This window comes from Flavobacterium qiangtangense, assembly GCF_042658345.1.
GTDB classification, from domain to species: Bacteria; Bacteroidota; Bacteroidia; order Flavobacteriales; family Flavobacteriaceae; genus Flavobacterium; species Flavobacterium qiangtangense.
In genome coordinates this window covers 1-57,671 of the sequence record NZ_JBHSQB010000019.1, presented here as the reverse complement: position 1 = coordinate 57,671, position 57,671 = coordinate 1, and the positions used below count along the sequence as shown (strand labels likewise).

General features: G+C 35.9%; 51 protein-coding genes and 1 tRNA gene. 34 read left to right on the top strand and 18 right to left on the bottom strand.

Annotated elements, in window-relative coordinates:
- The first annotated feature begins 291 nt into the window (after positions 1–291).
- Genes ACFPVY_RS16130 through ACFPVY_RS16120 form a run of 3 tightly spaced genes read left to right on the top strand, consistent with a single transcriptional unit; the run spans position 292 to position 2,826 of the window.
- Complete coding sequence (locus tag ACFPVY_RS16130) at positions 292–1,017, top strand: polyprenol monophosphomannose synthase (protein ID WP_379793176.1); 726 nt, start codon at positions 292–294, stop codon at positions 1,015–1,017.
- Positions 1,018–1,074: 57 nt separating this feature from the next.
- Positions 1,075–2,415: a dihydroorotase gene (locus ACFPVY_RS16125; protein WP_379793175.1), complete on the top strand. Its 1,341-nt coding sequence runs from the start codon at positions 1,075–1,077 to the stop codon at positions 2,413–2,415.
- A 9-nt stretch (positions 2,416–2,424) separates the two neighbouring features.
- Positions 2,425–2,826, top strand: coding sequence for a DUF4296 domain-containing protein (locus tag ACFPVY_RS16120; RefSeq protein ID WP_379793174.1), 402 nt, complete (start codon positions 2,425–2,427; stop codon positions 2,824–2,826).
- Here ACFPVY_RS16120 and ACFPVY_RS16115 read toward each other — a convergent pair.
- Complete coding sequence (locus ACFPVY_RS16115) at positions 2,820–3,812, bottom strand: NAD-dependent epimerase/dehydratase family protein (protein ID WP_379793172.1); 993 nt, start codon at positions 3,810–3,812, stop codon at positions 2,820–2,822. The genes ACFPVY_RS16120 and ACFPVY_RS16115 overlap by 7 nt on opposite strands.
- Positions 3,813–3,933: 121 nt before the next feature.
- Here ACFPVY_RS16115 and ACFPVY_RS16110 point away from each other — a divergent pair, with 121 nt between their 5' ends.
- Both ACFPVY_RS16110 and tyrS read left to right on the top strand, forming a co-directional pair.
- The gene (locus tag ACFPVY_RS16110) at positions 3,934–4,056 is read left to right on the top strand and encodes a hypothetical protein (RefSeq protein WP_379793170.1); all 123 of its coding nucleotides are present in this window, start codon (positions 3,934–3,936) and stop codon (positions 4,054–4,056) included.
- Positions 4,057–4,239: 183 nt separating this feature from the next.
- Positions 4,240–5,535, top strand: coding sequence for a tyrosine--tRNA ligase (gene tyrS / locus ACFPVY_RS16105; protein WP_379793169.1), 1,296 nt, complete (start codon positions 4,240–4,242; stop codon positions 5,533–5,535).
- A gap of 67 nt (positions 5,536–5,602) precedes the next feature.
- On the opposite strand, the gene ACFPVY_RS16100 is transcribed toward tyrS, so the two are convergent.
- The 5 genes from ACFPVY_RS16100 to ACFPVY_RS16080 all read right to left on the bottom strand — a co-directional run bounded on the left by ACFPVY_RS16100 (position 5,603) and on the right by ACFPVY_RS16080 (position 12,134).
- Positions 5,603–6,583, bottom strand: a complete 981-nt coding sequence (locus tag ACFPVY_RS16100) for a LuxE/PaaK family acyltransferase (RefSeq protein ID WP_379793168.1) — start codon at positions 6,581–6,583, stop codon at positions 5,603–5,605.
- Between the two features lie 128 nt (positions 6,584–6,711).
- A complete protein-coding gene (locus tag ACFPVY_RS16095; RefSeq protein WP_379793167.1) occupies positions 6,712–7,482 on the bottom strand; it encodes a T9SS type A sorting domain-containing protein in 771 nt (256 codons plus the stop codon).
- A 114-nt stretch (positions 7,483–7,596) separates the two neighbouring features.
- On the bottom strand, positions 7,597–7,938 hold the full coding sequence (locus tag ACFPVY_RS16090) for a T9SS type A sorting domain-containing protein (RefSeq protein WP_379793166.1): 342 nt from the start codon (positions 7,936–7,938) through the stop codon (positions 7,597–7,599).
- 105 nt (positions 7,939–8,043) lie between these two features.
- Positions 8,044–9,183 (bottom strand): hypothetical protein, encoded by a 1,140-nt coding sequence (locus ACFPVY_RS16085; protein ID WP_379793165.1) that lies wholly within the window; start codon positions 9,181–9,183, stop codon positions 8,044–8,046.
- Positions 9,184–9,392: 209 nt separating this feature from the next.
- Positions 9,393–12,134 (bottom strand): TonB-dependent receptor domain-containing protein, encoded by a 2,742-nt coding sequence (locus ACFPVY_RS16080; protein WP_379793164.1) that lies wholly within the window; start codon positions 12,132–12,134, stop codon positions 9,393–9,395.
- A gap of 186 nt (positions 12,135–12,320) precedes the next feature.
- On the opposite strand from ACFPVY_RS16080, the gene ACFPVY_RS16075 reads away from it, so the two are divergent.
- Positions 12,321–13,004 (top strand): response regulator transcription factor, encoded by a 684-nt coding sequence (locus tag ACFPVY_RS16075; protein ID WP_379793163.1) that lies wholly within the window; start codon positions 12,321–12,323, stop codon positions 13,002–13,004.
- The gene (locus tag ACFPVY_RS16070; protein ID WP_379793162.1) at positions 13,004–14,047 is read left to right on the top strand and encodes a sensor histidine kinase; all 1,044 of its coding nucleotides are present in this window, start codon (positions 13,004–13,006) and stop codon (positions 14,045–14,047) included. The genes ACFPVY_RS16075 and ACFPVY_RS16070 overlap by 1 nt, the downstream gene beginning before the upstream one ends.
- Here the strand turns inward: ACFPVY_RS16070 and ACFPVY_RS16065 are convergent.
- Positions 14,021–15,085 (bottom strand): glycosyltransferase, encoded by a 1,065-nt coding sequence (locus tag ACFPVY_RS16065; RefSeq protein ID WP_379793161.1) that lies wholly within the window; start codon positions 15,083–15,085, stop codon positions 14,021–14,023. The genes ACFPVY_RS16070 and ACFPVY_RS16065 overlap by 27 nt on opposite strands.
- A 366-nt stretch (positions 15,086–15,451) precedes the next feature.
- Between ACFPVY_RS16065 and trmB the strand changes: the two genes are divergently transcribed.
- The 4 genes from trmB (at position 15,452) to ACFPVY_RS16045 (ending at position 18,042) form a co-directional block, all read left to right on the top strand.
- Positions 15,452–16,126 (top strand): tRNA (guanosine(46)-N7)-methyltransferase TrmB, encoded by a 675-nt coding sequence (trmB, locus tag ACFPVY_RS16060; protein ID WP_379793185.1) that lies wholly within the window; start codon positions 15,452–15,454, stop codon positions 16,124–16,126.
- Between the two features lies 1 nt (position 16,127).
- Complete coding sequence (locus ACFPVY_RS16055) at positions 16,128–16,754, top strand: LysE family transporter (protein ID WP_379793160.1); 627 nt, start codon at positions 16,128–16,130, stop codon at positions 16,752–16,754.
- A gap of 91 nt (positions 16,755–16,845) precedes the next feature.
- A complete protein-coding gene (locus ACFPVY_RS16050; RefSeq protein ID WP_379793159.1) occupies positions 16,846–17,175 on the top strand; it encodes an MGMT family protein in 330 nt (109 codons plus the stop codon).
- A gap of 12 nt (positions 17,176–17,187) precedes the next feature.
- Entirely contained in the window at positions 17,188–18,042 is an 855-nt protein-coding gene (locus tag ACFPVY_RS16045; RefSeq protein ID WP_379793158.1) for a hypothetical protein, read from the top strand.
- Positions 18,043–18,062: 20 nt separating this feature from the next.
- Here ACFPVY_RS16045 and ACFPVY_RS16040 read toward each other — a convergent pair whose 3' ends face one another.
- Complete coding sequence (locus tag ACFPVY_RS16040) at positions 18,063–19,385, bottom strand: sensor histidine kinase (RefSeq protein WP_379793157.1); 1,323 nt, start codon at positions 19,383–19,385, stop codon at positions 18,063–18,065.
- A gap of 60 nt (positions 19,386–19,445) precedes the next feature.
- The gene (locus ACFPVY_RS16035) at positions 19,446–20,786 is read right to left on the bottom strand and encodes a sigma-54-dependent transcriptional regulator (protein WP_379793156.1); all 1,341 of its coding nucleotides are present in this window, start codon (positions 20,784–20,786) and stop codon (positions 19,446–19,448) included.
- A 262-nt stretch (positions 20,787–21,048) separates the two neighbouring features.
- Here ACFPVY_RS16035 and ACFPVY_RS16030 point away from each other — a divergent pair, with 262 nt between their 5' ends.
- The 10 genes from ACFPVY_RS16030 (at position 21,049) to ACFPVY_RS15985 (ending at position 31,082) form a co-directional block, all read left to right on the top strand.
- Positions 21,049–22,167, top strand: a complete 1,119-nt coding sequence (locus ACFPVY_RS16030; protein WP_379793155.1) for an efflux RND transporter periplasmic adaptor subunit — start codon at positions 21,049–21,051, stop codon at positions 22,165–22,167.
- Position 22,168: 1 nt separating this feature from the next.
- Complete coding sequence (locus tag ACFPVY_RS16025) at positions 22,169–22,579, top strand: hypothetical protein (RefSeq protein WP_379793154.1); 411 nt, start codon at positions 22,169–22,171, stop codon at positions 22,577–22,579.
- A 16-nt stretch (positions 22,580–22,595) separates the two neighbouring features.
- Positions 22,596–23,300: an ABC transporter ATP-binding protein gene (locus ACFPVY_RS16020; RefSeq protein ID WP_379793153.1), complete on the top strand. Its 705-nt coding sequence runs from the start codon at positions 22,596–22,598 to the stop codon at positions 23,298–23,300.
- Between the two features lie 10 nt (positions 23,301–23,310).
- Positions 23,311–24,066 (top strand): head GIN domain-containing protein, encoded by a 756-nt coding sequence (locus tag ACFPVY_RS16015; protein ID WP_379793152.1) that lies wholly within the window; start codon positions 23,311–23,313, stop codon positions 24,064–24,066.
- A 51-nt stretch (positions 24,067–24,117) separates the two neighbouring features.
- Positions 24,118–26,556: an ABC transporter permease gene (locus ACFPVY_RS16010; RefSeq protein ID WP_379793151.1), complete on the top strand. Its 2,439-nt coding sequence runs from the start codon at positions 24,118–24,120 to the stop codon at positions 26,554–26,556.
- Entirely contained in the window at positions 26,549–27,850 is a 1,302-nt protein-coding gene (locus tag ACFPVY_RS16005) for a TolC family protein (protein ID WP_379793150.1), read from the top strand. Before ACFPVY_RS16010 ends, ACFPVY_RS16005 begins: the two co-directional genes overlap by 8 nt.
- Positions 27,851–27,994: 144 nt before the next feature.
- Positions 27,995–29,122 (top strand): Mrp/NBP35 family ATP-binding protein, encoded by a 1,128-nt coding sequence (locus tag ACFPVY_RS16000; protein WP_379793149.1) that lies wholly within the window; start codon positions 27,995–27,997, stop codon positions 29,120–29,122.
- 76 nt (positions 29,123–29,198) lie between these two features.
- A complete protein-coding gene (locus tag ACFPVY_RS15995; RefSeq protein ID WP_379793147.1) occupies positions 29,199–29,438 on the top strand; it encodes a NifU family protein in 240 nt (79 codons plus the stop codon).
- Between the two features lie 255 nt (positions 29,439–29,693).
- Entirely contained in the window at positions 29,694–30,746 is a 1,053-nt protein-coding gene (locus ACFPVY_RS15990) for an NAD(P)/FAD-dependent oxidoreductase (RefSeq protein WP_379793146.1), read from the top strand.
- Positions 30,747–30,749: 3 nt separating this feature from the next.
- Positions 30,750–31,082 (top strand): 2Fe-2S iron-sulfur cluster-binding family protein, encoded by a 333-nt coding sequence (locus ACFPVY_RS15985; protein ID WP_379793145.1) that lies wholly within the window; start codon positions 30,750–30,752, stop codon positions 31,080–31,082.
- A 69-nt stretch (positions 31,083–31,151) separates the two neighbouring features.
- On the opposite strand, the gene ACFPVY_RS15980 is transcribed toward ACFPVY_RS15985, so the two are convergent.
- The 6 genes from ACFPVY_RS15980 to ACFPVY_RS15955 all read right to left on the bottom strand — a co-directional run bounded on the left by ACFPVY_RS15980 (position 31,152) and on the right by ACFPVY_RS15955 (position 38,459).
- Complete coding sequence (locus tag ACFPVY_RS15980; RefSeq protein ID WP_379793143.1) at positions 31,152–33,869, bottom strand: zinc-dependent metalloprotease; 2,718 nt, start codon at positions 33,867–33,869, stop codon at positions 31,152–31,154.
- Positions 33,870–34,252: 383 nt separating this feature from the next.
- Positions 34,253–35,035, bottom strand: coding sequence for a DUF3050 domain-containing protein (locus ACFPVY_RS15975; protein ID WP_379793142.1), 783 nt, complete (start codon positions 35,033–35,035; stop codon positions 34,253–34,255).
- A gap of 74 nt (positions 35,036–35,109) precedes the next feature.
- The gene (locus ACFPVY_RS15970; RefSeq protein ID WP_379793141.1) at positions 35,110–36,288 is read right to left on the bottom strand and encodes an acyl-CoA dehydrogenase family protein; all 1,179 of its coding nucleotides are present in this window, start codon (positions 36,286–36,288) and stop codon (positions 35,110–35,112) included.
- 228 nt (positions 36,289–36,516) lie between these two features.
- Entirely contained in the window at positions 36,517–37,224 is a 708-nt protein-coding gene (locus tag ACFPVY_RS15965) for a tRNA1(Val) (adenine(37)-N6)-methyltransferase (RefSeq protein ID WP_379793140.1), read from the bottom strand.
- 136 nt (positions 37,225–37,360) lie between these two features.
- Positions 37,361–37,885 carry a ribosome maturation factor RimM gene (gene rimM, locus ACFPVY_RS15960; RefSeq protein ID WP_379793139.1) on the bottom strand — a complete coding sequence of 175 codons (525 nt, stop codon included), beginning with the start codon at positions 37,883–37,885 and terminating at the stop codon, positions 37,361–37,363.
- A gap of 13 nt (positions 37,886–37,898) precedes the next feature.
- Complete coding sequence (locus ACFPVY_RS15955) at positions 37,899–38,459, bottom strand: 30S ribosomal protein S16 (RefSeq protein WP_379793138.1); 561 nt, start codon at positions 38,457–38,459, stop codon at positions 37,899–37,901.
- Positions 38,460–38,688: 229 nt separating this feature from the next.
- Here ACFPVY_RS15955 and ACFPVY_RS15950 point away from each other — a divergent pair, with 229 nt between their 5' ends.
- The 7 genes from ACFPVY_RS15950 to ACFPVY_RS15920 all read left to right on the top strand — a co-directional run bounded on the left by ACFPVY_RS15950 (position 38,689) and on the right by ACFPVY_RS15920 (position 49,675).
- A complete protein-coding gene (locus ACFPVY_RS15950) occupies positions 38,689–39,141 on the top strand; it encodes a DUF6252 domain-containing protein (protein WP_379793137.1) in 453 nt (150 codons plus the stop codon).
- 328 nt (positions 39,142–39,469) lie between these two features.
- Entirely contained in the window at positions 39,470–39,877 is a 408-nt protein-coding gene (locus ACFPVY_RS15945) for an RNA recognition motif domain-containing protein (RefSeq protein WP_379793136.1), read from the top strand.
- Positions 39,878–40,272: 395 nt separating this feature from the next.
- Positions 40,273–44,787, top strand: a complete 4,515-nt coding sequence (gene dnaE, locus ACFPVY_RS15940) for a DNA polymerase III subunit alpha (RefSeq protein ID WP_379793135.1) — start codon at positions 40,273–40,275, stop codon at positions 44,785–44,787.
- A 117-nt stretch (positions 44,788–44,904) separates the two neighbouring features.
- On the top strand, positions 44,905–45,225 hold the full coding sequence (gene trxA / locus ACFPVY_RS15935; protein ID WP_379793134.1) for a thioredoxin: 321 nt from the start codon (positions 44,905–44,907) through the stop codon (positions 45,223–45,225).
- A 281-nt stretch (positions 45,226–45,506) separates the two neighbouring features.
- Entirely contained in the window at positions 45,507–46,433 is a 927-nt protein-coding gene (locus tag ACFPVY_RS15930; protein ID WP_379793133.1) for a DUF58 domain-containing protein, read from the top strand.
- 86 nt (positions 46,434–46,519) lie between these two features.
- Positions 46,520–46,593 (top strand) — tRNA-Asp (locus ACFPVY_RS15925).
- Positions 46,594–46,987: 394 nt separating this feature from the next.
- Positions 46,988–49,675 carry a T9SS-dependent M36 family metallopeptidase gene (locus ACFPVY_RS15920; RefSeq protein ID WP_379793132.1) on the top strand — a complete coding sequence of 896 codons (2,688 nt, stop codon included), beginning with the start codon at positions 46,988–46,990 and terminating at the stop codon, positions 49,673–49,675.
- Between the two features lie 60 nt (positions 49,676–49,735).
- Here ACFPVY_RS15920 and ACFPVY_RS15915 read toward each other — a convergent pair whose 3' ends face one another.
- Positions 49,736–50,236: a DUF456 domain-containing protein gene (locus tag ACFPVY_RS15915; RefSeq protein ID WP_379793131.1), complete on the bottom strand. Its 501-nt coding sequence runs from the start codon at positions 50,234–50,236 to the stop codon at positions 49,736–49,738.
- A 58-nt stretch (positions 50,237–50,294) separates the two neighbouring features.
- Between ACFPVY_RS15915 and ACFPVY_RS15910 the strand changes: the two genes are divergently transcribed.
- Positions 50,295–50,774 carry a hypothetical protein gene (locus ACFPVY_RS15910; protein WP_379793129.1) on the top strand — a complete coding sequence of 160 codons (480 nt, stop codon included), beginning with the start codon at positions 50,295–50,297 and terminating at the stop codon, positions 50,772–50,774.
- 139 nt (positions 50,775–50,913) lie between these two features.
- On the opposite strand, the gene ACFPVY_RS15905 is transcribed toward ACFPVY_RS15910, so the two are convergent.
- Together ACFPVY_RS15905 and ACFPVY_RS15900 are read right to left on the bottom strand one after the other, a co-directional pair.
- Positions 50,914–52,035 carry a glycosyltransferase family 2 protein gene (locus ACFPVY_RS15905; RefSeq protein WP_379793128.1) on the bottom strand — a complete coding sequence of 374 codons (1,122 nt, stop codon included), beginning with the start codon at positions 52,033–52,035 and terminating at the stop codon, positions 50,914–50,916.
- Entirely contained in the window at positions 52,023–52,949 is a 927-nt protein-coding gene (locus ACFPVY_RS15900) for a hypothetical protein (protein ID WP_379793127.1), read from the bottom strand. The genes ACFPVY_RS15905 and ACFPVY_RS15900 overlap by 13 nt, the downstream gene beginning before the upstream one ends.
- A gap of 53 nt (positions 52,950–53,002) precedes the next feature.
- On the opposite strand from ACFPVY_RS15900, the gene ruvC reads away from it, so the two are divergent.
- The 5 genes from ruvC to ACFPVY_RS15875 all read left to right on the top strand — a co-directional run bounded on the left by ruvC (position 53,003) and on the right by ACFPVY_RS15875 (position 56,887).
- Positions 53,003–53,557, top strand: a complete 555-nt coding sequence (gene ruvC, locus ACFPVY_RS15895; RefSeq protein ID WP_379793126.1) for a crossover junction endodeoxyribonuclease RuvC — start codon at positions 53,003–53,005, stop codon at positions 53,555–53,557.
- A gap of 48 nt (positions 53,558–53,605) precedes the next feature.
- Entirely contained in the window at positions 53,606–54,736 is a 1,131-nt protein-coding gene (gene hemW, locus ACFPVY_RS15890; RefSeq protein WP_379793125.1) for a radical SAM family heme chaperone HemW, read from the top strand.
- A 138-nt stretch (positions 54,737–54,874) separates the two neighbouring features.
- A complete protein-coding gene (locus ACFPVY_RS15885) occupies positions 54,875–55,642 on the top strand; it encodes a cyclase family protein (RefSeq protein WP_379793184.1) in 768 nt (255 codons plus the stop codon).
- 53 nt (positions 55,643–55,695) lie between these two features.
- Complete coding sequence (locus ACFPVY_RS15880) at positions 55,696–56,061, top strand: MmcQ/YjbR family DNA-binding protein (RefSeq protein ID WP_379793124.1); 366 nt, start codon at positions 55,696–55,698, stop codon at positions 56,059–56,061.
- A gap of 67 nt (positions 56,062–56,128) precedes the next feature.
- The gene (locus tag ACFPVY_RS15875) at positions 56,129–56,887 is read left to right on the top strand and encodes a PH domain-containing protein (RefSeq protein ID WP_379793123.1); all 759 of its coding nucleotides are present in this window, start codon (positions 56,129–56,131) and stop codon (positions 56,885–56,887) included.
- The last annotated feature ends 784 nt before the right edge of the window (positions 56,888–57,671 follow it).

Below are 57,671 nucleotides of genomic sequence, written 5' to 3'. Positions count from 1 at the left end.
TATTGCTTTCATTTTCTTTTTTTTAAGAAGCTAATCCAGCCATTCGCTACAAGCTTTCTTTCAAAAATCTTTTTTTCATCGCCACAAAAGGAGCTTCTAAAGTCGCTCTTTTGCGCCGTGAAAAAATAAATTTTTGAAAAGAAAGGCTTTTCACGATGTCTGGGCTAGGGCCATAAAAATTTATAAGGCGTTTTTCTGACTCCATTTTTTTTAACAACCTTCTTATTATTATAATTTTATTAGGAAACAACAACGGTAAAAAGTTTACTTTTGTCTTGAAATTATGCAAATATGAACGACGGCGTTGTTATAATTCCTACTTATAACGAAATTGAAAATATCGAAAGTATCATCAGAACAGTCTTTTCTTTACAAAAGCCGTTTCACATCTTGATTGTTGACGATAATTCCCCAGATCACACCGCAGCAAAAGTAAAAGCGCTTCAGGAAGAATTTCCTGACCGACTTTTTATGGAAAATCGCGAAAAAAAATCCGGACTTGGCACCGCTTACGTACATGGATTTAAGTGGGCTTTGGAAAGAAATTATGAATACATTTTTGAAATGGATGCTGATTTTTCGCATAACCCAAATGATCTTGAAAAATTGTATGACGCCTGCCGTTTTGGGATTTATGATATGTCAATCGGGTCAAGATATGTGACCGGAGTAAACGTGGTAAACTGGCCGTTAAGCCGAGTTTTGCTTTCTTATTTTGCATCCGTTTATGTGAGAATGATTACCGGAATGGAAATTCAAGACACCACAGCAGGGTTTGTTTGTTATAAAAGAAAAGTTTTGCAAGAAATAAACTTGGATAAAATCAAATTTATAGGTTATGCCTTTCAGATTGAGATGAAATACAGAACTTATGCCAAAAAGTTCAAAATAGTGGAAGTGCCAATCATATTTACCGATAGAACAAAAGGACAATCAAAGATGAGTAATTCTATTATTAAGGAAGCAATTTTTGGTGTAATTGTTTTAAGAATTAAAAAAATGTTTGGCAGTTTGTAATTACCTTTGTCGAATAATACCCATATAAATTTCCCATACAAAATAATTAAGAAGAAAATGAAAAGTGTTTTAATTAAGAATGCCAAAATAGTCAATGAAGGAACTATTTTTGAAGGAGACGTTTTAATTGAAAACGAGTTTATTGTAGAAATTGCTGAAACAATCAGCGCAAAATCATCAGCAACAAAAATCATAAATGCCGAAGGAAATTACTTAATTCCAGGAATGATTGATGATCAAGTGCATTTTCGTGAACCCGGGTTGACGCACAAAGGCGATATTGCATCTGAATCAAGAGCTGCGGTTGCCGGTGGCATTACGTCGTTTATCGAAATGCCAAACACAAATCCGCAGACTGTTACCGTTGAATTATTGGAAGAAAAATTTGCAATTGCAGCCGAAAACTCAATGGCAAATTACTCTTTTATGTTCGGCGGAACCAATGATAATTTAGAAGAAATTTTAAAGGTTGATCCAAAAACTGTTGCCGGACTAAAGTTGTTTTTAGGTTCATCAACCGGAAATATGCTTGTTGATAATGAACAAGTTTTAGAGAAAATTTTCTCAAGCACTCCGTTATTGATTTCGGTTCATTGCGAAGATGAGGAAACGATCAAAAATAATCTGGCCAAATATAAAGAAGAATACGGCGACGATATTCCGATGAAGTTTCACCATTTGATCAGAAGCGAAGAAGCTTGTTATATATCTTCTTCAAAAGCAATTGAATTGGCAAAGAAAACCGGAGCGAGATTGCACGTTTTTCACCTTTCAACGGCAAAGGAAATGAGCTTGTTTACGAACAAAATTCCGTTAGAAGAAAAGAAAATTACGGCAGAAGTTTGCATTCATCACCTTTGGTTTACAAACGAAGATTATGACAAAAAAGGAACGCTGATCAAATGGAATCCGGCGGTAAAAACTCAAGCAGATAAAGATGCGCTTTGGGAAGCCTTAAATGACGGAAGAATTGACGTAATTGCAACTGATCACGCGCCTCACACTTTAGAAGAAAAGAAAAATCCATATACTTCAGCACCATCTGGAGGCCCGTTAGTGCAACATGCAGTTGTGGCATTATTTGAGGCTTTTCACCAAGGAAAAATTTCTGTGGAGAAAATCGTGGAAAAAATGGCACACAATCCTGCGAAACTTTTCAAGATCGAAAAGCGTGGTTTTATTAAGGAAGGTTATTACGCTGACGTTGTAATTGTTGACGCTGGCTTGCCTTGGAGTGTGAAAAAAGAAAATATTCTTTACAAATGTGGCTGGTCTCCGTTTGAAGGTTTTACTTTTAAATCAAGAATCACGCACACTTTTGTGAACGGAGAAATGGTTTATAACAACTTTAAAGTTAAGGACATTCGAGCTGGAAAACGATTGACTTTTGACCGTTAATATACAGGTATGAAAAAATATTTTTTGTTTCTAGTGGTGTTTTCATCTTTGGCAAGTTGCCAAAGTGATAGTGTTGAAAAACCAGATAATCTGATTCCGGAAGATAAAATGATCGACATCATTTATGACTTGTCGATTCTTCAGGCGATGCGAAATTCAAACCAGTCTGTTTTAGATTCAAATAGCATTAATCCAAATACTTACATCTATAAAAAATATAAGATTGACAGTTTGCAATTTGCTAAAAGCAATCAATATTATGCGGCAAAAAGTATTAAAGAATATGACCAATTGTATCAATCTGTAAACGATCGAATTGTGAAAAATAAAGCAGCTGTGGATACATTGCTGGCAAAACAGAAAAGAAATGACAAGAAGCTTATAAAATCAGATACATTAAAGGTTCAGTAAGTTTTTTTAATCTCAGAAATATAATTATCAATGCTCTCAAATTTAAAATTGAGGGCATTTTTTATTTTAGAATTATCAAAATTGGACTTCGTGTGCATTGCTTTTGCTGTCGCGCGAGATAGTTTTCTTTTCTGAAAAAAGAGTTTAGAAATTATCCAATCTAATCGCCAGGCAATACTTGTCATCCGCGGATTCAAATAAACCGAAGGTTCTTTTTTACCGAAAGCTTTTGCAATAGTTCGAGATAATTTTTCAAAAGGAATGATTTCTGAAACAATTGTAAACCGTTCTTTTTCGATATCGCTTTTCATCAACGAAATCATGATTTTAACGACATCGTTTACGGTTGTAAAACCTGTGGCGCCTTTGGTGTAATATTTCAGTCCTTTTTTTATTCGGGAGAAAATTTCGCTACTTCCGTTTTTCCAGAAACCTGGGCCGAGAATGATTCCTGGATTTATGATGACGGTTTTTAAGCCTTCTTCTTGGCCGCGCCAAACTTCCATTTCAGCGCCATATTTTGTGATTCCGTAGTCGCTGTGGGGTTTTTCAGGATTCCATTCAGTTTCTTCAGTGATGATGTTTTCGTGTTCCTGCAAATCTCCAAGTGCGGCGATGGAACTGACGTAACAAAGTTTTTTTACATTTTTAGCAAGGCAAAAATTGACAATATTTGCGGTTCCTTCAATATTTACTTTACGGAGTTGTTCTTCATCGTCTGGATTGAAAGAAATCACGGTAGCGCAATGATAAACGTAATCTATATTTTCAAAAGCGATTTCAAGGGACGGAATTTCGGTAATGCAACCTTGAATCCAGTTTATCTTTTCGAATAAATCAGATTGGTTTTTCCATTGAAAAAGTGCTTTGGTTTTTTGGACGTTTTCTTGCGTTTTATAGAGCGCCCGAACGTCTTCTCCGTTTTGAAGAAGGTGTAAAAGCAGGTGGGAACCTACAAGTCCGGTGGCGCCTGTGACTAGAATCATAGTTACAAAAATAAGGTAATTAGATGATAAGGTAATTAGAAAATTAACGAATTATTTTGTCATTGCGAGGAACGAGGCAATCACATTATACGACTAAGGGATTTGTGTTTTAAAGAATTTGATGGCAAATGTTATAGATTATGTGATTACTTCGTTCCTCGCAATGACGGTGACGGAGATTGGTCCAGAAGTTTACAAAAATGCGAAAAGTTTCTCAAATAGCCCCGATGGTGCCATTGTTTGAGCTCTCCCGATTTTTCATCGGGAAGCGAGTGGCTCCAGCGGGAATTGCGATGGCTGAAAATGCCTGATGTTTCGCTTCAAATAATTTTTGGGGAGATAGTCGCTTTGAATTATCAAATTATCTAATTGTCAAATTGCCCAATTTTCTAATTAAAACTATCTTTGCGCAAATTATTTTACAAAAATGAAGAATCTAGTTGAAGAATTAAAGTGGCGCGGGCTGTATGCTGACAGTATGCCGGGGACGGAAGAGCAATTGCTGAAGGAAGTGACGACGGCGTATATTGGTTTTGACCCAACGGCTGATTCGTTGCATATTGGAAGCATGGTTCAGATTATTTTGCTGGTTCATTTGAAGAATTTTGGTCATCAGCCGATTGCCTTGGTGGGCGGTGCGACTGGGATGATTGGCGACCCATCTGGGAAATCTGAGGACAGAAACTTGCTGAACGAAGAAACTTTGGCGAAAAATGTGGCAGGCATAAAAAGTGTGCTTTCTCGTTTTTTAGACTTTAATTCGACGGATAAAAATGCGCCGGTGATGGTGAATAACTATGACTGGATGAAGGAATTTTCATTCATTGATTTTGCTCGTGAGGTGGGAAAGCGCATCACGGTGAATTATATGATGGCGAAGGATTCTGTGAAAAAACGTTTCAGTGGTGAAGGCGATGGAATGTCTTTTACCGAATTTACATACCAATTGATTCAGGGTTATGATTTCTATCATTTGTATAAAAATCACAATTGTCTTTTGCAAATGGGCGGTTCTGACCAGTGGGGAAATATTACGACTGGAACGGAATTAGTGCGCAGAATGGGTGGCGAAAATTCAAAAGCATTTGCTTTGACAACGCCATTGATTACGAAGGCTGACGGTTCAAAATTTGGGAAATCAGAAGGTGGAAATATTTGGCTGGATGCTGACAAAACTTCGGTTTATAAGTTTTACCAGTTTTGGGTAAACACGACGGATGTTGATGCTGAAAAATATATCAAAATTTTTACTTTCTTGGATAAAGAAACTATTGAAGTTTTAATTGAAGAACACAAGACGGCTCCGCATTTGAGAGTTTTGCAACGTAAATTGGCAGAAGAGATTACGACTTTTGTACATTCGAAGGAAGAATTGGAAAAAGCGATTCAGGCTTCGAATATTTTGTTTGGAAATGCAACTGCTGATGATTTGAAACAATTGGATGGAGCGACTTTCTTAGAAGTTTTTGATGGCGTTCCACAAGCGGAAATTTCTAGAGAAGATCTTGAAAACGGAATTGATATCGTTTCTGTCTTGAATGAAAAATCTGGTTTCTTTAAATCGAATGGTGAAGCGAGACGCGCATTAACTGCTAACTCAATTTCTGTAAACAGAGAAAAAATAAAGGAAGATTTTATGTTAGCGGCGAACGATTTGATTAACAATGAGTTTGTGTTATTGCAGAGCGGAAAGAAGAATTATTTTATTTTGAGAGTGGTTTAATCGGTTAATTGTTTGTTGTTTAATCGTAAAGCTTGCGAATAAACAATTAAACAAATTTACGATTTTACTAAAGAACCATCAAATTACATCCTCGGATATCAGAATTATCAAAACGGCCCAATACTTCGAAAGAACTGTTGGGCTTTTTTTTGCCTAAATCTTGCGTGGCGATGAAGGAACAGGAATTAATGTTGGCTAAATCGATCACATTGATGCCACCGGTTTTTCCGTTTTCTATGTAAGTTAACGCGTCTTCAGTATCGCGGATTAAGATTTGCATCCAGTTTGGGCATTCAAAGACGCCGTGACCGAGAGAATAGGCTTGAGAAAGCAATTCTGTCATTCCATATTCTGAATGGATGGCATCAACTCCAAAACCTTTGCAGAGCAAATCGTGAAGCTCTTCTCGAATCATTTCTTTTCTTCGGCCTTTCATGCCGCCGGTTTCCATGATTATTGTGTTTTTTAATTGAAAATTTCGCTTTTCGATTAGGTCTAATAAAGCATACGTAACTCCTATTAAAATTATGTTTTCTCCAGATGAATCTAGTTCGATTAGCTTTTGAATTAGTTCATCATAATTGTTCAGGTAAAAACCGCTTTCGGGATGGTTTGATAATTTGATTAAATCGTCAACCATATAAATCAACGACGAGCCTTCACGATCTAAATAAGATGGAAGCAAGGCTAAAACGGCATAATCTTCAATGTTTCCGTAGAACTCAGAAAATGCTTTTCTATAACTTTCTTCGTATAAAGTAATATCGGTAACCAAGTGTCTGGAAGTTGTCATTCCGGTAGTTCCTGAACTTGTAAATGTTTCTTGTATTTTTTCTTCGGAAGATAAAACTTCGTGGCTTTTGAAAAATTGAATTGGCAGAAACGGAATCTGTTTCAATGATTTTACTTCGTGTTTTTCTACATTCAAGTATTGGCAGAATTCACGATAGACGACATTATTGTCATATTGGAATCGAAATACTTTTAAGGCAATTTTCTCGAACTGCTTACTGCTTGAAATGCTGAATATGTCGGCTGGTGAAATCAAAGGAAATTATTTGTGACAAAGATAATTATTAATACTAAAAAAACCTTCCAGATTTTTAAACTCTGGAAGGGTTAAAAAGAAAAAAGCTCCAACGTGAATTGGAGCTTTTAAAATATTGAGGAAACTAATTATTTGATAATCAATTTTCTTGTAGCAGTTTTGCCTTCTTCAGTGATTTTAACGATGTAAACACCAGCGTTAAGGTTTGAAACGTTAACAGTTTCAGTAGCTGTAGTTTTAACAACTTGTTTTCCTAAAACGTCAAAGATAACTACTGATTTCTCAGCGTTAGCGTTAGTTGAGATAGAGAATTTTCCGTTAGTTACTGGATTTGGGTAAATGTTTAAACCAGCGATTTGGTTTTCTTTTACGCCTAATGATAAATCTTCGACAGAAAATTGATCAAAACTTACTGTACCTCCGTTATAAGCTCTAACTGCAAAAGTAAATATTGTTACGTTTGCTGGAGCAACAACTGTAAATTCATGTTTGATCCATGTAGTAGAAGATGGTAAATATCCATTGTTGTTTCTCAATGGGTCATCAGTAGCATTTGTTGTTTGATTAATAACAGTTCCAGCAGCGTCTTTATAGTTACTCCAGATTCTTGCATCAGAATCATCACCTGATGATTTGTACCAAAAAGAGATTCTTAAATTGTGTCCAGCAGTAACCGGAACGTCTTGATAAAATCCAGTTGTAGCTGTAGCAACATATTGAACCGAATTTGTACCATCACTACCATCAGTCGCAACTAAGGTTGGCAAAGTATAAGTAGTAGGGAATCCTGCAGTCCAACCTGTAAGTCCATTGTTAAAAGTAGGATTTGTTACTAAATTTTGAGCAAAAGCACCCGATCCTAACGCAATGGTAAATAATAAAGTGTAAAGTTTTTTCATATTCTATTTTGTTTTTTGTTATAAAAATATAATGCAAAGATAGCAACAATTTATGTCAGTCAAAAATTATTGTGTAAATTTTAGGTTAAATCTGAAATTTTGTCAGATTTACAACTATTTGACAATTAGCTTTCTAGTGGCAGTTGCGTCACCTTCCTTGATTTTTATAATGTAAACCCCTGGTGAAAGTGAAGAAACATTTAATTCTTTTGAAGAAACTGTGGCTTGAAGTACTTTTTTTCCTAAAACGTCATAAATCGCAACTTCTTTTGATAATGATAATTTTGAGGAAATAAAAATCTTGCCATTGCTTACAGGATTTGGGTAAAAGTTTAATCCTTCAATGGTGGTTTCCTGCATTTTTCCGTTAGCGGAAGTCTTTGTTTCCTGGGCCGAAAGGCTTACAGAAAAAAATAAGAGGAAAAAAAGTATAGTATAAAAGTAATTTTTTGTCATTGCCTAGATTTGGATATAGTAAATATATAAAAATTATTTCAATTATTGTACCAAAAAAAATGCCCTCCGAATTGGAAGGCATTTTGTCATTTTATTTCTTGTAGATTATAGATCCATCCAATCCATCCAAGTTGGTTGTGCTGCACCTGCACCTGCACCAGTTGCTGTTGTTGTAGCGTTAAAACCAGCTGTTAGGTTACTTACAGTTGTTACGTTTGCAATGGTAACGTTGTTTAATTTGTTAGCTGTAAAGAAAGCTTGAGATTCTGCACCGTCAAAGTTGATTCCAAAACCTGAACCAGAAACTGTACTTGTGAATCCGCTGATGTAAAGGTTAGAAATTGTAGCATAAGTTCCTCTTCTTAACCAAGCTCCAGCTTCTTTAGTAACGTTTGGATTGTTTCTTCCGATAAGTGTTACGTTAGTCAAAGTTGGGTTTGAGATTGGAGCCAAAGTTGCGTTTGTAGCGCTGTTATCAGCTTCAATTCCACGGCTGTCAGCAGAGAAATTTGTTGCAGAAGATTGATCAGAATATAAGTTAGTTACAGTTCCGTTCCATCCTTCAGTCCAGTCAAATGAGTCATCTTGACATCCAATTGCAGCAAGGTTTGTAGCGTTTACTGATCCACCAAACCACTCAAATCCGTCATCAGAACCTTGGTAAACCAAGATATCATTTACTTGTGTTCCTGAACCAACAGCATAAAAAGTAACTCCGTTAAATTCAGCGTCGTCATTGATCAAGTTTCCAGAATATTCTACGATAATATGAGAAAGAACTCCAGAGTTATCAGCAGGATTTGTTCCTCCATAAGTCAAACCTGTAACTTCCGCTTGAGCGTTAACACCCAAGTTTGTAACTGCATTTCCACAGATTACTAATCCGCCCCAGTCTTGTGGTGCTGGATTTGTAGCGTTAGATGTGAAAACGATTGGGTTTGCAGCTGTACCTTGAGCCATGATTTTTGCTCCTTTTTCAACTCCTAAGAAAGCTACTTCTTCAAATTCTGTATCAGCTTCAATTCTTGTTCCAGCAGGGATTGTTAAAGTAACACCTGGCTTAACATAAGTTGAACCTCTTAATGTATAAAGTGTTCCCGCATTTAAAGTCATGTCTTGAGTAATGTTTCCAGATAAAACTCCTGTCTCTGGAACCACTGGACCATTGTTGTCGTTGTTGTCGTCACTTGAACAACCTGTAACCATTGCACCTAAAATAGCTAGGCTAAATACTAATTTTTTCATTTTCTAAAGTAATTTTGTTGTTTATATTTAGTACTGCAAATATGGAATGTATTGCCTAATCAGAAGTTATCTAAGGATTATCTAATCTTTATTTTAAAATAGAATAATTGTAAATTTAATGTTACTGGTTTCTAGGTTTCTAAAACTGAAAAGCCAAAAAAAAAGCAGTCCGAAAGACTGCTTTAATAAATTTGTATTTCAACTGATTTTTAGAACAAGCTGTATTTGATTCCTAAGCTGAAATCTAACCCAGTTTTGTATGAATATGTTGTCGTGTCACCTTCAGCATTTTCTTGATATCTCTCGATTTTGCTGTCTAAAAGGTTTTTCACATTAAAGCTGATATTCAATCGGTCACCAATTGCAGCACTTGAAATAAAGTTCAGCGTTGGGATTCCTTTTTCCATAACATTTCCTCCGGTTTGGATGTTTCCAAGAGAATAAATTCTATCGTGGAAATAATTTCCAACCAATGAAATTGTTGGTTTAAAAGTTCCTGCTTCAATTCTATATGTCAAATCTGCATTTAATAAAAGCGGTGAAGCTCCTTGTAATCCATCTTTTGCATCGTTGAAACTTACACTGATCGTATTGTTTGTTTCTTCGGCTACTTTTTCTGAATCTAATTTTTGCTCAGAATACATGTATGTAAAGTTGAAACCTGCAGAAAGATTAGATTTGTCTTCCACGTTCCAAAGGTTTTTTCTGATCTCAAATTCAATACCTGCAACAAATGCATTGTCTCCAGCATTTACAAAAGTGTTATCGTTCAATGCAGAATTTAGTCTTGTTTTGCTGATTGGGTCGATGATGTATTTTCCGAAACCAGTTACCGAAATTAATTCGTCATTATCAGGAAACATTTCCCATTTTACATCAAAATTGTAATTATCTGAAGGATTCAAGAATGCATTTCCAACAGTGCTTTCTCCAACAACTTCAAAACGGAATGGTGCTTTTTCAATAAATTGAGGCAAAGTGTACGTTTTGCTTGCCGCAACTCTCAAATTTTGTCTGTCATTCAATGCATATTTTAATGTCGCTACCGGAAGAATATACAATTCGTCAATTTTTGCATCATCAAAGTTTACGTTTGGCAGTGAAATATTTGTATCCCATTCCATTTCTTGCAAGACTTTTTCAGCTCTAACACCAATTGTATAAGTCAGTTTTTCTGAAGGAGAATACTCAAAATTCGCTAATCCAGAATGTACGCTCAAGTCAGCGTTATAAGTAAACGGTTTTAAATTTCCTGCGTTTCTTGAAGTCAAGATTCTAAAAGTATTGTTTACTGTTGATGTAGTTTGATTGTCTGCGTTCAAGAAATCGTCAATTGTATTTGGAGTTGTAAAAACAGTTCCGTTAACTCTAAAGTTGAATTGAGTTGCCTCAAAATCTCTAGATTTAATTCTTCCGTTGTAACCAAAAGTCAATTTTCCTTTATAATCTTCACCTTCGCCTTTAAAAAGTTTGTAATCAAATTGCGCTTTCGCGGCAACTTCATTTTCTTTTAAAGCTTGAAAATACCTGTTATTTGTTGATTGCGTGTTTGTATTGAAAATATATCCGTCGTTATTTTCAACCAAAGTATTTGTGATTCTGTCTGGCATGTCAGAATTTACAATTCCGTAAGAACCTCCCCAGTTTAAAGTCAATCTTTCAGAAAGTTCGTTTTTCCCTAAAAGTTGGTTCAAGAACAATTTATTTTGTTCAGTAACGGTTTGTCTTGTAAAACTGTCTGATCCGTTTTCGTTGATGAAATTAAATTCATTTACATCACTTTTTGAAGAATTTACAAAAACGCTGTTCCATTTAATTGAGTTTCCAGAATTGATTTTGTAAGCAAGATTCAACATTCCAGTTGATTTTGTTACATATTCATATTTGTTAACATTATAAAAATCCTCGATAATATTGTCGTTTGTGTTTCCAATATTTCTTTGAGAACCTTTTTTCAAATTGTATCCGTTTTCAAAAGAAGCTGTTCCAAAAACGCTCAATCTTCCGTTTTCTCCAATGTCAAAACTGTTTCCTCCAGAAATTCCGAAGTTAGCATCAACCGGATGATTTTCAGAATTTGGAGTCCATTTGTTTTCAAATTGATAAACGCTGATATTGTTAGGCTTTCTTACATTATAAAAACCAGACTTTTCAATTCCGTCAGCAGTTTTAAAATCAGAACCAAAAGCGTTGTTGTTCAAACCGCTTCCAATTTCGATATTTAATTTCCCTTTTCCGGTATGTTCTTTAGAAACGATATTGATGTTTGCGCCGCCCACATCTCCATAAGAATCTGGATAATATGTTTTGCTAACGCCAACCGACTGAATTACATCCGTAGAAAATAAATCTAAGGCAACGTTTTTATTTGTAGGCTCGTTTGAAGGCAAAGGTAATCCATTAAAGGTTGTGCTGTTATAACGGTCACCAAGTCCACGAACAAAGATTCCTGCCGTTCCATCCTGACGAGAAATTCCGGTAACTTTAGTTACTGCTGCGGCAGCGTCGCTAACACCTTTTCGTGTCAACTCTTGTGCACCGATACTTTGCGTGATAGTTACCGCTTTTTGCTGTTCCATTAAAAGAGCAGTTTCTTTTTCACGACTTTGAATCGACTCAATAACCACATCTTCTAAAGTTACACTTCCAGAACTCAAGGCTTTATTGATCGTCTTTTTTTCACCAGCTGCAATTGTGATTTTTTCTTCTTGTGAATCATATCCAAGGAAACCAAAAACCAGGGTTTGTGCACCGGCATTTACTTCAATTGTATATTTTCCGTCAAGATCCGTTTGAACGGTGTTTGTTGTTCCTTTAACTGTTACAGTCGCAAAAGGAAGCGTTTCGTTATTCAAGTCCTTATCTGTAATGACTCCAGAAATTGTACCTTTGCTTTGTGCAAATCCAAGAGTGCTAAGCAGTAAGGCGATGAATAAAAATTTAATTTTCATGTTGTTGTGTTCTTTAATTTTGTGCAAAGAAACACTTGCTCTGTAAAGGTGATGTTACTCGCTTGTTACTATTGAGTTGCCTGAAGTTTACTAAATTGTTACCACATTAAATTATCGTAAACACATGTAATCCTTTTGTATTATATTTACATTTACAACCGCTAAACGCATAACTTTTCCCTAATTATGAAAAAGAAAGACATTAAGATTTTATTGGTTGATGATGAGCAAGACATCCTAGAAATTGTAGGTTACAACTTAACACAAGAAGGATATCAAATTTCTACTGCCAGCAACGGAAAGGAAGCGATTCAAAAGGCTAAAAAAGAATTGCCACACTTGATTATTATGGACGTAATGATGCCAGAAATGGACGGAATGGAAGCGTGTGAAAACATCAGAAAATTACCAGAATTAAGCAACGTAATCATTACTTTTTTAACAGCAAGAAGCGAAGATTATTCTCAAGTTGCCGGTTTTGACGCTGGCGCGGATGATTATATCACCAAACCAATCAAGCCAAAATTGTTGGTAAGCAAAGTGAAAGCTTTATTAAGAAGATTAAAAGAAGAAGAGCAAAACTCAGAAACTTTAAACGTAGGTGGCATCGAAGTAAATCGTGAAGAATATAAAATTGTTCAAGACGGAAAAGAAATTATCTTGCCAAGAAAAGAATTTGAATTATTCTATTTATTAGCTTCAAAACCTGGAAAAGTATTCAAAAGAGAAGAAATTTTAGACAAAGTTTGGGGTAACGAAGTAATCGTTGGCGGAAGAACCATCGACGTTCACATCAGAAAATTAAGAGAAAAAATCGGAGAAGAGTTGTTCAAAACCATTAAAGGAGTTGGATATAAATTAGAAGTTTAATGGCTGTAAGTTTCAAGAAAACCTATCGATTTGCGGTAAAATCATCACTGTATATTACCTTTTTCTCCACAGGATTGGCAGCAATCTTAACGAGTATATTCTTTACGTTTTCTTGGGAATTTTGCTTGATTTTTGCACTTTCTATTGCCATTTTTTCATTCTTCGTATTACAATATCGAGTAGAAAGATTCATTTATAGAAGAGTGAAAAAGATTTATGACGACGTTTCTTTATTAGAATCTACCAATTTCAGGTCACAGCCAATTACCACTGATATGGCGACTTTGACCAAGCAAGTAAAGAAATTTGCTACCGATAAAAAACTTGAAATTGAAACTTTAAAAGTTCGTGAAGAATACCGAAGAGAATTCATCGGAAACGTTTCACACGAATTAAAAACACCGCTTTTTACCGTTCAAGGTTATATTTCCACGCTTTTAGACGGGGGAATGAAAGACAAAACCATCCGAAAAAAATACCTCCAGCGCGCTGAAAACGGCGTGGAACGATTGATTTACATCGTTCAGGATTTGGATATGATAACCAAATTAGAAGCTGGAGAACTGAATTTGGTTAACAGCCGATTTGATATTTTAGAAGTTATCCAAAACGTATTTGATTTGCTCGAAATGAAAGCGTCAGAAAAGAATATTCTGCTGATGTTTGACGCCAAATATGTAAAGCCGGTTTTTGTCTATGGTGACAAAGACAAAATCCAGCAAGTGGTTACAAATCTTGTCGTAAACTCCATAAAATATGGCAAAGAAGATGGAACCACAGAAGTCAGCGTGGAAGATTTGGTCAATAATAAAGTCATCGTCAGAATTATGGACAACGGCGACGGAATCGAAAAACACCACATTCCGAGGCTTTTTGAGCGTTTTTATCGTGTCGATAAAAGTGGCGCCAGAACAGAAGGCGGTTCTGGTTTAGGACTTTCTATCGTGAAACATATTATTGAAGCCCACGACGAAAAAATCTACGTCGAAAGCCAAGTAGGCAAGGGTTCAGAGTTTTCATTTACCCTCGAAAAGACAAAATAATTTATTCCAAGTTATATCAGTTCCAAAGTTTTTTAAACCTTTAAACATTTCGATTTGGTTGAGGTTTTCAATCTTAAAATCGTTTTGCCTCGCAAACGGAACCAATCCTTCTTTTTTCAATTTTTTAGCCAAATATTCTTGTTCATATTGTCCAGGCGTTGGAATAAAAAAGGCTTTTTTGCCTAATTGTGCCAAATCCATAATCGTGGTGTAACCCGAACGGCAAAGCACAATTTCACTTTCGTTGAACGTATTTTCAAGTTCTTCGGTATTCATAAAATTGTAATATTTCACATTCCCGATTTCTTCTATTTTTTGTTGCGGTTCGATTTTTCCTTTGATGAAAATTACGTTTCCATCATAAAAAGGCATTTCGTTTTGCAATTTTTCTTCCAGCATCGTGCGTTGCGGTTCCGGGCCAGAAAGTATAACCATTAAGTCAAACTTCTGTTCAACTGGTTTTTTATGCAATCGGCTCAATGGCCCGATGTATTTTATGTTTTTAATGGAATTATCAATATGGCCGAGTTTTCCGGTGAGGTTTGGTTTTGTTTCCACATCAGGAACCCAACATTGATTGAATTTTTTGATAATCTGCTGGTGCATTTTGCTAGAAATCCAAGTGGTGTTTCCGGTCAAAACTTTCAACTGATGCGTGATGAAAACTGAAGGAATTTTTTTGGAATGAACGCCAAGTCGGTTGTCAGAAATGATTCCGGACAGTTCAAATTCTTTAATCCAGTTTTTAACTATTTTTCGCTCTTCATAAATGGCTTCAAGCATTTTTGGTGCATTCAGTAGCATTTTCCACTTAAAGAAAGCGCCGTTTTTGGCGTATTCGATATGATACGAAGGAAGCTCCAACGATTTTAAATGTGGAAATTCTTTTTTTAGCATTTGCAAAGCAACGCCGTCAGAAGCAATGATGGGATTGTAACCATTATTTTCTAGAGCTTCAATAATCGGGATGCAACGTGTGGCGTGACCTAATCCCCAATTTAAAGGTGCGACAAGAATGTTTTTCTTTTTAGTTTCCAATTTTGATGCTTTTGTGGGTTTAAAAATAGGTTTTTTATTTTTCTAACAGGTTTTTTGAAACGGGTTAGGTTTTGTTTTTTAAGTTTGAGAGAAATTTATCCTAACAGGTTTTGAAAACCTGTTAGGATATCGACAATATTGGTCCCCAACTTTCCAAAAATGCGACGGCCTTTCTCAAATAACCCCGATGGTGGCGACTATCCTTTTTTTTCTTTTTTCGGAAAAAAAGATAGTACCAACCAGCGGGAATTGTGAAAACAGAAAATGCCCGAACGATTCGTTTCAAATAAAAAGAACATCGTCGAAGATAAAAGTAATTCAGTTCATATATATTTCCTTAATTTTACCAAAATTTTAAATTTAGCCGTGGGAAGTAAAAATAAATTAAAGCGATTTAAGGAAAACGCGACGTTTGAGAACGTTTTTCAACCAACGAGAGAAGAAGTTGTGGGCGGGGAATTTCCGTTGAGAGGAAAATGGAATGCTGATTTTTTCAAAAATGACAATCCGATTATCTTAGAATTGGGCTGTGGAAAAGGCGAATATTCTGTTGGTTTGGCAGAGAAATATCCAGAGAAAAACTTTGTTGGGATTGATATCAAAGGAGCTCGTTTTTGGCGTGGCGCCAAGACTGCCGTGGAAGATGGTTTGCATAATGTGGCGTTTGTGAGAACTCAGATTGAGCTAATCAACTATATTTTTGCCGAGAATGAAGTGGATGAAATTTGGATTACGTTTCCGGATCCGCAGATTAAATACAAGCGCACGAAACACAGAATGACGAATTCTGAATTCTTGCAATTGTATAAAAAAATCTTGAAACCAGACGGCGTTATGAATTTAAAAACCGATAGCGAATTTATGCACGGTTACACGCTTGGGTTGCTTCACGGCGAAGGCCACGAGGTTTTATATGCGAATCATAACGTGTATAAAAACGAAGGAAGTCCGGAGGAAGTGACAACGATTCAGACGTTTTATGAGAAACAATATTTGGAAATAAACAAGGCAATTACGTATATTAGGTTTAAAATTAAATAATATGGCGATTGCGATGGCGCTGTTATGGGGACTTTTTTTGTCGGCGATTGGAATTTCACTTCCAGGGTTGATTAACATGACAGCGGCCAAAATCAGCGTTCGGGATGGAAGGTCGAGAGCCTTGATTTTTGTGGCCGGAGCGCTGGTTATTATTTTTATCCAGACTTACATTGCCGTCGCTTTTGCAAAACTAATCAACGGTCGTCCAGATTTGATTTTTATGTTGCAAGAGATTGGCTTGGTGGTTTTTACATTGTTGACTATTTTCTTTCTATTCATTGCAAAAAAGCCAAAAGTTAAAGCCGAAGATACTAAAGTGAGAACTAAAGTTGGTCGATTTTTTCTTGGAATGTTGCTTTCGGCGTTGAACTTTTTCCCGATTCCGTATTTTGTATTTGTAAGCGTGACGCTGGCAAATAACGGCCATATTGAATTTGCTCCGTTGAACAATTTTATGTTTGTAATGGGCGTGGTTATCGGGTCGTTCGCGGTATTTTATCTGTATATTATTTTCTTTAAAAGAATCGAACACAAAACAGACTGGATGATGCGAAATATGAATTATTTCTTGGGTTCGGTTACTGGTTTGGTGGCGATTGTAAATTTGATTAAAATACTTCGAAATTAAAACGCAGATCTTTATAGATTTGAATTGCGCAAATGTAGCCTTGTTTTTAATCAGTGAAAATTGAGAAATTTGTGTTCAATAATCCTTATTTATGAAAGAAGAAAATTTTTTCCAAAGAGTTTATGAAGTCGCAAGACAGATTCCGTTTGGGAAGGTGACTTCTTATGGCGCAATTGCAAATTATTTAGGTTCAAGAGGTTCTGCCAGAATGGTGGGTTGGGCGATGAATGGCTCCAGCAATATGGAAGATGTTCCGGCACACAGAGTTGTAAACAGAAAAGGACTTTTAAGCGGAAAACATCATTTTGAAGGAACAAATTTGATGCAACAGCTTTTAGAAAACGAAGGAATTCAGGTGGAAGATAACCAGATTGTGGATTTCGAGAAACATTTTTGGGATCCGATGAATAGCAAAGATTAATCTATCTTTATCATGAAAAAATTACTTCTCATTTTTTTAATTATACTTTTTTTCTCTTGTTCTGAAAGGAAACAAAACGGTTTGCCGAAATTAATTGATAGCAAAGTGAAAAATAGCATTCAAGTTAATAGTAAAGAAATGCTCAATATCGAAAGTTTTATGCCACTAGCATTTAATTTTGATGAAGATTTAAAAGTAAAAACATTAAGACATAGGTTTGATTCTGTGAGATCAAAAAAAATTCCGTTTGATTCCGTCATTCCAAAATACAATCTAAAAATAGTCATTGACACTTCATACTTTATATCTAATAATTGGTACGTATATAATTTTGTTCCAAGGCCAAAAAATGTTATTCAAGAGGGGCGACTAAATGGAAAAATCCCCACGAAAATTGATCAGCAAAAGTCATTCGCTATATTAACTGAATATTTGGATAAGAGAACTGAACTACAGGAAGCTAATGTGAACTGCTATCCACTTTTGGTTTATAATCTTTCTGAAAATGAGGCTTATATGAATTCAGAATTTATACAAGAAGCAAAAGATATTGATGGAAAATGGAAACCTATAGAATTTACGTTTTTATACGAAATGTGCGGAACTGGTAAAGGATTTCAAAGCGCTCTAGAACCAAAAAAATATGTGGCGTTTTCAATAATAAAATACAAAGGAGATTTTAAAACCAAGATTAGAGTCAAATTTAGGAATAATCGTCATATATATTACTCCAATGAAATTGAAGGAACAATCAATCGTTCCCAATTTAATCAAGACTTTAAAAAAAGCTATTTTGAAAGCTACGGTTCAAATATAAGCAGTTCCGATTTTGACTTTTATTCGAAGGATATATTCCTGAACGAATAATTATATTGTTGTAAAAATTATCAGATTAAGCAAATTATAAAACTCGTGCCGTCATTTTCGTTTTTATAATTCAAATAACCTCCATGCGCTTCAATGATGTTTTTTGACAAAGTCAGCCCAATTCCTGCGCCGTCTTTTCTTGTAGTGAAAAAAGGAAGAAAGATTTTGTCTTCGATTTCAGCATCAATTCCGCTTCCAGAATCTGAGATGGTGATGAACGTTCTATTATTTTTTATTTCGGAAGAAATTTCAATTGTTTTTTCTAGTTTTTCTTCCAACGCGTACATGCTGTTCGTCAATAAATTAATCAAAACTTGTTCCATCTGAAGTTTGTCGACCAAAATCCAGCGGTTAAATTCTATTGTGTTTTTCACATTAATATTTTCCTTTTTAAATAACGGATTCATTATTTGCAAAGTACTTTCAATCAAAGAATTTAGTTCTATTTTTTCTTTATTGGGAGTCGGAAGCATTGCTAATTTTCGATAGCTTTCTACGAAGTTTTGCAAATGGTCGCTTCGATGGATTATGGTTGAAACGCTTTGTTTGATGTCTTCCAAATCTTCTTTTGAAAGTGATTCTTGTTGCATCAAATCATTCAAATTTTGCGTCAGCGAACGAATCGGCGTAATCGAATTCATCAGTTCGTGCGAGATGACTTTCATCAAATTTATCCAAGCTTCTTTTTCTTTTTTCTCAATAACTTTTTGGATGGAATCCAATAAAATCACATAATATTCTTGGTCAAAAGTTTTGGTTTTTGAAGTTTGTAAAATAAAAGTCTGCGAATCTTGCTTGTCAATTCTGACTTGCAACGTCGTTTTGATTTCCTCAAAATTTCGCTCTTCAATAATGATGCAAAGTGCTGGAAATTGATTTTTTAGATAATGCCATTTCGAAACTTTTGGAACCTGAAAATGCTTTGAAAAATAATCGTTCAAGAGAAAGATATTCCAACCGTCTTGGTCTTTTTGCAGAATCAAAACGCCGGTTTCAATGTTGTTTAAAATCGAACGATAAACCAAATCTTTTGAAACTTGCTCGTTCTGTTTTCCTTTTAAAGTATCATATAATTTAAAAAGCGATTGGTAATTTTTAAAGGAAGAATGCTTCGAAAAATCAGCAGAAAAATCGTTGCTTAAAATCGCGCTGATGGTTCGGTCGTAAAATTGGAAGATGTTTTTGATGTAAAAATAAATTTCTACCAAGAGAAAAAGCGTAATCAATCCGAAGAAAAAAGAACTGTAAATCAGACTTTTTTGAAACAATAAAGCGCAACAAGTTATCCCAATTAAAATCAGGAAGATTCTGAAAAAGATAGTGTTGTAATGTTTTTTGTTCATAAATAGTTTTCCCACGAATTCACGAATTTTTTCAGATTTGATTCGTGAATTCGTGGCCAATTAATTTTTCAAATCAAATTTCTCCATGCGTCGATACAAAGAAGCTCTGGAAAGTCCCAATTCCTCTGCCGATTTGCTGATATTAAAATTGTGTTTTTGCAACACTTTTCCAATCATAGACTTTTCAATATCAGATAATTGCAAATCTTCAATATTTCTGTTTTCGATAAAATCTAAATCCAAATCAGAAACGGTAATTGCATTGTTTTCACACAAAATCACGGCACGTTCGATTCGGTTTTCCATCTCACGGATATTTCCGTTCCAGGCGTGTTTCTCGATTCGAGACAACGCTTCCGTGCCAAAAGTAATTTCGTTTCTTTCGTATTTTTCAATGATTTTGGCCAATAAAAATTTCGCCAATGGCATAATATCTTCTTTTCGTTCCCGAAGCGAAGGCAAAACAATTTCCATCGTATTAATTCGGTAATATAAATCTTCCCGGAAATTTTTCCCGGAAACTTCCTGTTTTAAATCAATATTTGTAGCCGTAATTATTCTGACATTCAACTGTCTGGATTTGGCTTCGCCCAGGCGCGTAACCGATTTGTTCTGGATGACTTGCAATAATTTTGACTGCAAATGCAATGGCACATTTCCGATTTCATCTAAAAAAATAGTTCCGTTATTGGCCAATTCAAAACGTCCTGGATTATCGGTTTTTGCATCCGTAAAAGCACCTTTCGCATAACCAAAAAGTTCGCTTTCAAAAATAGTATCGTTTAAAGAACCCAAATCCACGTGGATGAAAGGTTGGTTATTTCGGTTGGAATTTTGGTGGATATAATTGGCAAGCACAAATTTTCCGGTTCCGTTTTCGCCTAAAATCAAAACGTTTGCATCGGTTTTGGCCACTTTTTCGGCTAAAGAATAAGCGCGTTTTATAGAATTAGATTCTCCAATAAAAACCGATGCTGTCTTTGGAAGTTTCTCTGCTTTTTTCTTCTCTTTTCGAGATTCATCAACCGCGGATTTTACGACAGAAAGCAATTTTTCATTGTCCCAAGGTTTTAAAATGTAATCAAAAGCACCGGATTTTAAGCCTTCAACGGCGGTTTCCACTTTGCCAAAAGCAGTCATCAAAATCACTTTGGTTTCGGGTGAAAATGTCTTGATTTCTTTCAAAAGATAAATTCCTTCGCGACCGTCTTCAAAACCAATTCGGTAATTCATATCTAAAAGAACCACGTCAATTTGATTTTCAGAAAGCAAATTCAAAATGTTTTTTGGATTGTTCAGCGTGTAAATATTCTCGAAATGTTTCTTCAAGACCATTTTTGAAGCAAATAAAATGTCTTCTTGGTCATCAATCACTAAAATATTGGCTTGCGTTTTTTTCATTGACTGTTCATTTTCGGACAAAAAGTGTTCATTTTCGGACACTTGGAAATTCTTTTGAAATTAAAATCCGTTGAAATATAAGGCTTTGCAGATTTTAAAATTGTGGCACAAAATTGCTAAATAATCTTACAAATAATTTAATATGGACACGGTCGTTCCTCGTAAAAGTAGAAAAAATAAATACCTGATAATCGGTTTGCCCCTTTTTTTATTGGCTGGCTATTTTGTCTTTTCATCCGTTACGAAAAAGCGCAGTTTGGATGTGAAGAAAAACGAAATCACAATCAAAACGGTCGAAAATAATTATTTCGAAGATTTTATTGTTTTTCAAGCCAAAGTGGAACCGTTAAATTCGATGTTGCTGAACGTTGTGGAAGGCGGTTCGATTCAGGAAATTTTTGTCGAAAACGGAAGTTTTGTACAAAAAGGACAGTTTTTGGCAAGATTGTACAACCCAAATACGGAACTGGGTTATATGACGCAAGAAACGGCTATGATTGAACAAATTAATAATTTGAACAAGGCAAAATTAGATTTAAGAACACAGGAATTAAATTTGATGAAAGATTTGGTTGCCATTGAACATGATTTTTTAGACGCCAAAAGTCTGTATGATTTGAACCAAAAATTATTCAAGGAAGAAATACTTTCTAAAAACGAATGGGAAAAAACGCAGGAGAATTTTAGATTCCAGAAGGAACGTAAAAACATTATTCAGCAAAGTGTGCAAAAGGAAAAACAAGCGAACGCAATTCAGATTTCGCAAATCAACCAGTCGCAAAATATTATGCAAAAAAGCTTGGAAATTCTGCGAAGCAACAAGAAAAATTTCTTAGTTACAGCGCCATTGGCGGGACGACTTTCTTCGTTTGAACCCATTTTAGGAAAAAATTATCTGGCAGGAGAAAGCATCGGAAAAATTGACGTGATGAAAGGCTATAAATTGATGGCTGACGTGGATGAATTTTATTTGGAGAAAATTTCTGTGGGTCAAAAAGGGGAAATTGAATATAAAAATCAAATAGTTAAAGTGGAAGTTACCAAAGTGATTCCGGAGATAAAAACGGGGAAATTTCAAGTAGAATTGAATTTTGTTGAAGCAAAAGATTTAGATTTAAGGCAAGGTTTGAGTTTTGGCGTAAGACTTTTACTTTCAGAAAAAACAAAAACGACCGTACTTTCAAAAGGTTCCTTCAATCAAGATACCGCCGGAGAATGGATTTTTGTGGTAAATGGAAATCAAGCGGTTCGGAGAAAAATAAAATTAGGAAGAGAAAATCCACTTTATTATGAAGTTTTGGAAGGACTGAAATCTGATGAAAAAGTAATTACATCGAGTTACAAAGATTATAAAAACATAGAAATTTTAAATTTACAATAATATGAAAAGTATGCTACTTGCGCTTTTTTGTGCCTTGAGTGTGAATGCTCAAAATGTTAAGTCAGAAGGGACAATTTTCGTGGATGGAATCAAAGACAAAAAGTGGAATAATTCCAATGGAAAAGATTTTACAAAGGCTTCTTTTGCTGTTTTCAGTGGTGCTTGCTATGTTACTTTGGAGGTAGACCAGACTGCTGAAGTGAATTTTAAATCCGTTTCCACAATTTCAAAAGGCAAATTGGAAGTGAAGTTAATTGACGAGCAAGAATACGACTATTTTTATTGCAAAACATCTAAAGATTGCATTGTGGTTAAAGACATCACGTTAGAAAAAGGAAAAAAATACCGACTGTATTTCATTGGAGAAAATGCCAAAGGCAAATTTGAAGTCAATTGGGAAATCAACAAATAATCAATCAAAAATCAATATGATAAAAATTCAAAATCTTTCCAAAGTTTTCAGAACGGAAGAATTGGAAACCAAAGCGTTAAACGAAATTTCGTTGGAAATCAACGAAGGCGAATTTGTAACGATTATGGGCGCTTCCGGATGCGGAAAATCGACATTGCTGAATATCGTTGGGCTTTTAGACGACGTTTCAAGCGGAAGTTATAAGTTATTGAACCAAGAAATTCACGGTTTAAACGAAAACGAAAAATCTAAAATTAGGAAGCAGAACATCGGATTTGTGTTCCAAAATTTTAATCTGATTGACGAACTTTCTGTGTATGACAACATCGAATTGCCGTTGATTTATAACAATGTGAATGCTTCTGAAAGAAAGAAAAAAGTGGAAGCAATTGCAGAACGTTTGGCGATTTCGCATCGTTTGAAACATTTCCCACAGCAACTTTCCGGCGGTCAACAACAGCGAGTTGCAGTAGCAAGAGCGTTGATTAACGACCCAAAAATAATCCTCGCCGATGAACCAACCGGAAATTTGGACAGTAAAAACGGTAACGAAGTAATGGAATTATTGACGGATTTGCACGCGAACGGAGCTACAATTTTAATGGTAACGCACTCTGATTATGATGCTTCCTTCTCGCAAAAAACTATTTTTATGAAAGACGGAATGGTGCTTTCTGAAAAAATAAACAGCAGAAATGTGGACGCTTTTGTTAACGCTTAAATTTAAAAATATGATACGATTAATTATTTTCACGGTTACTTTTTTATTTACCGTTTTGGCGAGCGCACAAGTTTCTGAAAACAGAAATGTTTCAAATTTTTCTAAAATAAAAGTTTCCACCAGCATTGATTTGGTTTTTACCCAAGACTCAAAAACTTCGGTAAAAGTAGAAGCCGATGACGCTGAAAGACTGCAAGCGATTGTAACAAAAGTTTCGGGAAATACGTTGGAAATTTATGTGGATTCTAAAAATTTAAAAGGGAAAAAGAATAGGAATTTCAAAACTTTAAAAGTCTGGGTTTCCGCGCCATCAGTAGATTCTTTTCAAGCAAGTTCTTCGAGTTCAATTGCTTTAAAGAATGGCATTGAGGTAAAAACGGCGAATATCGAAGTTTCTTCCAGCGCGGATTTTAAGGGTAAAATTAAAGCAGACGAAATTAACCTAAGTGTTTCGTCAAGCGGAGCTTTAAAAAGCACTGTTTCTTCTAAAAAATTAAACGTGGAAGTGAATAGTTCCGCTGAAGCGATTTTATTAGGTACAGCAGAAAATACAAATGTTTCCGCAAGCAGTTCAGCGGATTTTCAAGGAAGAGAGTTGACAGTTAAAAATGCAATTGTCGAAGTGAGTTCTTCTGCAGAAGTTGTTTTGACCATCACCGAAAGCCTTAAAGCAAAAGCAACTTCAAGCGGTTCTGTTTCTTATTATGGAAATCCAAAAAACGTAGAATCTGAAAAAAATTCTTCGGGTTCCATTACCAAAAATTAATAGTCTCATCAGCTAAAAGAGTTTCAATCATCAACAATCAATCAAATCGACATGCTTAAAAACTGGCTAAAAATATATTTATATCAAATCAGAAACAATAAATTCTTCACTGCCCTGAATGTTTTGGGGTTGAGCATCGGAATTGCGGGTTTGATATTTTCCATCCTTTATTGGAACGATGAACATTCATACAACGCTTGGAATCCGGGAAAAGAAAATGTTTTTCAATCAATAAATCGAGTAAGCTTAGATGAATATTGGGCGAGTAATGTGGCGCCTTTAGAAGATAATCTCAAGGAATTTGAAGAAGTGGAATCTTTTTGTTACATGGATAATTGGTATTACAACGAAATTATTCAGTACAAAAACAAAAAGGAAATTTTCAAAATTACCGATGCTCAAAAAACTTTTTTCGAAATGTTTCCTTTCAAATTTATTAAAGGATATGGAAAATCGGCTTTGAAAGATAACGCCAGCATTGCAATATCTGAAAAAGCGGCCGAAAAGTTATTTGGGACGGAAGATCCTTTAGGGAAAATTGTAACTTATTCTGGCAGAAAACTTGTGGTCAGAGGCGTTTATGTCATTCCCGGAAAGTCTTCAATGCAACCTGATGCGGTTACAAATTTAATTGATGTTCGCATAACAGAGGCAAAAGGCGAGTGGGGATGGGGGAACTTCAACTTTGGTCTGATGATAAAGCTCAAAAATTCGGACGACAAGAATAAAGTGACCCAAAAGATACAAGATTTAATGTTCAAAAACAGAATCGTAGTTTGGGCAAAAAAAGAAGGAATCACTGTTGCAGAATGGGAAAAGAAAAAGGGGAAAGATCAGCTAAAAGTTATTTTAGAACCGTTAAAAGATTCTCGACTTCACTCAATCACCGACGGTTTTGCAGAAGGAAAAGGAAATTATCAGTTTCTTGTAATCATGATCGGATTATCAATTTTGATTTTAATTCTTTCAATTGTAAATTATGTAAATCTCGCCACGGCAAATGCCATAAAACGAGCAAAGGAAGTTGGCGTTCGAAAGATTATTGGAGCATCAAAATCAAATATCGTCAAGCAATTTCTTTTTGAAACTATTCTCACAACTTCATTTTCCATTTTGCTGGCGCTTGTAATTGTAGAATTGTCATTGCCTTATTATAATGAGTTTTTAGGGAAAGAATTGGTCATTTTCGGAAGTCAATTTTATTTGCAAATAATAGCAATTTTCTTAATAACAGTTACTGTTTCCGGAATCTTTCCAGCGGTTTATGTTTCTAATTTCGAAACTTTAAAAGTCTTAAAAGGAAATTTCGGAAGAAGTAAAAGTGGCGTTTGGTTACGAAACGGAATGTTAATCCTTCAATTTAGTATCGCCACTTTTTTCATCATTGGTTCTTACATTGTTTACGAACAAATCAAATTTATTTCAGAGAAAGACCTCGGTTTTAAAGGCGATCAAGTAATTTCAATTACCTACCGAAATAAATATAATTGGCGCGAAGAAAACTATAAAGAAAAAATTTATAACCGTTATAATATGATTAAATCCAATGTTTCTGCTATTAACGGCGTGGAACAAGTGTCAACTGGTGCGTTCAGTTTTGGCTCTGGAAATGGATCTACAACGGGATTTTCATATAAAGGAAGCGAAAATATTCAGGGGAAAAATATGGGCGTGGACTTTGACATGCTTGAAATGATGCAAATCAAAATTAAGGAAGGTCGGACTTTGTCAGAAAAATTTTCTTCAGATACCATAAATTCAATGTTGGTTAACGAAACCGCTTTAAAAATGATGGGCGAAAAAGATCCTATCGGAAAAGAAGTAGAATGGAATGGTCGTAAATTGAAACTCGTTGGTATCGTCAAAGATTTTAACTTGATGGGACCGCAAGAAAAAGTACAGCCAATGGTTTTCTTTCACTTTAAAACAGTGGACTGGATGCTTCAAAATGCTAGTAAAATTCACGTCAAAGTTAAAGGAGAAAATATTCAGCAAACCATTGCAGAAATTGAAAAATTTTGGACAAAAAAGGTAGATACCGATTATCCATTTGAATATGATTTCGTAGATAAAGAATATGCCAGAACTTATGAAGGATTTGTAAAACAAAAAGACCTCTTCTCTTTATTAAATATCATCGTAATTCTGATTGCGCTTTTTGGGTTGTTCGCATTAGCTTCCTATTCCATCCAACGAAGAATGAAGGAAATTGCCATCAGAAAAACATTGGGAGCTGAGACAAAAACTTTGCTAAAAGATTTGTCAAAGCAATATATAATTTTCTGTGTTATCGGATTTTTAATCGCGTTATTTCCGGTTTATTTCTTGCTTGGAAAATGGTTGGAAAACTTCGCGTACCGAATTGAAATCTCACTAATTCCTTTTGTAATCGGATTTTTTGCCTTGCTGATTTTGACTTTAATTGTCGTGTTATCAAGAGCTTATCAAGCTACTAAAGTGAATGTTTTAAAATATTTAAAGTATGAATAAGAGGTTGATTTTGAGTCTAATCTTGTTCACTTCGAGCATTTTTGTGTATGGCCAAGAAATTTCTTGGTCATTGCAAAAGTGTGTTTCCGTGGCTTTGGAAAATAACATCGACATCAAAATCAAGCAATTGCAAGTTGTAAAAGCGCAGAAAACCTACACGCATCCGTTGTTAGAATTATTTCCGTCGATTGGTTTTACCGGAAACCATTCCTATAACTTTGGTTCCACAATTGACCCAAATACCAATAATCGTGTGAGTTCTGACATTCAATATGATAACTTGAATTTAAACGCAAATACAAATCTTCTCGACTTTGGAAATTTGGCTACAGCCAAGAAAAATAAAATCGAAATTGAATTGGCAAAAGCCGATAAAGAAGTCGTTGAATATGAATATAAATTGAAATTATTATCCAACTATTTCGATGCTTTATTTTCTCAAGAGTTGGTCAAGATCCAAAAAGAACAATTGAAAAATTCAACTTTCAACCGAGATAGAATTTCCAAAGAAGTCGAAATTGGGAACAAGCCTCAAAGCGATTTGTATGATATTCAATTGAGTTTTTCGCAAGATGAAAAGCGTTTGATGGAAGCCGAACAATTATTTTTTACCCAAAAATTACAGCTTTTTCAATTGATGAATTTCAAAGTGGAAAATCTGCAGGAAATTGTTTTAGAAGTTTATTTAGCTTCGGAAGAAATTCAAAAAGAATCTATTTTCCAGAATCCAAAAATTGAATATGCTGATTTGGCTTATAAAAGTTCAAGAAAAGATATTGCTATTTTAAGGTCGGCGAATCTTCCATCTTTAGTTGGGTTTTATGGATTTTCTACGTTTTATTCCACGCCAATAAATCAATCGAATTTTGGAATTCCAAGTTTCCAAACGCAATTGGCAGACAATAAAAATCACCAAGCCGGTTTGCAATTAAACATTCCAGTCTTCAACGGATTTAAAAGAAATCGACAGATTATTGCTTCCAAAATTGAATCAGAAAAAGTAAAATTAGTTTCAGAGCAAGAAAAAATTAAAATCAAACAGCTGGTGGAATTAGAAACCACACGAAAAAATCAATACGTTCAATTGACCAAAAATCTTCAGAATACACTAAAATACGCCAAAGAATCTTTCAAAACCACGCAATCAAAATTCACCAGCGGAAAAGTGGATGCCGTGATTTATACTTCGGTTAAAAACCAATTATTATCTTCTGAATATGATTTTTTGAAAAATAATTTGATGTTGCAATATGCATCGGTGAAAATAAATTTGATTCAAAAAAATGAGTTTTAAATTTCTTGGAAATCACAAATCCATTTTGGCTATCAAATCATAAACTTTTTCAATCTATTAACTTTACATTACGAAGTTTTCATAGTATCTTTGTAATTTAAAATCAGTCTAATTTAAAGGCTTGAAAAAGAGAGTTATACAAAAATGAAAATAGATAGAAAAGAAGTTCTTAAAGCATTGGAAACCGTTACCATTGCTGGAGAAGGAAAAAATATGGTGGAAAGCGGTGCAGTCCAAAACGTATTAACTTTTGGTGACGAAGTAGTTGTTGAGGTAACGCTTGCAACGCCAGCGCTTCACATTAAAAAACGTGCGGAAGCTGACATCATCAAAACAATTCAGGAAAAAATTTCGGCTGATGCCAAAGTAAAAGTCAACATTAAAGTTGAAACTCCTGAAAAACCTGAAATCAAAGGAAAATCTATTCCTGGAATCAAAAATATTATTGCAGTTGCTTCCGGAAAAGGAGGCGTTGGAAAATCAACAACAACTGCAAATCTTGCCGTGACTTTAGCAAAAATGGGTTTCAGCGTCGGAATTTTAGATGCTGATATTTACGGACCGTCAATGCCAATTATGTTTGACGTTGAATCTGAAAAACCAGTGTCTGTGGTAGTTGACGGAAAATCGAAAATGAAACCGATTGAAAGTTACGAAGTAAAAATCTTGTCAATCGGATTTTTCACAGCGCCAAGTCAAGCCGTAATCTGGAGAGGGCCGATGGCTTCAAAAGCATTGAACCAAATGATTTTTGACGCAGATTGGGGCGAATTAGACTTTATGTTAATCGATTTACCACCAGGAACGGGCGACATTCATTTGTCGATCGTCCAATCATTGCCAATCACCGGAGCCGTTATCGTGAGCACGCCACAAGCTGTCGCTCTTGCTGACGCGAAAAAAGGTGTGGCGATGTTTCAATCAGACAGCATCAACGTTCCAGTTCTTGGAATCATTGAAAATATGGCTTATTTCACGCCAGAAGAATTACCAGAAAACAAATATTATATCTTCGGAAAAGAAGGCGCTAAAAATCTTGCAGAAGATTTAGAAGTTCCGTTCTTGGGAGAAATTCCAATCGTGCAGTCCATCCGTGAAGCGGGAGATTACGGACGTCCGGCGGCGTTGCAAACAGCATCTCCGTTAGAAAAAGTTTTCGAGGAAATCGCAAGAAATGTAGTTCAAGAAACAGTAAGCAGAAACGAGAACCTTCCACCCTCAGAAGCTGTGAAAATCACAACAATGGCGGGATGTTCGGCAGTTAAAAAATAAGAATTTCTTAAACTTTTTAGAACTTTAGACTTTACTCTAAAATCTAAGAAGTCTGAAAATCTAAAAATCTAAAAAAATGACAACAGAAGAAATCAAATTAAACGTAGAAAAAGCATTGGATGAAATTCGTCCTTTTCTTGAATCTGACGGAGGCAATATTTCGCTAATCGACATTGAGGACAACAAGCACGTGAAAGTGCGTCTTGAGGGCGCTTGCGTGGGCTGTAGCGTGAACCAAATGACCTTGAAAGCTGGTGTTGAAACCACTATCAAAAAATACGCTCCAGAAATAGAAACTGTCGTAAACGTAGCTTAAAAACCACACGGAGTTTTTGGGCGTGACCCTTGAAAAAAGCCTAGCGGCGTTTCTTCAAGGGTCGTGCTTTCCGCTCCCAATCTTTTATTTTTTTAAAGAAAAAAAATAAAAGGATTTCCGCTACAATCACTCACGCGGACGAGCATCCGCTTAAAATTAAACTTTTTCGGAGTAAATGACATTTGTCATAAAAAAGCTTTACGGTTTCCCAGACCTTTGCGCCTTAGAAACTCAGAACCTTTGAACCTTTAAAAAATGATTGAAACAGATATACTAATAATCGGTGCGGGTCCCACAGGACTTTTTACCGTTTTTGAAGCAGGACTTTTAAAATTAAAATGCCACATTATTGACGCTTTGCCTCAGCCAGGCGGACAATTGTCAGAATTGTATCCAAAAAAACCCATCTTTGATATTCCAGGATATCCATCCGTTTTGGCAGGGGATTTAGTCGATAACTTAATGGACCAAATCAAACAATTCCAACCCGGATTTACCTTAAACGAAAAAGCAGAAACCATTGAAAAATTGGAAGACGGAAGCTTTATCGTGACCACAGACAGAGGCACAAAGCACGCTTGTAAAGCGGTTGCCATTGCTGGTGGTTTGGGAAGTTTTGAACCAAGAAAACCGTTGATCGAAGACATTGAATTCTACGAAGAAAAAGGTGTGGAATATTTTGTAAAAGACCCAGAATTGTTCCGCGACAAAAAAATTGTGATTGCCGGCGGAGGAGATTCTGCCTTAGATTGGAGTATTTTCCTTTCAAATGTAGCTTCAGAAGTGACTTTGATTCACAGAAGAAATGAATTTCGCGGCGCGCTTGATTCTGTTGAAAAAGTACAAGAATTAAAACACGCAGGAAAAATCCATTTGATTACTCCAGCAGAAGTTGTTGGGTTAAATGGTTCTGAACATTTGGAATCAATTGACATTGAAGAAAATGGAGCGCACAGAAATATCAAAACCGATTATTTTATTCCACTATTCGGATTGTCTCCAAAATTGGGCGCAATTGCCAATTGGGGATTAGAAATCGAAAAAAATGCTATCAAAGTAAACAACGCTTTAGATTACCAAACAAACATCGAAGGAATTTATGCGATTGGCGACGTGAACACGTATCCAGGAAAATTAAAATTGATACTTTGTGGTTTCCATGAGGCAACTTTAATGTGCCAAAGCGTTTATAATAAATTGAATCCGGGTAAAAAATATGTCTTGAAATATACTACGGTTTCAGGCGTTGACGGATTTGACGGAACTAGAAAAGAAGCTGAAAAAGCAGTTGTAAAATCAATTGACTAATTTATGTCTCAAGACGTTACTATAAAAATTATCGATAGGGAAGGAGTTTCCCATGAAGTTCAGGCGCCAACAGATATGAATATGAACATTATGGAATTGGTTCGCGCATACGAATTAGCTCCAGAAGGAACTATTGGTGTTTGTGGCGGTATGGCGATGTGTGCTTCTTGCCAATGTTATGTTTTAAACGAAGTCGCTTTACCAGAAATGGGCGACGATGAGGAAGCCATGTTATCAGAAGCTTTCTTCGTAAAAGACAACAGCAGATTGGGTTGCCAAATTCAAATCACTGAAAAATTAGAAGGTTTGGAACTAGAATTGGCTCCGGAATATTAAAAAACTTTATTAAAATAAAAAAGGGAGCTAAAATATTTTAGCTCCCTTTTTATTTATATTCAATTGAAATTATTGAATAACAATTTTCTTAACTTCTTTTCTATCACCATCTTGAACAGTTACAAGATAAACTCCAGCTTGAACGTTGCTCAATTGTAAGTTTTGATTAAAAACACCTGAGTTTTGGTATGATTTATTGAAAATTTCTCTTCCTCTCAAATCATGAACTCCAATTTTAATTTCGTTGCTCGATTTTGAATCAAATTGAACCGTGAAATTACCATTGTTTGGATTTGGATAAATTGCGAAATTAGCCAAGCTAAAATCTTCGTTGCTCAACGTGATTGTAGTTGTTGTTGAACAGATATTTAATGCAAAGCTGTTCAATGTACCACTGTTTTGAACTGTTAAATCAGCAATAGTTAATCTCCAGTTTCCAGCAGAGTTAAGTCCATTAAAAATATCCAATGTATTTAATGGTTTGTACGTGTTTCCTAAATCAATTGAACCACATGCAAGATTAGTACCAGCATCGTCATAAGTTGTGATCATATTTTTATTAACGATTTGCCCACAACCTTGTTGGTAAAGGATTCTGATGTCAGCAACCGCATTTGTACCGGGTTTTAATAAACCTACATATAAGTCGTTGATTCTTGGGTGAGAAATATTAACAGATACATTAATATCTGAAATTACAACATTGTCAGGAACGTTCACTGAATACGCTGACCAAGCTGGTTGAGCAAGCCCAACGATTGGAGCATTTGGTGTTGCAGTATATGTGTTACAAGTTGTAGTTGTTGTTACAATGTAACCAATTGCAAAAGCTACTGGATTGATGTCATAGTAGATGTTTCCAGTTGGTTTTACCATTACTCTACAGAAAGGTGCAGCTAGGTTTGGAACAGTGATTGCTTCACTACCATCGTTTGGAGTATTGGCTTTCAAAACAGTTGGATAAGTAAGTCCTCCATCTGTCGATAATAATATATCAACATTTGCTGAACCTGCCAATGATGTTGTACCACCCACTGACCATGTAATTGTTTCTGTTCCACCTTGTGTCCAAGTAATTCCTGCGGCACTTTGTGAAGTAACATCAAATGGTCCTACTGTGTTACTAACTGTGATAACAGTTGCGTCAGTATTTGTTTGTCCACTTCCAACGGAATTATCTCTAGCTGTTAAAGTGAAATTTAAAGTTCTTCCCACAGTCGATACAGATTCCCATTGTGAGCTTAAGTTGTTAGTTAAAACAGTGCTAAGTGCTGGCATGTATCTTACCGGAGATGGTGAAGGAGCAAGTGATCTAAAGTTTGGACCTGAAGCTTTTGTTGGAGACGCAACACTACTTGCGCCTTGCGTATTCGAAGAGTTAGAAGGGTCGTTTTGTTCCCAAGTATAGGTTAGATTGCTGTTTGATTCAACATCGCTACCAGTTCCTGTTAAAATGAAAGGTGTTCCTTTTGGAATTGTGTAGTCAAGACCTGCAGATACTGTTGGAGCAGTATTGGTCATTGGCGTACTTACTGGACAAGTTTTTGTTGCCAAGTTGCTTTGGATTTGCAAAATACTTCTATACGTAAAATAATCATCAGAATTATTTTGAACATTGTAAGAAGTAATTCCAGCATATCCCATAATTGTAGATCCACTTCCCGGTTCAACGTTAACTCCGTTAATTTCAGCACTGTGTGAAAAAGTATGGTTTGCGCCTAGTTGATGTCCCATTTCGTGAGCAACATAGTCAATATCAAATGTGTCTCCTGCCGGAATATTATTTGATGGAGACGTAAATCCACTTCCTTTTCCTTCTGGAACTGCAGGGGTTGGATTAACACAAACGCAACCAATACAACCTGCATTACCACCACCACCAGCTGCACCAAAAAGGTGACCGATATCATAAGCGGCATTACCAATCGTAGAAGTTAAAGCACCTTGTAATTCAAGGTTCCATGCACCACCAGAACCAGCTTCCGCGTCAGAATATGGGTCAGTTGCAGCATTTGTATAAATTAATGCAGTGTTATTTGCAATAAGCTCTAGTTTAATAGCAAGATCAATTGCAAAAACTCCATTAACTCTTGTCATTGTAGCGTTCATTCCCGCTAATGCTTGTGAAACTCCGCCGAAATAAGCAGTATATTCTCCTGTACAAGATAAAGCTAATCTTAATGTCTTGAAAACTTGATTGTTTGATAATGTTGAATTGCCAATACTTTTCAATTTGTCATGTAATTCTAAATCATCCTTTGTAGTACAAGCGAAAGGAATTTCTCCTTCTGTTCTTACTGATTCAGAGTTGAATAACGCATATTTAGTTCCGTCTGCTGAATATGGCTCAATAAATTCAGTTTTTTTACCACCTCTTAAAACCATAGTTTGAATTCCTTGTGGATCAATACTAATTCTGATAGACGCAGTTTTGTCTTTAAGTCCAACACCAGCGTAAGCTCTAATGTCAGGAAATTGTGCTTGCAATTCAGGAGCAAAATTTGAGTTTTCCCAAACTCTAAATTGTTCCATTTCGCCATCAATATTAGGAATAGAAATGATAACATTACTTTCTGAAGCCACTTTTGGAGCAGAAAATAAAGTTTGTCTAAGTGAAGAAACATCCAAGTTATAGTACTTTGATGCCTGAGGAAATTCTCTGCCTTTCACATTTTTGTAAGTTTTAATCTCTTGCTCATTTGTTCTTCTCCAAGATTTATCACTTTGGGCAAAAGCAAAACTTGAGATAAGAAGTAAGCACGCAGAAAAACGTAATGTTTTTTTCATTCTTGAAATCTTTTAAATAATTAATAGTTTTTTTAAATTAACCTAACGTAAAATTTAGTTCAATTTTGGTCTGCTAAAATAACGCAAAACATTTACACTTTATAATTATAAAAGTTAAAAAGTACATTGTCAGTAATTTTACCCTTCCTATATCTGCTTTTCAAATGTCTAATTGGTTAAATTTATTTTTTGGTCCTATTGAATCTTTTCGCAAAATTTTTTTAGGCAGAATTGCTTTATCTTAACGTTAAATTATGCAACTATTTAATAGTTTATTATAGCAATGTGTTTAAAAAAGGATTCTCCCTTTGCAGATTCCGAGATTTAATTTTTAAAATCGTTTTATTTAAAGCAAAAAAAAACGGCAGTTGAGCCGTTTTAATTTATGCTAATTCAGGTTTCATTGAAATCAATTCTTCAATTGCATCCCAAAGTCCGATTCTTCTTTCAAGTGCCTGAATCGAAACTTCTCTAACTTCGTCCCAGCGGTGTTCCAATCCTTCGCAAAGTTCGTTGATCATTTGCATCGCCATTGGGCCGTGTTCGTCAGCGTCTAATTCGATATGTCTTTCAAAATAATAAATCAATTTTGTCAAGTCAGCATCCGGAAAATTATTTTGGAAATTCCTCAAGATTTCAGTAAACATTGCCGGAATCAAATCTTCTCTGCCAAAGGTAAAAGCGGCCGCGATTTCGTGTGGTTTTCCTTCGTCAATAACTCTAAAAGTAAAGTCTAAAAATTCTTTGATTTTTGGGTGCAAATCACTTTGCTTGATTGAAACAAAAATATTTTGAGTCGCAATCACATTTTCAAGAAAACCTTCAATTTCTGAAATATCGGCGCCACAATCTTTCATCGCGTCGATATACATTTCATAATGGCTTTGTCTTTTTCCGTCTAAATTTAAATCGGTTTCTTCTGCCAGAACAATTTCATTGATCAAATATCTAATTTCTGGATTTCCAACCGGAAGCCAAGGCGTTGTGGTAGCAGTCAATTTTGATTGAAGCGCTTTTAAAAGCGACATAAAATCCCAAACTGCATAAACGTGGCTTTCTAAAAATCGGCGTAAATCGTCAAGATTTTGTACTTTTTTGTAAAGAGGGTGGTTTAATAAAAGGTCTTTCTGAGGCTGGATACTGGCGTTAATATTTTCGATATTCATAACTAGGGGTTTGTGCAAATGTAAAAAAGCTTCCCTTGATAGAGAAGCTTTTCTTGTATTTTAAGATTTGTTTATTACTTAAATGCCGCAAAACCAGTAACATCCATCCCGGTAATTAGCAGGTGAATGTCGTGCGTTCCTTCATAAGTAATCACAGATTCTAAGTTCATCATGTGACGCATAATTGAATATTCGCCCGTAATTCCCATTCCGCCAAGCATTTGTCTTGCATCTCTGGCAATGGTGATGGCCATATCCACGTTGTTTCTTTTTGCCATTGAAATTTGAGCCGAAGTTGCTTTTCCTTCGTTTCTCAAAACTCCAAGTCTCCAAGTAAGCAATTGCGCTTTTGTGATTTCAGTAATCATTTCGGCCAATTTCTTTTGCTGTAATTGTGTCGCACCAATTGGTTTGTCAAACTGAATTCTTTCTTTTGAATATCTCAAAGCTGTGTCATAACAATCCATTGCAGCACCAATTGCGCCCCAAGCGATTCCATAACGGGCTGAGTCTAAACAACCAAGCGGCGCGCCTAAACCAGATTTATTTGGTAATAAATTTTCCTTCGGAACTTTTACATTGTCAAAAATTAATTCGCCAGTTGCTGAAGCACGAAGTGACCATTTATTGTGCGTTTCTGGAGTTGTGAAGCCTTCCATTCCTCTTTCCACGACTAATCCGTGGATTCTCCCTGATTCGTCTTTTGCCCAAACCACGGCAATATCTGCGAACGGTGCATTCGAAATCCACATTTTGGCACCATTTAATAAATAATGATCGCCTTTATCTTTAAAATTAGTTGTCATTCCACCCGGATTTGATCCGTGATCTGGTTCTGTCAAACCAAAACATCCGATGAATTCACCAGAAGCCAACTTTGGCAACCATTTCATTCTTTGTTCTTCGTTTCCGTATTTCCAAATTGGGTACATAACTAATGAAGACTGAACTGAAGCCGTTGAACGAACACCAGAATCGCCTCTTTCAATTTCTTGCATGATTAATCCATAAGAAATTTGGTCCAATCCAGCACCGCCATATTCTTCAGGAATATAAGGTCCAAAAGCACCGATTTCTGCCAAACCATTAATGATTTGTTTTGGAAATTCAGCTTTTTGAGCATAATCTTCAATAATTGGAGATACCTCACGCTTTACCCATTCGCGGGCGGCGTCACGTACCATTTTATGTTCGTCTGACAATAATTCGTCTAAAAGGTAATAATCTGGAGCTTGAAAAAGGTCTGGTCTCATTGTTATGTTTTTAAATCTTCGCAAAAATAGATAAAGATTTCTAACAAATCAATAATTAAAAGGTCAATTTTTATATGGAAAATGGAAATTATTTTCACAATCGAACAAATTACAGTAATTGGCTTATTGCTTACAATAATTAAGCAGGTGGGTTTTGCGAAAGATTCTTTATAAAACAAAAGATTAACGTGAAATACAAAAACTACTTAATTACAAAAAAGGTATGAATTACATTTTCAAGTAAAAATCCTTAGTCAAGGCAATATATTCTTCTGTATAAATATGTCTGGAAGTTTCGATCACCAGCTCATCCAAAGGGAAATTTTCTAAAACATTTCTGCTAAATGCTAAAAGGCTTCGTTTGATTTCTGTTGTAGGACTTCCTTTGACGCGGGTAATTTTAGTTGGAAACAAATCAAAATCTTTCGCCAAGGCAATAAATTTCTCTTCTTCTTTAAATGGAATAATCACAGAAAAGATTCCGTTTTCAGAAAGCAATAAATCGGCCGCTTCGACTAAATCTTCAAAAGGCATTGCGTCTGCAAAACGAGCCAAATCTCTTTGTTCGCTTTCGGTTTTAAAATCTTCAGTATAAAATGGAGGATTTGAAATGATCAAGTCATATTCATCTTCCGGTTCTTCAATAAATTCATCCAAACCAGCGTGAAAGCAAAATAATCTATCGCCCCACGGAGAATTCTCGAAATTTTCTACCGCCTGTTCATAAGCTTCTTCGTCAATTTCCAAAGCATCAATTTGTTCGGCATTGGTTCTTTGAGCTAACATCAAGGCGATGATTCCGGTTCCGGCTCCAACATCCAAAACACTAAAAATATTTTCAGGAATCGGTGACCAAGCTCCAAGTAAAACACCATCAGTCCCAACTTTCATCGCGCAACGATCTTGTTCTACAGAAAATTGTTTGAATTGGAACATTGTGGTATTGAGGTTTTAGTAATTAGAATTGAGATAATAGGAAAAAGAGGCAAAAGAAAAGATTTTGTGAGTAATACAATTAAACGAATAAACGAATAAACGAATAAACGAATAAACGAATAAACGAATAAACCTTTTAAAGATACATTTCAATCAAACCTTCCGGTAAATCCATAACCACTTTTTTGTTCTCGCGATCAATCTTCAGAAGAAAGTGATCAATCATCGGAATCAAGATTTCCACTTCGCCGTTCAAAACCTCAAATAAAGGTTGCGCAGTCGTATCATTAACAGATTGAATTTTTCCAACAACGCCCAATCGCTTGTCTTCAATTTCAAAGCCAATTACTTCGTGGAAATAAAATTTGTTGCCTTCCAGTTTTGGCAACATATTTAAAGGAAGGTAAACCGCATTGCCAATCACGGCATCAGCATCTTCCTCAGTATTCATATCTTCAAAACGAACTCTCAGAAAGTCATTTTTGTGGATAGAACTGTTTTCAATAAAAAAAGGAACCAAGTGTTTGCCACATTCGACAAACACTGATTCCAAGTTTTCGTATAACTCAGGCTCGTCAGTGTCAAGATAGACAAGGACTTCACCCTTAAAACTAAATTTTTTAGCGATTTTACCTAAATAGAAACATTCTTCCTTACGCATTATCGCATCAAAATTAAGCTTGAGTTTCTTCGTTGTTTTCTTCTGCGGCAGGAGTTTCTTCAGTTGATTCAACTTCAGCAACTTCTTCAGCAACAGGCTCGTTTGCTTTTTCAGCATCAGCTTGTGCTTGTTTTGCAGCAGCAATACGGTCTTCGTTTACTTTTTTCTCAGCAGCAAGAGCTTTTGCTTTTGCGTCAGCTTTAGTAGAAGAAAGACCATCTTTTTTAGCGTCAACTTTTCCAGCTTTCTCGTCTAACCATTTAGTTAGTTTCTCGTCAGCTTGCTCTTGAGTCAAAGCACCTTTACGAACTCCTCCATCAAGGTGGTGTTTCAATAAAGCTCCTTTATAAGATAGAATTGCTCTAGCTGTATCAGTTGGTTGAGCACCATTGTGCAACCATTGAACAGCGCTATCAAGGTTTAAGTCGATAGTTGCAGGATTTGTGTTTGGATTGTAAGTTCCAATTTTTTCTAGGAATTTACCATCTCTTTTTGAGCGTGCATCAGCAGCTACAACCCAGTAAAAAGGTTTACCTTTTTTACCGTGTCTTTGTAATCTAATTTTTACAGACATAATCTAAGATTAAATTTTGAGGTACTCGACCTCGATTAATTAAGGGTGCAAATATACAAAACTTTGCAATACAAACTATTCCAACAGCAATTTTTGTCAAAATCTGCGTTTTAAGATTATAATAATTTCAGATTAAGTTGTTATTTTTTAAAATTTCGTTAGCATATATTCCATAAAAAACTATTTTTGTCGGGTATTAAAATAAAAAGACCATATCCATAATATAAATATGAAAAAGATTTTATCACTTTTAGTGCTTGTAATCGCTTTCTCTGCTTGCGAAGACGATGCAACTTTCAATAATCCATCAGTGCAAGGTACAAAAGACGGAGCTTTCTGGAGAGCAACAAGTTCTTACGCAACAGTTGTTGGTAACACATTGACAGTTACTGCGGTAACGCCATTTGAAGTACTGACATTGACAACCTCGTCAATCGAACCAGGAGTTTACACTTTAGGAGAAAACAATTCGAACGCGGCAACATACAGTTTTTCTGCAGACGGAATCAATACAGAATACGCAACAGGTTCAGGTTTAGGCGACGGCGAAATCACAATTGAAACAAGCCCAGCCGGAACAGTAACCGGAACCTTCGAGTTTAACGCTCCAGGAACCGGCGGAACCGTAGTAAATTATATCGACGGCGTTTTTTACCACGTGCCAATTCAAGCAGCACAGTAAATAAAACCAATAAGATTCTAAATCCCGATTGCTTTCAAGTAATCGGGTTTTTTTTTGAGCCAAACGGGCGAGTGTTTTTTAAACGAAATTCCTGCTGGTTTGCACTATCTTTTGTTCTTTCTAAAGTTTCGGGACAAAGAACAAAAGGATAGTCGCAACCATCAGGGCTATTTTCAAACTTTTCGCTTCTTTTAAACCTTGAATCTTTGCGAAACCAATGAGAACACGCCCTCAAGAAATTAAGAAAAATTTAGCTATAAATATCCTAATTAATAGTGCTTTACAAATTAATTTAAGTTACATTTGTTGTAATTATAATAGTGTACATATGAATATTTTTGTTGGAAGCCTTCCATTCAGTATTGAGGAAGCAGATTTAAGAGAGTCTTTTGAGGCTTATGGTGCAGTTGATTCTGTAAAAATTATTACAGATAAATTTACTGGAAGAAGTAAAGGATTCGGTTTCGTTGAAATGCCAAATGATGACGAAGCACAAAAGGCAATTGACGAATTAAACGGAGCAACTGTTCAAGGACGTGCTATCGTAGTTAACAAATCAGAGCCAAAACCAGAAGGAGAAAGAAGAAGCTTCAATGGCGGTGGAAACCGTGGTGGTGGAGATTCACGTGGTGGAAGCCGTGGTGGATACGGAAACGATCGCAATAGCGGTGGTGGATATGGTGGTAACAGCCGTGGTGGAGATAACCGTGGTGGTGGAAACAGAGGAGGATACTAAACCCAAAATATAGTGAGAAAAACCACGCTTTTAGCGTGGTTTTTTTATGCCTAAAAATTAGTTTGCGGTGTTCAGTACTCAGTTTTTAGAAGTCGGTACAAGTGACAATATTTCTTCCATATTATTAAATGTCTTATATGTAAAAGCCACACGCCAATTTCCAGTTTTCGGAAAGCCTAAAAAAAATAAACACCATACTTTCTATGTTCTTAAATGCCTTATATGGTAAACTGCTAATGTTAAAGCTGAAATTTCATACCATTTAAAGTTCCAAAATTTTAACGTCAATACTTATCAACACACTTCTATAACCACATTTTTTTTCAAAAAAATAACTTAATTTTGTCAATCACACTTTTTGATTTTCCAAAAACATAAAACCCTAATTTCTAGCAATGTACTTAATATTCGATACAGAAACCACCGGATTACCAAAACGCTGGGACGCCCCAATTACCGATACAGATAACTGGCCTCGTTGCATTCAGATTGCCTGGCAATTGCATGATGAAATGGGAAATCTAATCGAAAACCAAGATTATCTAGTCAAGCCAGAAGGTTTTAATATTCCGTATGACGCTGAAAGAATCCACGGAATTTCCACAGAATTGGCAATGCAAGACGGAGTTTCTTTAGCCGAAGTTTTAGCCAAATTCAACATTGCTTTGAGCAAGACTAAATTTATTGTCGGACAAAATTTAGGTTTTGATGTCAATATTATGGGTTCTGAATTTCACAGAATGGGCGTGCAATCTCAAATGAGTTCCATGCCAGTTTTAGACACCTGTACAGAAGTTACGGCTTCTTTATTACAACTTCCTGGAGGCCGTGGTGGGAAATTCAAACTTCCGACATTGACTGAATTACACAGTTTTCTTTTCAACAAACCTTTCGCAGAAGCACACAACGCAACCGCCGATGTTGAGGCAACCACGCGTTGTTTCCTTGAATTGGTTAGAAGAGAAATTTTCACAAAAGAAGAACTTGATGTTCCGGCTGATTATTTTCAAGATTTCAAAACCAGAAATCCGCAGGAATTTCAATTAATCGGATTAAGACATATTAACTTAAAAGCGGCTTCTGATAAAATTCGCGAGCAGTTAAAAGCTTTAGAATCTACCGGAAAACAAACTACGGTTTCAGAATCTGACAAAAGAGATTTTCAAGCGGCCAGATTTGCGCATTTGCACAATCACACGCAATTTTCGGTTTTGCAATCCACAATCGCAATCGGAAATATTGTTTCGGCGACAGCCAAAAATAATATGAACGCTGTGGCAATGACCGATACGGCGAATATGATGGGCGCTTTTCACTTTGTGAGTGCGGTGATGAACCACAATAAAGCGGCTTCCGCCAAAAATAAAACGTTGGTTGAAAGCGGTGAAGAACCAACAGAAATTGAAATCAAACCAATCGTCGGATGTACGTTCAATATCTGCGACAATCACTTAGATAAAACCAAAAAAGACAACGGAAATCAAGTTGTGCTTTTAGCAAAAAATAAAAAAGGCTACCATAATTTGGCCAAAATGTCTTCCATTGCATTTACCGAAGGATTTTATTATGTTCCAAGAATTAGCCGTGCGATAGTTGAACAATACAAGGAAGATATTATGGTGCTTTCCGGAAATTTATACGGAGAAATTCCGAGTAAAATTCTGAATGTTGGTGAAAATCAAGCCGAAGAAGCCTTGATTTGGTGGAAAGAACAATTTCAAGATGATTTTTATCTCGAAATTATGCGCCACAATCAAGAAGACGAAAATCGTGTCAATAAAACGTTGGTTGAATTCGCCCAAAAGCACAACGTCAAATTAATTGCAACAAACAATAATTTTTATCTAAATAAAGAAGATGCCAACGCACACGACATTTTGCTGTGTGTAAAAGATGGTGAAAAACAGGCAACGCCAATTGGTCGCGGTCGCGGATATCGTTATGGATTGCCAAACCAAGAATATTATTTCAAGTCGCAAGACGAAATGAAAAAGATATTTTCTGATTTGCCAGATGCGATTATCAATATTCAGGAAATCGTTGACAAGGTCGAAATTTATTCGCTTTACCGTGACGTTTTGCTTCCGAAATTTGATATTCCTGAAGAGTTTTTTGTTGCTGAAGATGAAGCAGACGGCGGAGTTCGTGGAGAAAATAAATATTTGCGTCACCTCACGATGGTTGGCGCCAAAAAAAGATACAGTGAAATCACGCCAGATATTCAAGAACGTTTGGATTTTGAATTGCTGACAATTTCAAATTCTGGTTATCCGGGATATTTCTTGATTGTTCAAGATTTCATCGCCGAAGCCAGAAATATGGATGTTTCGGTTGGGCCGGGTCGTGGATCTGCGGCAGGTTCTGCGGTGGCTTATTGTTTGGGAATTACCAACATTGACCCCATCAAATACGACTTGCTTTTTGAGCGTTTCTTAAATCCAGACCGTGTGTCGATGCCCGATATTGATATCGATTTTGATGATGAAGGCCGTGGTCGCGTGATGGATTACGTTATCAACAAATACGGAAAAAATCAGGTGGCCCAAATTATCACTTATGGTAAAATGGCGACAAAATCTGCGATTCGTGATACGGCTCGTGTATTGGATTTACCTTTATTTGAAGCCGATAGAATTGCAAAATTGATTCCGGGAATGATGCCTTCAAAGTGGAATTTGGCTCGATTTATTTCCGAAAAAGAAGAAGATGTCAAAAAGGCTTTACGTTCGGATGAATTTGACGGAATTAAAGAATTAATCGCGATTGCAAACGGAGGCGATTTGGCTGGGGAAACCATTCAGCAAGCAAAAATCCTCGAAGGTTCGATGCGAAATACCGGAATTCACGCGTGCGGTGTCATCATCACGCCTTCCGATATCACGAATTTCGTTCCGGTTACAACAGCAAAAGATTCTGATTTATATGTGACCCAATTTGATAACTCGGTAGCAGAAAGCGCCGGATTATTGAAGATGGACTTCTTGGGTTTGAAAACCCTTACGCTGATAAAAGATACGGTTAAATTGGTGAAATATCGAACAGGAATTGAGTTAGATCCAGACACTTTCCCGATTGATGATGCTGAAACGTATGAGCTTTTCCAGCGAGGTGAAACGGTTGGAATTTTCCAATATGAATCTCCCGGAATGCAAAAATACATGAAGGATTTGAAGCCTACGGTTTTTGGGGATTTGATTGCCATGAATGCACTTTATCGTCCGGGACCTTTGGAATATATTCCTTCTTTCGTTAGAAGAAAAAATGGCGAGGAAGAAATCAAATACGATTTAGATGCCTGTGAAGAATACTTAGGCGAAACCTACGGAATTACGGTTTACCAAGAACAGGTAATGCTTCTGTCGCAATCTTTGGCCGACTTTACAAAAGGTGAAGCCGACGTTTTGCGTAAGGCGATGGGTAAAAAGCAGAAAGAGGTTTTGGATAAAATGAAGCCAAAATTCGTCGAACAAGCGGCAAAAAAAGGTCATGACCCTGTGGTTTTAGAAAAAATCTGGAAAGACTGGGAAGCTTTTGCAAGTTATGCCTTTAACAAGTCGCACTCGACATGTTATGCTTGGATTGCGTACCAAACGGCGTACTTAAAAGCACATTATCCAGCGGAATATATGGCGGCGGTTTTGTCCAATAACATGAACGATATCAAGCAAGTTTCATTCTTTATGGAAGAATGCAAGCGAATGGGATTGCAGGTTTTGGGTCCGGATGTGAACGAGTCGTTTTATAAATTTACCGTAAACGAAAATTACGCCGTTCGTTTCGGGATGGGTGCGATTAAGGGCGTTGGTTCTGGCGCGGTTCAAACCATTGTGGAATGCAGAAAAGACGCGACTTACAAATCGATTTTTGATTTGGCCAAAAGAATTGACTTACGCGCAGCGAATAAAAAAGCTTTTGAAAACTTGGCTTTGGCGGGAGGTTTCGATTGTTTTATGGCACATCGTGCACAATATTTCCATGATGAGGGCGACGGAATTACGTTCTTAGAAAAAGCAGTTCGTTATGGCGCAAAATTCCAAGAGAACGAGAATTCCTCACAAGTAAGTTTGTTTGGTGAAGCGAGCGACGTTCAGATTCCGGAGCCGGTAGTTCCGCCGTGCGATGATTGGAGCACGATGGAAAAACTCGCAAAAGAGAAAGAAGTCGTGGGGATTTATATTTCAGGACATCCGCTTGACGATTTTAAATTTGAGATGAAATATTTCTGCAATGCAAAATTAGAGCACCTGAAAAATTTAGAATTACACGTCGGGAAAAACCTTACCGTTGCAGGAATTATCACGAATGTTCAATATAGAACCGCAAAAAATGGAAAAGATTGGGCGATGTTTACATTAGAAGGTTATGACGAAAGTTTTGAATTCAGAATGTTTAATGAAGAATATTTGAAATTCCGTCATTTCTTGGTGAACAACCAATTTATATTTTTCAAAATCAACGTAAAAGAAGGCTGGGTAAATCGCGATACCGGAAAAAAATCAGAAGCCAGAATGCAGTTTTTGGAAGCAAAACAATTGCAGGATGTTTTGGGAAGTTTCGCTAAAAAGCTAATTATCACCTTAAATATCAGGGAATTCCAATCAGAAATGATTACGAAATTGAGTCATTTGTTCCAAGCAAATTCGGGCGACAATAACGTGACTTTTGAAGTGATGGAAGTCGAAAAAGTAACCAGGGAAATTCCGGCTGTTGTTGCAGAACCAGTTGTTTCAGAAGATGTTTCTGACGAAGAAATTATCGATGAAGAAATGGAATTAGCTGTTCCGACGGTTGTGGAAGAAACAAAAGTCATCACGTATCTTTCAATGCCGAGCCGAAAATTAAAAGTCAATATTTCTGGCGAATTGCTTCGAGAATTAGAAAGTTTGAATTTAAATTTCAAGCTAAATTAAAAACAGAAATAGTATTTGTTAATACATTTATAACCAAAACTGATTTTCAATTAACAAAACTTTACAGATTAAATCACTAATTTTGTATCATAGAATTTAAACTAAAAAGAAAAAAATATGGCACAAGCAATCACAGATGCAACGTTCGAGGAAGTTGTATTGAAATCAGATAAACCAGTATTAGTAGATTTTTGGGCAGCATGGTGCGGACCTTGTCGCATGGTTGGACCAATCATCGACCAAATCAGCGAAGAATATGACGGAAAAGCCGTTGTAGGTAAAGTTGACGTTGATGCAAACCAAGAATTTGCTGCAAAATATGGCGTTAGAAACATCCCAACCGTATTGGTTTTTCAAAACGGAGAAGTTGTTGGAAGACAAGTGGGAGTTGCTCCAAAACAAAATTACACAGACGCAATCGACGCATTATTGCAATAATTCGAAAGCAAAAGTTTCAAAAAGGTTCAGCGAAAGTTGAGCTTTTTTTTTGTTTAGAAGCGAAAGGTAAGGTAATTTCAGCAATCCACTTTCCTGCTGCAGCCACTCGCTTTAAACCGGTTTGGTCACCAGTTTAAGAGCTCAAACAATGGCAGCATCAGGGCTATTTGAGAAACCATTTGAATTTTTGTTGAGGTCAGTCCCAATCTTTGTCGAAAAGCAATCGGTTAAAAAGCAATCTTTAAATTTTTTAATCATTGAATCTTTAATATATTTGATTTATGAAGATTGAATCTCAAATACAAAAAATATCCAGCTTTCAGCACCTTGAACTTTTAGCAGGTCAAGTCGTCGAAGGTTTCATTTCAGGAATGCACAAAAGTCCTTTCCACGGATTCTCAGCAGAATTTGCCGAACACAAAGTGTATAATCCTGGAGAAAGCACCAAACACATCGACTGGAAATTATTCGCAAAAACCGACCGTTTGTATACAAAACGCTTTGAAGAGGAAACTAATCTTCGCTGTCACCTTATTATAGACAACTCGTCATCGATGCATTACCCAAAGTTGAACGAAAAGCAACAATTCTACGAAAGTAAAATCGGTTTCTCTGTTTTGGCTTCAGCCGTATTGATGAATTTGCTTAAAAAACAAAGAGACGCAGTTGGTTTAAGTATTTATTCAGATTCATACGAATATTATGCGCCAGAAAAAGGAAGCGAGCGCCATCAAAGAATGCTTTTAAACAAACTGGAGAATTTATTGGCAGAACCAAAACAATCTAAAAACACAGACACGGTCACCTATTTGCACCAAATCGCAGAAAAAATGCACCGTCGTTCGATGATCATTCTTTTTACAGATATGTTTCAACCTGACAAAGAGGAAACGCTTTTAAATGCGTTGCAACATTTAAAACACAACAAACATAAAGTGGTTCTTTTTCACGTTGTCGATAATAAAACCGAGCTGAATTTCAATTTCGATAGCACGCCACGAAAGTTTATTGACCTTGAAAGTGGCGAAGAAGTCAATTTATTCTCTGAAAACATCAAAGAAGAATATGAAAAAAGAACCGAAAGTTACTTCAAGAAGTTAGCTTTGACGTGTGCTCAGAACAAAATCAAGTACGTTCCGGTGTCAACAGGTGAAAATTTCGAAAAAATATTGACTACATATTTAGTTGAAAAACAATTGTTTGGATAAAACTCGAAAAAAAAGTTTAATTTTTTTTCAAAAAACGCTTGCAGAAGCAAAAAAGAGTCTTATATTTGCACTCGCAATTAAGCGCTGGTTTGGTAGTTCAGTTGGTTAGAATACATGCCTGTCACGCATGGGGTCGCGGGTTCGAGTCCCGTCCAGACCGCTAAATTGGGAGAAGCCTTTCGAAAGAAAGGCTTTTTTGTCCCAAAAAGGTTTTTAAGATTAGTTGTGTTGTTTAGGTACGAAAGTACCAGGTTTAGTAGTTAGACCAATGAAAAGCTTTCCATTTGTTTGGAGGGCTTTTTTGATTTTAGATAGTTTCATAAATTCCCCTACAAGTTTTTTAATTTACGATTTCTTCAAATTTTAGAAATAGAATAAAAACACTCAAAAGTTGTTTTTCGATGTTAAAAATAACAAATCACTTATCTGCTCGTTGATTCCTATTAAAATTCTGATTTGATAATAGTTAATGTTTTGTATTTCATAGCGTAAAATTATGATTTAAGAAAATTTTAGATAAATTTGTGTCCTTAACTATATCGTAAAATTAAATTATGAAAAAAATTACATTGCTGTTTATCTTTTTCATTCAATTTTCTGCATTTTCTCAATCAAATAAAGAGTTAATTCAGCAATACTTGGATAGAAATGTGACTAAACTTGGTTTGACCAGCCAGGATATTAGTGACTGGGTAATTGAGGGTGAGGCAAGCTCTACTTCAACAAACATTAACAACTATTACATCAAACAACGCTATTTGGGAACTGAAATCTATGGAGCAGTTTCTAATGTTTGGGTAAAAAAGAACGAAGTCATTAATATCGGTGATCGTTTTGTAAAAAATATTGCACAGAAAATTAACGCAACAAGCCCGTCAGTTACTGTGCTGAATGGACTGAACAGCGCTCTTACGCAATTGCAAATACAAAATTCTGGAACACACGAAATTATCGAACAAATTAGCACAAAAAAATTTAAGATTTCAAACGGAAATTCTTTAGACCCAATTCCTGCTAATTTAGTTTATTACCAAAATCTTGAAAATGGGCAACTGATTTTAGCTTGGGATTTCACAATTGACGTTCCTGGACACCAACATATGTGGAATGTAAGAATTGACGCATCAAACGGTCAGCTTTTAGATCAACATGATATGGTAGTTAAATGTAATTTTGGAGAAAAACCTCATACTCACGTTTTGACTCAAAATAGTCAACTAGCTGATTATCATGAAAATTTCTATAAATCGAATACTGCTTCGATGTTAGACGTTCAATCTGGTTCTTACCGTGTTTATCCTTATAATGTTGAAGGGCCAACATTTGGTTCAAGACAATTGGTTACTAATCCGCACGATGTAACTTCTTCGCCTTATGGTTGGCATGATACAAATGGAGTTGCTGGAGCAGAATATACTTTTACAAGAGGTAATAATGTTCACGCAGTTGATGATAGAGACGGTAATAATATTGGAGGAGCAACTGCTGAAGGTGGAAGCGCTTTACTTTTTGACTTTCCTTATGGTGGAGACTCTGCTCAACCAACAACTTATTTAAATGCAGCTTTGACAAACCTTTTTTATATGAACAACATGATGCATGATGTTTGGTATAAATATGGATTCAATGAAGCAAACGGTAACTTTCAACAAAACAATTATGGACGTGGAGGAGTTGTAACGTTTCAAGGTGATGCTGTACAAGCAGATGCCCAAGATGGAGCTGAACTTTCACCACCAAATTTAAATAATGCGAATTTTAGTATTACTGCTGACGGAACTAGACCAAGAATGCAAATGTATTTATGGAATGCTCCTACAACTGCAATACAGCCTTTAACAATTAATTCGCCTGCCGATATTGCAGGACCAAGAGTGGGTTTTGACAATGCTTTTTCTCCTGGACACGTTGCAATTCCAATTGCCCCAGCGATGATCCAGTCAGATTTAGTACTTTATAACGATGGAACTCCTGATATCGGTATGACTGACAATGCAGATGCATGTGGTCCAGCTGTAAATGCAATTGCAATAAACGGAAAAATTGCCGTAATCAGAAGATCAGTTGCAGAAGCTTCAGGAGGTACTCCGTGTGCTTTTGCTGAAAAAGTGAAAAACGCTCAAAATGCGGGAGCAACAGGTGTTATAATTGTAAACAATGTAGACGGAAACATCTCAATGTCTGGCGCTGACGCCACGATTACTATTCCTGCAATTAGCATCTCTCAAGTTTTAGGAGAACCGCTTATCGCAAGAATGAAAGTTGAAACAGTTAATGGTAAATTGCAATTGCAGACTGCTGCATATGTAAACGGTGATGGTGATTTTGATAACGGAATTATCGCGCACGAATATGGTCACGGAATTTCTTCAAGACTAACAGGTGGACCAACAAATGCAGGATGTTTGCAAAATGCAGAACAAATGGGAGAAGGATGGTCTGACTGGATCGCTTTAATGATGTTGGCAAAAAGCACAGATAATGGTGCAATGGCAAAAACTATCGCAACATACGCCTCTAATCAACCAACAACAGGTTCTGGAATTAGAACATATCCATATTCTACAGATATGAGCATAAATCCTTTGACGTTTGCAGATTCTAACCAAGGTACAGGTTTGCAGCACACAAGAGGAGAATTTATGGCAGCGGTTCTATGGGATCTAACTTGGGCTTATATTGCAAAATATGGCTTCGATGCTAATCTTGCAACAGGAACTGCTGGTAACAACAAAGTAATGAGATTGGCAATTGATGCTTTCAAATTGCAGCCTTGTGGGCCATCTACAGTTAACTATAGAGATGCTTTAATTGCTGCAGACCAAGCTACAACAGGAGGTCAAGATTATTGTATGATTACTGAAGTATTCAGAAGAAGAGGGATGGGATTAAACGCATCATCTGGTTCTGCAAACAACGCATTAGACCAAGTGGAAGACTTTACAGCTTTTCCAGCAGGTCCAAACTGTACATTTATGTCTGTTGATAGTTTTGATAAATCAAACGGAATTAAAGTATATCCAAATCCTTCTCGTGGTCAATTTAATATCGCAATCAACGATTTCTCTGGAAACGTAGATGTAGAAATTTATGACATCAACGGAAGAGTGGTTTACAGCTTGAAAAATGAAAGCTTCAGCAATGAAAAAACAATTCAAGCAGGAAACTTACAAACAGGATTATATATCTTAAAAGTAAAAGGTGACGATTTCTCTCACTCACAAAAAATCGTGATTGAATAACTTTAGTTACTTTTTTAAAACAGAAAACGGAGCAATTTGCTCCGTTTTTTTTGATATAATCTAAAACCAAATCTCTCTAAATTCCCAAACCTTATAAAGAAAGAATCCCAGAAAAGCCATACAAACCACAAACTTCATAAACGTGGATGCCAAAAAGCCAATAAACGAACCGGTTGCCGCTTTTAAAGCGCGTTTGTGATCTTTTGAATCATAAATCAGTTCTCCAACAAAAGCGCCAACAAACGGACCGATAATAAATCCGAATGGGATCGGCGCAATCAATCCAATGACAAGGCCAATATTGGTTCCCCAAATTCCGTAGGAACTTCCTCCAAAACGTTTTGTTCCTTTTGCCGGAATGACGTAATCTAAAATTCCTGCGATAATTGCGATTAAAAGTGTGATTCCAAGTGTCCAATATTCAGTTTCGATTCCGTCGCAAAAATATAGCAGAAGCAAGCCAATCCACGAAAGTGGCGCATCGGGAATCACCGGAAGAAAACTTCCCAGAACACCCGCAATGACACAAATAAATCCCGCAATCAATAAAAAATATTCCATAAATTAATTTTAGTATTTTTGAAAATCGTAATATTACAAAATGCCTGCCAAACATATAATGAAAAAACTGACTGCAATTCTTTTTTTAGGACTCTTTTTTAGCTCTTGCCAGAATCTCCAAAAGCGCGAGATTTCTGAGGAAGAACTGTTACAGCAAGAATTAAAAAAGATAAACTGGACACAAGTTGACGAATTTCCGTCAGTTGCCACTTGTGATTCAATAAAAGATTCGGCCACAAGAAAACAATGCTTTTTTGATTTCTTGACGGTAACAATCCAGCAGAAATTAGATTTAGATACACTTTCGATTTTATATCCGCAGATTGACACGATTCAGGTTAAAGTTACGGTTTATCCAGATTCAAGATTGGAATTTGAGCCACAATTTCCATCAGACAGTTTGGCTTATGATAAGATAAAAATCGACAGTATTCTTCACAGTCGATTGACTGATTTCCCAAAAATAAATCCTGCTTTAAAACGTGGAATTCCGGTAAAAACCCAATTTGTTTTGCCCGTGATTTTAAATGTGGAATAATTTTAAACACAGATTTCGCAAATTTTCACAGATTAATTTCTGTTTGAATTTTGTTTCAAATCTTTCGTGAAAACTTTCAATATAAATCTATTCCAAAATCGGTGTTAATCTGTGAAATCTGTGTTCTAAAACCTGCAATCTAAAATCTTCTTCCTTTCCATTCATATTTTCCAAAGAAAGAAAAAACAGCGACAGAAACGCTGAAAAACGGATAAAACAAATTGCTAATCAAAAAGAATTTGACTGACTTTGGCTTAAGAAATTTTCCGGTTTGGTATAAAATAAAAAAGTCTGCGAAGATTTTTACAGCGAATAAAAGATACCAATTCCAAAAAGAGAAGATAGAAAAAAGAGTCAAGAAGAAAGATATCACGATTGCCAAATTTCCTGCGAAAACTGTCACGGCCAAAGTTTTTCCAAAGCTACTTTTATAAGAAGTCGTTTTTGAAGCCCAACGAACTCTCTGGAAAAAAAGCGATTTGAAATCTTCTAAAGGTTTTGTCAAGACAATATTCGCATCTGATTTTAAATAATGTACTTTTTCTGGATATTTTGCATTTGCTTTTTGCAGTAAAAAAACATCGTCACCACTTGCAATTCCGTTGTTTCCTTCAAAACCATTTATTTCTTGGAACAACTTTTTTGTGTAGGCAAAATTCGCTCCGTTGCACATAAAGGGTTTTTGGATACCAAAACTTCCGATTGTTGCGCCTTGCAAACTCATCAAATCTAGCTGCTGAAATTGCTGTAAAAACGATTCGTCGGCAAAGTAAGAAACGGCGCCGACAATCATTTCAGGACTGTAATTTTGGATATAATTGTCTAAAATTTTCAACCAAGCTTGGCTCACAAAACAATCGGCATCGGTTGTGATAATCCAATCGTTTTTAATATGATTTATTGCCGTTGAAATCGCATCTTTTTTAGGAGAATTTGAATTTCTCTCGTTATCAATTATTTGGAAAGGAAAACTTAAAGCTGGAAATTTCTCAATGATTTCAACGGAATTATCTTGGGAAGCATCGTTTACAAAAACAACTTCAAAAAGCGATCTCGGATAATCCAATTGCGAAAAGGAATGCAATAAATCGGGAAGATTTTCAGCTTCATTTCGGAAAGGAACTACGATTGAAAATCTAGTTTTTGGAGATAATTCAAGACTTTCGAACGAAGCCACTTTTTTGAATCCCAATGCTAATCTTCCGATGAAGAACGTATAAATTGCTATGATTCCGAAAAAAATATAATTTAAGATTTCCATTTTGATTTAAAATTAAAGACGTAAAAACTCCCGATAATTACCGGAAGCACCACATTTAAAAACCACATTAAGGTACTGATAAAAACCACAATCCATTCGTTTACGCCCAAAATTCCGAAGAAATAAACGGCAATGCTTCCTTTTACGGCAAAATCTAAAAACTGAAAAGTAGGTAGAGAAGATGCCAAAAAATAGACACTTGTGATCGTTGCCATTAATGTAACATAAGGCAAGTCAACATCAAAAGCCAAAAACAAAAAGTAATATTGATGCGAAAAAATCAGATAACGGCAAACTGCTAAAAAGATATTTTTCTGATGAATTTGCTTCGGGATTTCATTTATTTTTTCGAGTAACCGATTTATCGAATAACCTTTAATGGTGATTTTTTTAAAGAGAAAAGAAGCAAAAAACAAGAAGCAAGAGATTGCAAAAATGGCCAGAACCCAAGACCCAAAACCTAATATCCAAAGTCCAATTGTTCCAAAAATAATGGTCAAAATCATCTGAATTCCGTTGCAAATTAAATTCAGGAAAACCACTTTTTTAGCTTCTCTTTTTTCGAAATATAAAGCTTTTGCGCCATATTCTCCGATTCCGTTTGGTGTAAAAATAGAAGCGGTCAATGCACTTAAAACTTGTTCAGTTGCTTGCGAAAGCGATATTTTTTCAATGATTTGCACTAAATTCTTCCACTTTAAAATCTCAAAAAACCGATTGAAAAAGCTGAAAGAAAGCAGGAATAAAATTCCCCAAAATGATTTTTTGCGATTTAATAATTCTAAAAATTGTTTCCAATCTAATTTATCATTATTTGCCAGCTGATTCCAGATAAAATAAAATGCGCCACCAACAATCAAAAGTTTGATTAGAAACGTGAGGAATTGTTTAGCTTTGTGGGGAATTGAAATCATTCGGCAAAGGAACAACTTTAAACTTTTTAAACCTTAAACTTTAAACCAAAAAATTGGCAAACGAACGCATCATATTAGGCATTGACCCAGGAACAACGATTATGGGTTTTGGATTGATCAAAGTCGTCAATAAAAAGATGGAATTTGTGCAATTGAACGAGTTGATTTTGAACAAATATGACGATCATTATATGAAATTGAAAGTCATTTTTGAGCGAACAATTGAGTTGATTGAAACGCATCATCCTGATGAAATTGCGATTGAAGCACCATTCTTCGGGAAAAATGTTCAGTCGATGTTAAAACTCGGCCGAGCACAAGGAGTTGCAATGGCCGCTGGACTTTCACGTCAAATTCCGATTACTGAATACGAACCGAAAAAAATAAAAATGGCCATTACCGGAAACGGAAATGCCACCAAAGAGCAAGTGGCAAAAATGTTACAACAACTTTTAGGTCTAAAAGAATTGCCAAAAAACCTCGATAGTACTGATGGTTTGGCGGCCGCAGTTTGTCACTTTTTTAATTCAGGGAAAGTTGTTGGGACAAAAAGTTATTCTGGTTGGGATGCTTTCGTGAAGCAAAATGAAGATAAAATTAGAAAATAAACGAATTAGAAAATTAGTCAATTCAAAACGGAATACTGAACACTAAAAATGGCAGGAATTTACATTCACATACCATTCTGCAAGCAAGCTTGTCATTATTGCGACTTTCATTTTTCAACTTCAATGAAAAAGAAAGACGAGATGGTTTTGGCTTTGGCCAAAGAAATGCAGTTGCGAAAAAGTGAAGTTTCTGAAGTAGTTGAAACCATTTATTTTGGTGGAGGAACGCCTTCGGTTTTGACTTTGGAAGAAATTGATTTTCTGATTCAAGAGGTTTATTCCAATTTTGAAGTTTCTGAAAATCCAGAAATTACGCTGGAAGCCAATCCAGATGATTTGTCTGAAGAACGAATTATTGAACTTTCGAAATCTAAAATTAATCGTCTCAGCATTGGAATTCAGTCTTTTTTTGAAGGCGATTTGAAAATGATGAACCGCGCACATAATTCGGCGGAAGCTAAAAAATCTTTAGAGATTGCGACAAAATATTTCGACAATATTTCCATCGATTTAATTTACGGAATTCCGGGTTTGACCAATGAAATGTGGAAACAGAATATCGAAACCGCTTTGAGTTTTGGAATGCCACATATTTCAAGTTATGCTTTGACTGTTGAGCCAAAAACGGCTTTGAAAAAATTAATCCAGACCGGAAAAATTGCAGAGCCAAAAGATGATATTGCTCAAGAACATTTCCAAATTTTGGTTGATATGTTGCAAAAAAACGGATTTGTGCATTATGAACTTTCTAATTTTGGGAAAGAAAATTACTTCTCAAAAAATAATTCGGCTTATTGGTTGGGTAAGAAATACATCGGAATTGGTCCGTCGGCACACAGTTATAACGGAATTTCCAGAAGCTGGAACATTGCAAACAATTCAATTTATTTGAGAGAAATTGCTGAAAACAAATTACCAAACGAAATAGAAATTTTATCAAGGGAAGACCAATATAACGAATATGTGATGACGGGTTTGCGAACAATTTGGGGAATTTCTTTAGACAGAATTGAAAATGAATTTGGCACAGATTTCCTAAATTATTTAATGAAACAAGCTGAAAAATTTCTTGCTGATGATTTGCTTTCCATCGAAGAAAATGTGCTGAAAACCACACGAAAAGGTAAGTTTTTAGCTGATGGAATTGCGAGTGACTTATTTATGCTCAGCAACGATTAATATTCAACTTTGCTGTACTTCGCGGAACCTTTTTAATCTTTGCATTAAATTTCAAACGCAAAGTACGCAAAGATTTTCGCAAAGTAAAGAAAGAATTTATGCTAAAAAAGTTTAGCTTTGAATATTAAAATTTCTAACGTGAAAGCAACCATAAATCATAATTCGCAAACATTTCAAGTTGATTTTTCAAAACCGATTGACATTTCCATCACGTTGACAAATACTGATGAAAATCCAATTGCTTGGTATATTGAAAAACCGGTGATTGAACCGGTCGTTTTTGGTGATTGGATCGGTAAAGTTTCTGAAGGAAAATCATCGACCAATTTTAATAATATTTTCTTCAACCCACACGGACATGGAACGCATACAGAATGTTTGGGACACATCACAAAAGAATTTTATAGTATTAATGACAGTTTAAAGACGTTTTTCTTTACAGCGGAACTAATTTCGGTCGAACCAGAAATCCATGGTGAAGATTTTGTAATTTTAAAAGAACAAATTGAAAAAGCGTTAAATGGAAAAACTACGGAAGCTATTGTCATCAGGACTTTGCCTAATTTAAACCAAAAAATTTCTAAGAATTATTCTAATACAAATCCGCCTTATCTGGATGAAAAAGCTTCAAAATTCATCCGAGAAATCGGAATAAAACATTTGCTGATCGATTTGCCAAGCGTTGATAAAGAAAAAGACGAAGGAAAATTGCTGGCACACAAAGCATTTTGGAATGTAAAAAATGTTCAAGAATTGAATGATGAAGCACGATTAGACGCTACAATCACAGAAATGATTTTTGTGAAAGGCGAAATCTTAGACGGAAGTTATTTGCTGAATCTACAAATCGCTTCTTTTGAAAATGATGCATCCCCAAGTAAACCAGTTTTGTATCAAATTTTATAAGCCACAGTAAATTTTCAATTATTAAATCCTTCAATCTTTCAAAATTTTTTAAAATGAACATCCAGCAATATTTCGAATTTTGTCTTTCAAAAAAAGGCGTGACAGAACATTTCCCGTTTGACGAAGATACCTTGGTTTTTAAAGTAGGCGGAAAAATGTTTGCACTTTCGTCATTATCGCAGTGGGAAAATGGAAATCCAGCTATAAACTTAAAATGTGATCCAGAGCGTGCAGAAGAGCTTCGGGCAGAATATGATGACATCAAACCCGGATTCCACATGAGCAAAGTGCATTGGAACACGATTTCTGTAAATAGCGATGTTTCCGATAAAATGGTTCGGGAATTAATCGACCATTCTTATGATTTAATTTTCAAAAGTTTAACGAAAAAATTGCAAAACGAAGTATCAAATTTATAATTAACATAGTATTTTTGTATAACAAAACTAGTAACTTATCTACTTTGCGACTTACAAACTGAAAATCATGAACGAACATATTAAGAAATTTTTGAACGAAGAACAAGATCCGAAAGCAATTGATAAAATCACTTCAAAGTTGACGGATTTATTGATGAAAAATGAAGAAATCGGATATATTGCGGTTCAGAAAAAGCCAGCAATTACCGTTTTTCCAGATAGCATCGTTCTTACAAATAAAAGAATTATTATCTGCAAGCCTAAGAATTTAGGGCTTTCAATGGATTTTACAGACTATACATGGGACGATGTGGCCGGAACTTTTGTGAAAGAAAACATCTTGGGCTCTGAATTTTCTTTTACCACAAGAACAGACTTGACAATTTCGATTGATTATATTCCCAAAATGCAAGCGAGAAAAATAAACACATTTGCCAAAGAACAATTAGATATCTTGAAAAATGGTGCTACTGCAACGGTTGAACCAATTACTGAAGAGTCAAAAACTTTTTTAGAGGAAGACCTTGAAGAAGATATCTTTACGAAACCTTTAGAAGAAGTTATTGAAGAAGCTCAGGTGATTGAAGAGGTGGAAACAGAAGAAGTGACTGATTTTGCAGAAATAGTTCCGGTTTCTCAATCAGGTTATCGTGATGAAAAACAATTTCCTGACGAAATACCAAGCTCAAAAGAACGCGCCTTGAAAGATTTGTCTCAAGACGAATTGTTTGAAAAACTTCAGAATTACAAAAAATTATTAGACAACGGATTGATTATGCAAGGCGAGTACGATACCTTAAAAAAAGAAATCTTGAGTCATATGTAGGATTCATTATTGTTCGGGGCAAGAAGTCAATCCCAAAAAACTATCTTTTCGCTTACATATATATAATGAGAAAATCTACCTTAATATATAAGGACAATTTTCCGTAGAGACAGCCCACTAGGCTGTCTTTTTATTTGCGCAGCAACCCCAATGCGATTCTCCAAAACACGAAACCCAAACCCCTTCCTTATATATAGTATAATTTCCCTGCAGCGAAAGGCCGTTCTTTTATCAGGCCATGCAATTCCCGCTTTCTGCCGCAGTCTTCCCGCCGAACCCCGGCGGCAAGAGCTCGCGGCCGCCAATCGGGGCTGGGGGAGAAGCCTTCCCGCATTCCTGGAAGCCCCGGGACCGGGATCGCGCAGACAGCCTGCAAAAAAAAGCCGCCCCGGCACAGATGCCCTTCGATGCCTTGCATGGCAAAACAAGCGCCTCGGCCTTCCCCAGGCATCCCAAAATCCCGGATACTTCAGGAAAAGATGAAAAAACTTCCGCCTCCAAGAGCAAGCCTTCCAGCGAGTTACGGTAAAGATGAATAAAACATCAAAAAAAGATGAAGAAAAAGCTTGCGCAGGCGAAAAAGATGCGTACTTTTGCACCCGCAATAACGGCGAAGTTCTTAAGATTTACTGAAGGCAGGGAGGGATGAAAAAAGACAAAATTTTTTTCACGAAAAGCTTGCCGGAAAGAAAAAAGCGAATTACCTTTGCGCCCCGCGAGAGCGGAAGTTCATTGGGAATCTGCGCAGGCTGTGAGAGAAAGGAGGAAATAAAAATTTCTAAAA

Bases quoted from the DNA above. Each gene is read 5' to 3' on its own strand.
- ACFPVY_RS16005 (WP_379793150.1), top strand. From the start codon at position 26,549: ATGAATAAGAGGTTGATTTTGAGTCTAATCTTGTTCACTTCGAGCATT.
- ACFPVY_RS15980 (WP_379793143.1), bottom strand. From the start codon at position 33,869: ATGAAAAAAACATTACGTTTTTCTGCGTGCTTACTTCTTATCTCAAGT.
- ACFPVY_RS16095 (WP_379793167.1), bottom strand. From the start codon at position 7,482: ATGAAAAAACTTTACACTTTATTATTTACCATTGCGTTAGGATCGGGT.
- ACFPVY_RS15985 (WP_379793145.1), top strand. From the start codon at position 30,750: ATGTCTCAAGACGTTACTATAAAAATTATCGATAGGGAAGGAGTTTCC.
- ACFPVY_RS16000 (WP_379793149.1), top strand. From the start codon at position 27,995: ATGAAAATAGATAGAAAAGAAGTTCTTAAAGCATTGGAAACCGTTACC.
- ACFPVY_RS16010 (WP_379793151.1), top strand. From the start codon at position 24,118: ATGCTTAAAAACTGGCTAAAAATATATTTATATCAAATCAGAAACAAT.
- ACFPVY_RS15950 (WP_379793137.1), top strand. From the start codon at position 38,689: ATGAAAAAGATTTTATCACTTTTAGTGCTTGTAATCGCTTTCTCTGCT.
- ACFPVY_RS15910 (WP_379793129.1), top strand. From the start codon at position 50,295: ATGAAAAAACTGACTGCAATTCTTTTTTTAGGACTCTTTTTTAGCTCT.
- ACFPVY_RS16120 (WP_379793174.1), top strand. From the start codon at position 2,425: ATGAAAAAATATTTTTTGTTTCTAGTGGTGTTTTCATCTTTGGCAAGT.
- ACFPVY_RS16015 (WP_379793152.1), top strand. From the start codon at position 23,311: ATGATACGATTAATTATTTTCACGGTTACTTTTTTATTTACCGTTTTG.
- ACFPVY_RS15970 (WP_379793141.1), bottom strand. From the start codon at position 36,288: ATGAGACCAGACCTTTTTCAAGCTCCAGATTATTACCTTTTAGACGAA.
- trxA (WP_379793134.1), top strand. From the start codon at position 44,905: ATGGCACAAGCAATCACAGATGCAACGTTCGAGGAAGTTGTATTGAAA.
- ACFPVY_RS16070 (WP_379793162.1), top strand. From the start codon at position 13,004: ATGGCTGTAAGTTTCAAGAAAACCTATCGATTTGCGGTAAAATCATCA.
- ACFPVY_RS16055 (WP_379793160.1), top strand. From the start codon at position 16,128: ATGGCGATTGCGATGGCGCTGTTATGGGGACTTTTTTTGTCGGCGATT.
- ACFPVY_RS15975 (WP_379793142.1), bottom strand. From the start codon at position 35,035: ATGAATATCGAAAATATTAACGCCAGTATCCAGCCTCAGAAAGACCTT.
- ACFPVY_RS15905 (WP_379793128.1), bottom strand. From the start codon at position 52,035: ATGGAAATCTTAAATTATATTTTTTTCGGAATCATAGCAATTTATACG.
- ACFPVY_RS16045 (WP_379793158.1), top strand. From the start codon at position 17,188: ATGAAAAAATTACTTCTCATTTTTTTAATTATACTTTTTTTCTCTTGT.
- hemW (WP_379793125.1), top strand. From the start codon at position 53,606: ATGGCAGGAATTTACATTCACATACCATTCTGCAAGCAAGCTTGTCAT.
- ACFPVY_RS15880 (WP_379793124.1), top strand. From the start codon at position 55,696: ATGAACATCCAGCAATATTTCGAATTTTGTCTTTCAAAAAAAGGCGTG.
- tyrS (WP_379793169.1), top strand. From the start codon at position 4,240: ATGAAGAATCTAGTTGAAGAATTAAAGTGGCGCGGGCTGTATGCTGAC.
- ACFPVY_RS16020 (WP_379793153.1), top strand. From the start codon at position 22,596: ATGATAAAAATTCAAAATCTTTCCAAAGTTTTCAGAACGGAAGAATTG.
- ACFPVY_RS16040 (WP_379793157.1), bottom strand. From the start codon at position 19,385: ATGAACAAAAAACATTACAACACTATCTTTTTCAGAATCTTCCTGATT.
- ACFPVY_RS15900 (WP_379793127.1), bottom strand. From the start codon at position 52,949: ATGATTTCAATTCCCCACAAAGCTAAACAATTCCTCACGTTTCTAATC.
- ACFPVY_RS16130 (WP_379793176.1), top strand. From the start codon at position 292: ATGAACGACGGCGTTGTTATAATTCCTACTTATAACGAAATTGAAAAT.
- rimM (WP_379793139.1), bottom strand. From the start codon at position 37,885: ATGCGTAAGGAAGAATGTTTCTATTTAGGTAAAATCGCTAAAAAATTT.
- ACFPVY_RS15995 (WP_379793147.1), top strand. From the start codon at position 29,199: ATGACAACAGAAGAAATCAAATTAAACGTAGAAAAAGCATTGGATGAA.
- ACFPVY_RS16110 (WP_379793170.1), top strand. From the start codon at position 3,934: ATGGCAAATGTTATAGATTATGTGATTACTTCGTTCCTCGCAATGACG.
- ACFPVY_RS15990 (WP_379793146.1), top strand. From the start codon at position 29,694: ATGATTGAAACAGATATACTAATAATCGGTGCGGGTCCCACAGGACTT.
- ACFPVY_RS16090 (WP_379793166.1), bottom strand. From the start codon at position 7,938: ATGACAAAAAATTACTTTTATACTATACTTTTTTTCCTCTTATTTTTT.
- ACFPVY_RS15920 (WP_379793132.1), top strand. From the start codon at position 46,988: ATGAAAAAAATTACATTGCTGTTTATCTTTTTCATTCAATTTTCTGCA.
- ACFPVY_RS15930 (WP_379793133.1), top strand. From the start codon at position 45,507: ATGAAGATTGAATCTCAAATACAAAAAATATCCAGCTTTCAGCACCTT.
- ACFPVY_RS16025 (WP_379793154.1), top strand. From the start codon at position 22,169: ATGAAAAGTATGCTACTTGCGCTTTTTTGTGCCTTGAGTGTGAATGCT.
- ACFPVY_RS15955 (WP_379793138.1), bottom strand. From the start codon at position 38,459: ATGTCTGTAAAAATTAGATTACAAAGACACGGTAAAAAAGGTAAACCT.
- ACFPVY_RS16035 (WP_379793156.1), bottom strand. From the start codon at position 20,786: ATGAAAAAAACGCAAGCCAATATTTTAGTGATTGATGACCAAGAAGAC.
- ACFPVY_RS16125 (WP_379793175.1), top strand. From the start codon at position 1,075: ATGAAAAGTGTTTTAATTAAGAATGCCAAAATAGTCAATGAAGGAACT.
- ACFPVY_RS15875 (WP_379793123.1), top strand. From the start codon at position 56,129: ATGAACGAACATATTAAGAAATTTTTGAACGAAGAACAAGATCCGAAA.
- ACFPVY_RS15965 (WP_379793140.1), bottom strand. From the start codon at position 37,224: ATGTTCCAATTCAAACAATTTTCTGTAGAACAAGATCGTTGCGCGATG.
- ACFPVY_RS16080 (WP_379793164.1), bottom strand. From the start codon at position 12,134: ATGAAAATTAAATTTTTATTCATCGCCTTACTGCTTAGCACTCTTGGA.
- dnaE (WP_379793135.1), top strand. From the start codon at position 40,273: ATGTACTTAATATTCGATACAGAAACCACCGGATTACCAAAACGCTGG.
- ACFPVY_RS16115 (WP_379793172.1), bottom strand. From the start codon at position 3,812: ATGATTCTAGTCACAGGCGCCACCGGACTTGTAGGTTCCCACCTGCTT.
- ACFPVY_RS16050 (WP_379793159.1), top strand. From the start codon at position 16,846: ATGAAAGAAGAAAATTTTTTCCAAAGAGTTTATGAAGTCGCAAGACAG.
- ACFPVY_RS16075 (WP_379793163.1), top strand. From the start codon at position 12,321: ATGAAAAAGAAAGACATTAAGATTTTATTGGTTGATGATGAGCAAGAC.
- ACFPVY_RS15945 (WP_379793136.1), top strand. From the start codon at position 39,470: ATGAATATTTTTGTTGGAAGCCTTCCATTCAGTATTGAGGAAGCAGAT.
- ACFPVY_RS16085 (WP_379793165.1), bottom strand. From the start codon at position 9,183: ATGAAAAAATTAGTATTTAGCCTAGCTATTTTAGGTGCAATGGTTACA.
- ACFPVY_RS15915 (WP_379793131.1), bottom strand. From the start codon at position 50,236: ATGGAATATTTTTTATTGATTGCGGGATTTATTTGTGTCATTGCGGGT.